The sequence below is a fragment of the Deinococcus alpinitundrae genome (assembly GCF_009982895.1).
GTDB classification, from domain to species: Bacteria; Deinococcota; Deinococci; order Deinococcales; family Deinococcaceae; genus Deinococcus; species Deinococcus alpinitundrae.
This window is the reverse complement of sequence record NZ_WXZL01000020.1, coordinates 1-55,449: the sequence shown is the minus strand read 5'-3', so window position 1 is coordinate 55,449 and position 55,449 is coordinate 1. Positions and strand designations below refer to the sequence as shown.

Annotated in this window: 56 protein-coding genes and 2 pseudogenes (1 of these 58 only partly in view); 23 read left to right on the top strand and 35 right to left on the bottom strand. The window is 66.8% G+C overall.

Going from position 1 to position 55,449, the window contains the following annotated elements:
- On the top strand, positions 1–182 hold the final stretch of the coding sequence (locus GUI70_RS16670; protein WP_161883444.1) for an FAD-dependent oxidoreductase. It extends 1,183 nt beyond the left edge of the window; 182 of the gene's 1,365 nt are visible here — the last part of the coding sequence; its start codon lies off the left edge, out of view; the stop codon is at positions 180–182.
- Between the two features lie 411 nt (positions 183–593).
- Here GUI70_RS16670 and GUI70_RS16665 read toward each other — a convergent pair.
- Positions 594–1,523, bottom strand: a pseudogene (locus GUI70_RS16665) (IS4 family transposase).
- 324 nt (positions 1,524–1,847) lie between these two features.
- On the bottom strand, positions 1,848–2,087 hold the full coding sequence (locus tag GUI70_RS16660) for a hypothetical protein (RefSeq protein ID WP_161883443.1): 240 nt from the start codon (positions 2,085–2,087) through the stop codon (positions 1,848–1,850).
- A gap of 37 nt (positions 2,088–2,124) precedes the next feature.
- Between GUI70_RS16660 and GUI70_RS24465 the strand changes: the two genes are divergently transcribed.
- On the top strand, positions 2,125–2,568 hold the full coding sequence (locus GUI70_RS24465) for a helix-turn-helix domain-containing protein (protein WP_237724991.1): 444 nt from the start codon (positions 2,125–2,127) through the stop codon (positions 2,566–2,568).
- The gene (locus GUI70_RS24460; RefSeq protein ID WP_237724990.1) at positions 2,505–2,963 is read left to right on the top strand and encodes a transposase family protein; all 459 of its coding nucleotides are present in this window, start codon (positions 2,505–2,507) and stop codon (positions 2,961–2,963) included. The genes GUI70_RS24465 and GUI70_RS24460 overlap by 64 nt, the downstream gene beginning before the upstream one ends.
- 426 nt (positions 2,964–3,389) lie before the next feature.
- On the opposite strand, the gene GUI70_RS16650 is transcribed toward GUI70_RS24460, so the two are convergent.
- The 8 genes from GUI70_RS16650 to GUI70_RS16615 form a co-directional block, all read right to left on the bottom strand.
- The gene (locus GUI70_RS16650) at positions 3,390–5,867 is read right to left on the bottom strand and encodes a BTAD domain-containing putative transcriptional regulator (RefSeq protein ID WP_161883442.1); all 2,478 of its coding nucleotides are present in this window, start codon (positions 5,865–5,867) and stop codon (positions 3,390–3,392) included.
- Positions 5,868–6,069: 202 nt separating this feature from the next.
- Positions 6,070–7,704, bottom strand: a complete 1,635-nt coding sequence (serA, locus tag GUI70_RS16645; protein WP_161883441.1) for a phosphoglycerate dehydrogenase — start codon at positions 7,702–7,704, stop codon at positions 6,070–6,072.
- A gap of 128 nt (positions 7,705–7,832) precedes the next feature.
- The gene (aat, locus tag GUI70_RS16640; RefSeq protein WP_161883440.1) at positions 7,833–8,501 is read right to left on the bottom strand and encodes a leucyl/phenylalanyl-tRNA--protein transferase; all 669 of its coding nucleotides are present in this window, start codon (positions 8,499–8,501) and stop codon (positions 7,833–7,835) included.
- 122 nt (positions 8,502–8,623) lie between these two features.
- Positions 8,624–9,058 carry a PaaI family thioesterase gene (locus tag GUI70_RS16635; RefSeq protein ID WP_161883439.1) on the bottom strand — a complete coding sequence of 145 codons (435 nt, stop codon included), beginning with the start codon at positions 9,056–9,058 and terminating at the stop codon, positions 8,624–8,626.
- Positions 9,059–9,074: 16 nt separating this feature from the next.
- Positions 9,075–10,349, bottom strand: a complete 1,275-nt coding sequence (locus tag GUI70_RS16630) for a LysM peptidoglycan-binding domain-containing M23 family metallopeptidase (RefSeq protein ID WP_306468313.1) — start codon at positions 10,347–10,349, stop codon at positions 9,075–9,077.
- Between the two features lie 69 nt (positions 10,350–10,418).
- Positions 10,419–10,859, bottom strand: coding sequence for a D-aminoacyl-tRNA deacylase (dtd, locus tag GUI70_RS16625; protein WP_161883437.1), 441 nt, complete (start codon positions 10,857–10,859; stop codon positions 10,419–10,421).
- A 15-nt stretch (positions 10,860–10,874) separates the two neighbouring features.
- Positions 10,875–11,132: a DUF1844 domain-containing protein gene (locus tag GUI70_RS16620; RefSeq protein WP_161883436.1), complete on the bottom strand. Its 258-nt coding sequence runs from the start codon at positions 11,130–11,132 to the stop codon at positions 10,875–10,877.
- Between the two features lie 83 nt (positions 11,133–11,215).
- Complete coding sequence (locus tag GUI70_RS16615; RefSeq protein ID WP_161883435.1) at positions 11,216–11,881, bottom strand: GntR family transcriptional regulator; 666 nt, start codon at positions 11,879–11,881, stop codon at positions 11,216–11,218.
- A gap of 81 nt (positions 11,882–11,962) precedes the next feature.
- Between GUI70_RS16615 and GUI70_RS16610 the strand changes: the two genes are divergently transcribed.
- Positions 11,963–13,093: a M20/M25/M40 family metallo-hydrolase gene (locus GUI70_RS16610; RefSeq protein ID WP_161883434.1), complete on the top strand. Its 1,131-nt coding sequence runs from the start codon at positions 11,963–11,965 to the stop codon at positions 13,091–13,093.
- A gap of 51 nt (positions 13,094–13,144) precedes the next feature.
- On the top strand, positions 13,145–14,275 hold the full coding sequence (locus tag GUI70_RS16605; protein WP_161883433.1) for a diaminopropionate ammonia-lyase: 1,131 nt from the start codon (positions 13,145–13,147) through the stop codon (positions 14,273–14,275).
- On the opposite strand, the gene GUI70_RS16600 is transcribed toward GUI70_RS16605, so the two are convergent.
- The 3 genes from GUI70_RS16600 to GUI70_RS16590 form a co-directional block, all read right to left on the bottom strand.
- Positions 14,272–15,411, bottom strand: a complete 1,140-nt coding sequence (locus GUI70_RS16600; RefSeq protein WP_161883432.1) for an LLM class flavin-dependent oxidoreductase — start codon at positions 15,409–15,411, stop codon at positions 14,272–14,274. The genes GUI70_RS16605 and GUI70_RS16600 overlap by 4 nt on opposite strands.
- Positions 15,412–15,487: 76 nt before the next feature.
- Positions 15,488–16,150: a uracil-DNA glycosylase gene (locus tag GUI70_RS16595; RefSeq protein ID WP_161883431.1), complete on the bottom strand. Its 663-nt coding sequence runs from the start codon at positions 16,148–16,150 to the stop codon at positions 15,488–15,490.
- Positions 16,147–16,557 carry a hypothetical protein gene (locus tag GUI70_RS16590; protein ID WP_161883430.1) on the bottom strand — a complete coding sequence of 137 codons (411 nt, stop codon included), beginning with the start codon at positions 16,555–16,557 and terminating at the stop codon, positions 16,147–16,149. Before GUI70_RS16590 ends, GUI70_RS16595 begins: the two co-directional genes overlap by 4 nt.
- Before the next feature lie 198 nt (positions 16,558–16,755).
- On the opposite strand from GUI70_RS16590, the gene GUI70_RS16585 reads away from it, so the two are divergent.
- Entirely contained in the window at positions 16,756–17,721 is a 966-nt protein-coding gene (locus tag GUI70_RS16585; RefSeq protein ID WP_438503496.1) for a class I SAM-dependent rRNA methyltransferase, read from the top strand.
- Positions 17,722–17,759: 38 nt separating this feature from the next.
- Here the strand turns inward: GUI70_RS16585 and GUI70_RS16580 are convergent, their stop codons facing one another.
- Positions 17,760–19,568 (bottom strand): serine/threonine-protein kinase, encoded by a 1,809-nt coding sequence (locus tag GUI70_RS16580; protein WP_161883429.1) that lies wholly within the window; start codon positions 19,566–19,568, stop codon positions 17,760–17,762.
- 73 nt (positions 19,569–19,641) lie between these two features.
- Positions 19,642–20,832, bottom strand: coding sequence for an N-acetyl-alpha-D-glucosaminyl L-malate synthase BshA (gene bshA / locus GUI70_RS16575; RefSeq protein WP_237724992.1), 1,191 nt, complete (start codon positions 20,830–20,832; stop codon positions 19,642–19,644).
- Between the two features lie 91 nt (positions 20,833–20,923).
- On the opposite strand from bshA, the gene GUI70_RS16570 reads away from it, so the two are divergent.
- The 6 genes from GUI70_RS16570 to GUI70_RS16545 all read left to right on the top strand — a co-directional run bounded on the left by GUI70_RS16570 (position 20,924) and on the right by GUI70_RS16545 (position 24,925).
- Positions 20,924–21,754, top strand: a complete 831-nt coding sequence (locus GUI70_RS16570; RefSeq protein WP_161883428.1) for a PIG-L deacetylase family protein — start codon at positions 20,924–20,926, stop codon at positions 21,752–21,754.
- Between the two features lie 135 nt (positions 21,755–21,889).
- Positions 21,890–22,327 (top strand): hypothetical protein, encoded by a 438-nt coding sequence (locus GUI70_RS16565; protein ID WP_161883427.1) that lies wholly within the window; start codon positions 21,890–21,892, stop codon positions 22,325–22,327.
- Positions 22,324–22,731, top strand: coding sequence for a hypothetical protein (locus GUI70_RS16560; protein WP_161883426.1), 408 nt, complete (start codon positions 22,324–22,326; stop codon positions 22,729–22,731). Before GUI70_RS16565 ends, GUI70_RS16560 begins: the two co-directional genes overlap by 4 nt.
- A gap of 25 nt (positions 22,732–22,756) precedes the next feature.
- Positions 22,757–22,957 carry a helix-turn-helix transcriptional regulator gene (locus GUI70_RS16555; RefSeq protein WP_161883462.1) on the top strand — a complete coding sequence of 67 codons (201 nt, stop codon included), beginning with the start codon at positions 22,757–22,759 and terminating at the stop codon, positions 22,955–22,957.
- On the top strand, positions 22,957–23,706 hold the full coding sequence (locus GUI70_RS16550; RefSeq protein ID WP_161883425.1) for an ABC transporter ATP-binding protein: 750 nt from the start codon (positions 22,957–22,959) through the stop codon (positions 23,704–23,706). Before GUI70_RS16555 ends, GUI70_RS16550 begins: the two co-directional genes overlap by 1 nt.
- The gene (locus GUI70_RS16545; RefSeq protein ID WP_161883424.1) at positions 23,699–24,925 is read left to right on the top strand and encodes an ABC transporter permease; all 1,227 of its coding nucleotides are present in this window, start codon (positions 23,699–23,701) and stop codon (positions 24,923–24,925) included. Before GUI70_RS16550 ends, GUI70_RS16545 begins: the two co-directional genes overlap by 8 nt.
- A gap of 42 nt (positions 24,926–24,967) precedes the next feature.
- Here GUI70_RS16545 and GUI70_RS16540 read toward each other — a convergent pair whose 3' ends face one another.
- Both GUI70_RS16540 and GUI70_RS16535 read right to left on the bottom strand, forming a co-directional pair.
- Positions 24,968–26,182, bottom strand: coding sequence for a serine hydrolase (locus tag GUI70_RS16540; RefSeq protein WP_237724989.1), 1,215 nt, complete (start codon positions 26,180–26,182; stop codon positions 24,968–24,970).
- Positions 26,183–26,189: 7 nt separating this feature from the next.
- Positions 26,190–27,032: a DegV family protein gene (locus tag GUI70_RS16535; protein WP_161883423.1), complete on the bottom strand. Its 843-nt coding sequence runs from the start codon at positions 27,030–27,032 to the stop codon at positions 26,190–26,192.
- A 101-nt stretch (positions 27,033–27,133) separates the two neighbouring features.
- Here GUI70_RS16535 and GUI70_RS16530 point away from each other — a divergent pair, with 101 nt between their 5' ends.
- Together GUI70_RS16530 and GUI70_RS16525 are read left to right on the top strand one after the other, a co-directional pair.
- Positions 27,134–28,357 carry an ATP-binding protein gene (locus tag GUI70_RS16530; RefSeq protein ID WP_161883422.1) on the top strand — a complete coding sequence of 408 codons (1,224 nt, stop codon included), beginning with the start codon at positions 27,134–27,136 and terminating at the stop codon, positions 28,355–28,357.
- 4 nt (positions 28,358–28,361) lie between these two features.
- Positions 28,362–29,504, top strand: coding sequence for a tetratricopeptide repeat protein (locus tag GUI70_RS16525; RefSeq protein WP_161883421.1), 1,143 nt, complete (start codon positions 28,362–28,364; stop codon positions 29,502–29,504).
- Between the two features lie 7 nt (positions 29,505–29,511).
- On the opposite strand, the gene GUI70_RS16520 is transcribed toward GUI70_RS16525, so the two are convergent.
- The 5 genes from GUI70_RS16520 to GUI70_RS16500 are packed head-to-tail and all read right to left on the bottom strand — an operon-like array spanning position 29,512 to position 33,077.
- Positions 29,512–30,093: a hypothetical protein gene (locus tag GUI70_RS16520; RefSeq protein ID WP_161883420.1), complete on the bottom strand. Its 582-nt coding sequence runs from the start codon at positions 30,091–30,093 to the stop codon at positions 29,512–29,514.
- A gap of 20 nt (positions 30,094–30,113) precedes the next feature.
- Positions 30,114–30,917 (bottom strand): aminoglycoside adenylyltransferase domain-containing protein, encoded by an 804-nt coding sequence (locus tag GUI70_RS16515; RefSeq protein WP_161883419.1) that lies wholly within the window; start codon positions 30,915–30,917, stop codon positions 30,114–30,116.
- Positions 30,917–31,354: a DinB family protein gene (locus GUI70_RS16510; protein WP_161883418.1), complete on the bottom strand. Its 438-nt coding sequence runs from the start codon at positions 31,352–31,354 to the stop codon at positions 30,917–30,919. The genes GUI70_RS16515 and GUI70_RS16510 overlap by 1 nt, the downstream gene beginning before the upstream one ends.
- Positions 31,351–31,965: an ATP phosphoribosyltransferase gene (gene hisG / locus GUI70_RS16505; protein WP_161883417.1), complete on the bottom strand. Its 615-nt coding sequence runs from the start codon at positions 31,963–31,965 to the stop codon at positions 31,351–31,353. The genes GUI70_RS16510 and hisG overlap by 4 nt, the downstream gene beginning before the upstream one ends.
- Positions 31,962–33,077, bottom strand: coding sequence for an ATP phosphoribosyltransferase regulatory subunit (locus tag GUI70_RS16500; RefSeq protein WP_161883416.1), 1,116 nt, complete (start codon positions 33,075–33,077; stop codon positions 31,962–31,964). The genes hisG and GUI70_RS16500 overlap by 4 nt, the downstream gene beginning before the upstream one ends.
- A gap of 208 nt (positions 33,078–33,285) precedes the next feature.
- Between GUI70_RS16500 and GUI70_RS16495 the strand changes: the two genes are divergently transcribed.
- Together GUI70_RS16495 and GUI70_RS16490 are read left to right on the top strand one after the other, a co-directional pair.
- Complete coding sequence (locus GUI70_RS16495; RefSeq protein WP_161883415.1) at positions 33,286–33,852, top strand: hypothetical protein; 567 nt, start codon at positions 33,286–33,288, stop codon at positions 33,850–33,852.
- Positions 33,853–33,926: 74 nt separating this feature from the next.
- Positions 33,927–34,664, top strand: a complete 738-nt coding sequence (locus GUI70_RS16490; RefSeq protein ID WP_161883414.1) for an endonuclease III domain-containing protein — start codon at positions 33,927–33,929, stop codon at positions 34,662–34,664.
- A 257-nt stretch (positions 34,665–34,921) separates the two neighbouring features.
- On the opposite strand, the gene GUI70_RS16485 is transcribed toward GUI70_RS16490, so the two are convergent.
- The 6 genes and pseudogenes from GUI70_RS16485 to GUI70_RS16460 form a co-directional block, all read right to left on the bottom strand.
- Complete coding sequence (locus tag GUI70_RS16485) at positions 34,922–35,407, bottom strand: hypothetical protein (RefSeq protein ID WP_161883413.1); 486 nt, start codon at positions 35,405–35,407, stop codon at positions 34,922–34,924.
- A gap of 182 nt (positions 35,408–35,589) precedes the next feature.
- Positions 35,590–36,210 (bottom strand): superoxide dismutase, encoded by a 621-nt coding sequence (locus tag GUI70_RS16480; protein WP_161883412.1) that lies wholly within the window; start codon positions 36,208–36,210, stop codon positions 35,590–35,592.
- Between the two features lie 108 nt (positions 36,211–36,318).
- The gene (locus GUI70_RS16475) at positions 36,319–37,323 is read right to left on the bottom strand and encodes an RluA family pseudouridine synthase (RefSeq protein WP_161883411.1); all 1,005 of its coding nucleotides are present in this window, start codon (positions 37,321–37,323) and stop codon (positions 36,319–36,321) included.
- A gap of 28 nt (positions 37,324–37,351) precedes the next feature.
- A pseudogene (locus tag GUI70_RS16470) lies at positions 37,352–38,187 on the bottom strand (IS5 family transposase).
- Positions 38,188–38,267: 80 nt separating this feature from the next.
- Positions 38,268–38,621 carry a hypothetical protein gene (locus tag GUI70_RS16465; RefSeq protein WP_237724988.1) on the bottom strand — a complete coding sequence of 118 codons (354 nt, stop codon included), beginning with the start codon at positions 38,619–38,621 and terminating at the stop codon, positions 38,268–38,270.
- 135 nt (positions 38,622–38,756) lie between these two features.
- Complete coding sequence (locus GUI70_RS16460; RefSeq protein WP_161883410.1) at positions 38,757–39,620, bottom strand: GNAT family N-acetyltransferase; 864 nt, start codon at positions 39,618–39,620, stop codon at positions 38,757–38,759.
- A 302-nt stretch (positions 39,621–39,922) separates the two neighbouring features.
- On the opposite strand from GUI70_RS16460, the gene GUI70_RS16455 reads away from it, so the two are divergent.
- Positions 39,923–40,534, top strand: coding sequence for a hypothetical protein (locus GUI70_RS16455; protein ID WP_161883409.1), 612 nt, complete (start codon positions 39,923–39,925; stop codon positions 40,532–40,534).
- A 95-nt stretch (positions 40,535–40,629) separates the two neighbouring features.
- On the opposite strand, the gene yedA is transcribed toward GUI70_RS16455, so the two are convergent.
- From yedA to GUI70_RS16425, 6 genes are read right to left on the bottom strand one after another with little or no spacing between them, the layout of a single operon-like run.
- Entirely contained in the window at positions 40,630–41,535 is a 906-nt protein-coding gene (yedA, locus tag GUI70_RS16450; RefSeq protein ID WP_161883408.1) for a drug/metabolite exporter YedA, read from the bottom strand.
- A 41-nt stretch (positions 41,536–41,576) separates the two neighbouring features.
- A complete protein-coding gene (locus tag GUI70_RS16445; RefSeq protein ID WP_161883407.1) occupies positions 41,577–42,770 on the bottom strand; it encodes an acyl-CoA dehydrogenase family protein in 1,194 nt (397 codons plus the stop codon).
- 51 nt (positions 42,771–42,821) lie between these two features.
- Positions 42,822–44,738 carry an acetate--CoA ligase gene (locus GUI70_RS16440; protein ID WP_161883406.1) on the bottom strand — a complete coding sequence of 639 codons (1,917 nt, stop codon included), beginning with the start codon at positions 44,736–44,738 and terminating at the stop codon, positions 42,822–42,824.
- Between the two features lie 56 nt (positions 44,739–44,794).
- Positions 44,795–46,450 carry an acyl-CoA carboxylase subunit beta gene (locus tag GUI70_RS16435; protein WP_161883405.1) on the bottom strand — a complete coding sequence of 552 codons (1,656 nt, stop codon included), beginning with the start codon at positions 46,448–46,450 and terminating at the stop codon, positions 44,795–44,797.
- Complete coding sequence (locus GUI70_RS16430; protein WP_161883404.1) at positions 46,447–46,923, bottom strand: MaoC family dehydratase; 477 nt, start codon at positions 46,921–46,923, stop codon at positions 46,447–46,449. Before GUI70_RS16430 ends, GUI70_RS16435 begins: the two co-directional genes overlap by 4 nt.
- Positions 46,920–47,810, bottom strand: coding sequence for an HpcH/HpaI aldolase/citrate lyase family protein (locus tag GUI70_RS16425; protein WP_161883403.1), 891 nt, complete (start codon positions 47,808–47,810; stop codon positions 46,920–46,922). The genes GUI70_RS16430 and GUI70_RS16425 overlap by 4 nt, the downstream gene beginning before the upstream one ends.
- 141 nt (positions 47,811–47,951) lie before the next feature.
- Here GUI70_RS16425 and GUI70_RS16420 point away from each other — a divergent pair, with 141 nt between their 5' ends.
- The 6 genes from GUI70_RS16420 (at position 47,952) to GUI70_RS16400 (ending at position 55,113) form a co-directional block, all read left to right on the top strand.
- Complete coding sequence (locus GUI70_RS16420; RefSeq protein ID WP_161883402.1) at positions 47,952–48,551, top strand: TetR/AcrR family transcriptional regulator; 600 nt, start codon at positions 47,952–47,954, stop codon at positions 48,549–48,551.
- A 78-nt stretch (positions 48,552–48,629) separates the two neighbouring features.
- Positions 48,630–49,535: a metallophosphoesterase gene (locus tag GUI70_RS16415; RefSeq protein WP_161883401.1), complete on the top strand. Its 906-nt coding sequence runs from the start codon at positions 48,630–48,632 to the stop codon at positions 49,533–49,535.
- Between the two features lie 68 nt (positions 49,536–49,603).
- Positions 49,604–50,209: a GNAT family N-acetyltransferase gene (locus tag GUI70_RS24455; protein ID WP_237724987.1), complete on the top strand. Its 606-nt coding sequence runs from the start codon at positions 49,604–49,606 to the stop codon at positions 50,207–50,209.
- Positions 50,173–50,640, top strand: coding sequence for a GNAT family N-acetyltransferase (locus tag GUI70_RS24450; protein ID WP_237724994.1), 468 nt, complete (start codon positions 50,173–50,175; stop codon positions 50,638–50,640). The genes GUI70_RS24455 and GUI70_RS24450 overlap by 37 nt, the downstream gene beginning before the upstream one ends.
- 94 nt (positions 50,641–50,734) lie before the next feature.
- Complete coding sequence (locus GUI70_RS16405; RefSeq protein WP_161883400.1) at positions 50,735–52,228, top strand: amidohydrolase; 1,494 nt, start codon at positions 50,735–50,737, stop codon at positions 52,226–52,228.
- Between the two features lie 80 nt (positions 52,229–52,308).
- Positions 52,309–55,113: an ATP-binding protein gene (locus GUI70_RS16400; RefSeq protein WP_161883399.1), complete on the top strand. Its 2,805-nt coding sequence runs from the start codon at positions 52,309–52,311 to the stop codon at positions 55,111–55,113.
- A 42-nt stretch (positions 55,114–55,155) separates the two neighbouring features.
- Here GUI70_RS16400 and GUI70_RS24445 read toward each other — a convergent pair.
- Positions 55,156–55,449, bottom strand: a 294-nt coding sequence (locus GUI70_RS24445; protein WP_237724986.1) for a hypothetical protein, incomplete at its 5' end; no start/stop codon positions are given.

Genomic DNA, 55,449 nt, shown 5'->3' with positions numbered 1-55,449 from the left:
CCAGCGTCAAGCGCATCGACGTAATCGCCACCCTGCTGCACTCACGCGGCAAGGTGCACGATCTGGCCGAGGTGGATCTGAGTTACGCTCCGCCGTTTAGCAGCGTCTGGGACGTGCTGCTGGTGGCGGCGGGGCAGGCCAGCAAGGCAGCGAGGCGGCCAAAAGAGGACACCTCGGCGTAGACGGCCCGCGCCGTTTTCCGTTTTACCTGAGCGCCTTGCAAACGTAGGTGGCCTGCCCGCCTTTGACGTCCTGCTGCTCGCAATCGTAGATGATAACTTTGGCAGATTCACCCGACGGTTGGGTAAATCTGCCAGAGCCTTTACTGGACCACTTGTAATTGAGGTTGCTGAAGTCGATTTGGCCGTCAACATCGGTCCGAACTTGCATGGTCACATGGCGGCCCGCTTCGCCCACCCGCAGGTGAAGGATGAGGCGCTCAGAGCTGGGGATGATGTTGGTGCTTATTCTGGGACCGCCCAGAGGGCTTACACACTGCCTGATCGGCACGCAGCTCAGGGCGATATTCCCAGACAACTGGGCCAGAACGGAGCTTTGAGTCGCCAGCAACCTCAGTACGGGACAACTTGGCTTCAAGCTGCTCCTAGCGCTGGAAAAGGGCTCATGAGGATGGACAGCAGTGATTCCAGCCCGTCCAAGCGCCACCTGAGCGCATTTGTCAGCGACTCGGCCTCCTACCGAACGAGACTGACCGCTTTTCTGCCGTGCTTCTTGACGTTGATCGGCCGCTGCTCCGCCAACCAGACGCCTATCCGGAAGCAGACCACCCAGGCCAGCATCACGAATCCGAACAGACGTTCCAGGCGTGCTGGCTGCGTCATTCCAGTGCGCTCGAGATCGAACCCTCTGCTTTTAAGACTTGCAAACGTACACTCGATACTCTAGCGTTTCCGGTACAACTCCAGTGTGTCCTGCACGCGGAAATCAGTTGCAATCACCACGAGGTCGCCCACAGGCGACCTCGTCGCCACGACCTGCATCCTCTCGCCGTAGACTTCAGCCTTCTCAAAGAGGCACCGAACTTCACCCTCTTGAACATCACAGAACCATTCGTCGATGCGCAGCCCGTCCACTACAGCGTCCTTGCGGATCCGAAGAGCCCATTTGATGCCCTGCTCACGCAAGAACGCAAACCATGCCCCACCAATGAACTCACAGTCGGCCACCAGGCCCTTCCAGCGAGACGCTGGAAGGGCCTTCAGCAGTCGCTTCACCAGGTCTAGACGATGATCGGTGCGGCTGTTGCCGTCGTGGGGGAGGGCCGTCCAGACCAGGGGTAGGGTGTAGCCGTTCAGGATGACACCCAGCACAAGCAAGTTAAGCGGGGCGTCTCCCCGCTCCCAGGTGGTACGGTCCAGACGAAGTAAAAGTTTTCCCGCTGGGAGTCAGGGCAGCAGGAGCGAAAGGAACACCTCCTCAGTCAGTTGCTCGTCCCGTAAAGCCCGTTCAGCACGACGCTTTTTGGCGTCGTGCGAACTTGTCCCTGGCAGGTGGGCGCACAGCGCACTGAGATTGACCGTCTATCCGGCGATTATGGCCTGCACCACGTCCACCACGCGTTTCAGCGTATCAGTTCGTAAGTGAGGCACAAGGGTTTTGAAACGACGGAGAATTTCGCTAGGCTGGAAATGGGTAGGTTCTGGAGTCGTCACACACTCAGAACACTGCCCCTCTTGCTGCCAGACCGTGAGAAAGTGACCTCTTCAGTCGTCCCCACTGGGCGCGGTTGGACAAAGGTGTCCGGTACTGAGGCCAGCAACATACCCAAGCACAGCCCAAGGCATCTTCTCGGCATAAAATCTCCTTTACTGCTTGAGCGCTCACTTCTATTGTTCGGAGAGGCCGTGATCAAAGCATGACAACTCCGGCCAAAGCGCTTCTAATGCGGGCACCAGGGAGGCCAAAAGCTGTTGCCCTAGATCTTGGGCTTGTTTGAGATGGCCTTCGTCTAACTTGGACAATGCCTCCAGCAATTCAAGCCGCTCAATCGGCGGGACTTTTCCCGCAGCCAGCAGGGCTTGGGCGGCGTCAATTTTGAGCTGGCTGCGCTCCAAACCCAGCAACAATGGACCTCCTGCGAAAGTGATTAGGTAAGCTGGACGGGTGCCCCATGAACGTCTGGAACGTGGCCTGAAGATGAACCGCACTCTATTTAAGCGCCGAACTGGGGTTTATCCCGAAACCTTCATCGGCATGGAAGCCGTGTTGCTTGAACGCGAAGGTGCCAAGAAGAGAAGCGGTCGCCCTGCAGCGCTCAATCCTGCTGAACAGCGTCTCCTGACGCTGGAATTCTGGCGGGAATATCGGACATCTGCCCACCTGGGCGATGATTGGGGCATCCATGAAACCACCGTGCAGCGCACGGTGGAACGGGTTGAAGCAGCCATGATGGCCAGTGGACAGTTCCGACTTCCTGGCAAAAAGGCGCTGAAGGAAGCCGAAAACGTCTTCCAGATGATTGCGGTCGACGCGACCGAGACCCCATGCGAACGGCCCAAAAAAAGCAACGGCGCTGGTACAGCGGCAAAAAAAAGCGTCACCCTCTGAAGACCCAGGTGGTCATCAACGTGGCGACACACATGATCATGTGTGTCGCCACTGCTTTCAGCTCCATGTACGACCTCACACGCTTTCGGCACTCAGGCGTGCGCGTGCATCGGGAGACGGCGTTGATCGGCGATGCTGGTGATCAGGGCATCTGGCGTGATCATGGCCACTCGATCACGCCGTATAAGGACTCGAAAGCAAATCCGCTGACCCCAGAAGAGCGCCAGGAGAACCGTGCCCTGGCGTCCACCCGCTTGCGGGTGGAACATGTCATCCGACAGTTGAAGATATTTCGCGTGCTCAAGGACTTCTATCGTCACCGGAAACGGCGTTTCTCCTTACGCCTCAAGCTCATCGCAGCGCTGTGTAACCACTCGAACACAACCACAACATGACTTTCGCAGGAGGTCTAATGAGGCTTTGCGTGCTTGGATAGAAGGTGTATTTCTTAGCTTTTCTTCTGATATTCTTCTTCGCGCTGTCAGAATCTGACCTGAGTCCGACATTGATTTCACGAAATGGAGGACGAGCCGATCACAGGTTCGCGATTCTTCTATTTGATCAAATGACAGGACATCTTTTAAGCAGTCCGTCGCCTCGACTAGTTGACCATCAAATTTTAGAAGGCGAGCATCTATGATCTTGCGATCAGCCAAGTCTGAAACCCTATTCGGTTCAGAATGTTCGACAACTAATCTGGCAGACTTGAACAATCGCATGTCCATAAGAAGTTCTGCGGTTTCGAGTCTGGCTTTTGAAACATCAAATTCGTCGAAGCTAGCCTGGCCACGAAGCATGACTTCATGCATCGTCGTCACAAACTAGCCCAGCTCTCCTTCGAGACGATGAATCTCGGCGCGGTTGAGTTTCCCCCATTGTACGATTCGCTGATCCACCTCACCCTCGATCATCACCTCGACCTCAGTCATCAAACTTCGGGCCGTCTCTACGTCTTCAGCCTTGATCGCCAGTGACATCAAGTTGAAGAGGGCCAGCCGTTCATGCGCCCTGTCCTCCATCTCGCGCGTCAGCTTCAGGGCCAGCAGACCCGCTTCCCCCGCTTCGTGCAGTTCACCGGAGCGGTCGGCAATCGCAAAGCTGTTGAAAAGGGACCGTAACTGACCCATCCGGCTGCCCGCCCGCTCGAAGCCCTGACGCGCCAGCTCGGCGTGTTCTCTCGCCGCCGCCAGATGACCCGTCTCCAGGGCGCTGGCAGTCAGCGAGTGGTGGAGCCGTCCGTAGAGTTCCGGCAACCCGGTCAGCGTCACGCCAGGTACCGCCAGCGCGGCGCGCAGGTGCTGCTGCGCCTCGGCATGGTGGCCCAGGTAGACATGCGCGTTGGCGTATTCCAGCAGGGCGCGGGCGTGCTGCTCCGGGGTGGCGTTGGGGTCGGCGACCACCTGCTGGCCCAGATCGAGCACCTCACGGTAGCGCCCGCCGTGAAAGAGCCATTCCAGCCGCGCCAATCTCGCTTCCAGCCACCAGCCCGCCTCGCCCTCGCGGTAGGCCAGGGCCTCCAGACGCTCGACCTCGGTTTTCCAGCCGGAACGGTCGTTCACGGTGCGCCACCACAGCAGGCGGCGGCGGTGACAGACCAAGCGTGTCTCCGGGGTCAACTGGCCCGCCAGCGCCCGCTCCGAGTGCGAGAGCGCCTGCGGGTAGGCGTAGACCCGCTCGGCGGCGCAGGCGGCCTTCCACCACCAGCCGGACGCGTCCTCGCCCGCCGCTTCGAGGTGCTGGGCCACCTGTTCGGGCGCGCCGCTGCGCTCCAGCTCAGCGGCCATGCGGCGGTGCAGCAGGGCTGCACGCACCGGACTCAGCGATGAGAGGATGGCCCGCCGGATCAAATCGTGTGAGAAGCGAAACTGCTGCTCCTCGATTTCAAGCAACCCCGCTTGCTGGGCATTTTCGAGCAGGTCCAGGCAAGTCCACTCGTCGAGCGCGGTGCAGCGGGCCAACTGGCGTACCGAGAACGCCGGACCGCACACACAGGCCGCCTCCAGCACCCGCTGTGCCTGCACCCCCAGCCGCAGGGCGCGCTGCAAGACCATTTCCCGCACCGGCGCAGCCTCGCTTTCCGGCGGCACCTTCAGCGGTCCCTCGCCCTGGGTGTCGCGCAGCAGCCGCAGGGTTTCGCGCACCGCCAGCGGATTTCCGGCGGTGGCGCTGCAGAGCCAGGCCAGAAAAGCCGGGTTCGGCGCAGCGTGGGTCCAGGCGCGGGTCAGTTCATGCAGGTCCGCCGGACCCAGCGGGCCGAGACTCATGCGCGTCAGGGGCACGCTCAGGCGCAGGGCGGCGGGGTTTTGCGCCAGTTCGTGAGGCCGGACGGTGGCCAGCACCCAGGTGCCCACCTCGGCGCAGCGCTCCAGAGCCGCCGTCGCCGGGGAAAAGGGGGTGTGCTGCCCGGCCTCGTGGCCGCTCAGGATCAGTACCTTGACCTGCCCGCAGGCGGCGCGGGCCAGCGCACTCTTGCCGATGCCCGGCTCGCCCACGATCAGCGTGTCCGCGCGTTGCCGCAGCGCCGCCTGGGCATCGGCGCGGCCCACCAGCAGCGGCGGCAGCGGCAGGGCGGGCCGGGGCCGTGGGTGGGCACTGGGGGCGGGCACGGCGCGGCGGGCCTGCTCGGCCAGCGCCAGCGTCTCGGGCAGCGGCGTCAGGCCGAGTTCGGCACTCAGCACCGTCTGACAGCGGGCAAACTGGCGCAGGGCCGCTCCACGCTCGCCCAGCCGCAGGTGCAGCCGCATCACCTCGGCGTGCCAGCGCTCGCGCAACTCGTCGGTTCTCAGGAGCTGTTGCCACAGTGCTAGGGCATCCGCCACCTGCCCCCCGTCTTCCAGCGCTCGCGCCTGGGCCGCCAGCGCCGCCGTCCAGAGGGTCTGCAGCCGCTCGCGCTGGGCTTCGAGCCAGTCGGCCAGCTCCGGCGCGTCGAGGAATTCGGTACCGTCGAGCAGCCGCCCACCGTAATGCGGCAGTGCGGCGGCAAAATCACCCTGGCGGCTGAGGCGCTCGAACAGCCCGGCGTCCGACACCGACTCGGCGCTCAAGCTCAGGCTGTCGCCGCCCGCGTGCAGGTGCGCGCCCAGCGGGGTGGTTCGCAGGCGGCGCAGTTCCTGACGCAGGTTGACGCGGGCGGAGGGTTCCTCGTGGTCGGGCCACAGCAGCGCCGCCAGCCGGGAACGCGGCGTCTCGCCTTCCAGCACCAGGTAAGCGCACAGCGCCGAGGCGCGCCGGGTCGGAAAGCGCACGACCTCCTCCCCGACCCGAAGTTCGCCGCGCCCCAGCAGTGTGATCCGGATCATGCTTGACGCTCCCCATCAGAGAAACGGTGCTGGCGGCCCCAAGGGCGAAAGGAAGAAGCCGAGCGGTCAGCAACATGTTATACGGATTGCGCTAACTCCGAAACATCCGAGAAAGGGCTTTGATGTTTCTGCATCTTGTCGTGAACGGTAGGAATGGCCCTCTAGGGGTGCCCGTTCCCGGGCTCCGGGAACGCTCGGTTAGCTACGCCTTGACCAGGTAAGCCGACTCGATCACGTCGAGCGCGCGCACCGCGTCGAGCTGCTCGGAGCTGAGGGCGTCGTCCAGGGTCAGGGTAAAGAGCGCCTGTCCGCCTTTCTGGGCGCGGCCCAGCGCCATCCCGGCGATGTTGATGCCCCAGGTGCCCAGCAGGTTGCTGAGCTTGGCGACGGCTCCGGGCTTGTCCTCGTTGCTGGCGATCAGGATATAGCCCTCGGGTTCGAGTTCTACCCGGAAGTCGCGCAGGCGGGTCAGGCGCGGCGACTTGCCGAACACCGTGCCACCCACCGTGCGGGTGCGGTCGCGGCTACCGTGCTCGGTTACCTTGACGATCACCTCGGTCTGGTAATCGGGGCTGTCGGTCTGCTCACGCACCGCCACCGACAGCCCGCGTTCCTTGGCCAGCGCGCGGGCGTTGATCATGTTGGGGCGCTCGTCGGTGCTGCCCGACAGGTAGCCCACCAGCACGCTGGTCAGCACCGGGGCAGGATCAGCGGGAAAGTCGCCCCGGAACGTCACCTCAATATCGCTGGCCCCCGGCAGCAGCTGCGCCAGGATGCGCCCCAGTTTCTCGCCCAGGGTCAGGTAGCCGCCCAGCGCCTCCATCGTCTTGGGGTCAAGCGCGGGCGCATTCACCGCCCCCTTGCTGACGTCGCCTTGCAGGGCGGCCAGCACCCGGTCCACGATCTCCGCGCCGACCCGCTCCTGGGCTTCGACCGTGTTGGCTCCCAGGTGGGCGGTGATGCCCAGGTTCTTGGCGTGCAGAAAGATGTGGTCGGGGGTGGGCGGCTCGTCGACGAACACGTCGATGCCCGCCGCGAACAGGTGACCACTGTTCAGCGCATTCACCAGCGCCTGCTCGTCGATGATGCCGCCGCGCGCCGCGTTCACGGCAATCGAGCCGGGCCTGAGTTTGGCGAGTTCGGCCTCGCCCAGCATGCCGCGCGTCTCGTCGGTGAGCGGGGTGTGCACCGTCACGGCGTCGACCTGCGCCAGCAACTCGTCGAGCGTGGCGGCCCGCTTGACGCCGAGGCGCTCGAACTTGCTCTCGGGCACGTAAGGATCGTAGGCCACCACGTTCATCCTGAGCCCCTGTGCTCGATCGGCCACCATGCTGCCGATGCGCCCCAGCCCGATGATACCCAGGGTGCGGTCCTTGAGTTCCAGGCCCAGGAACTTGCGGTCCCAGTCCCCGGCGCGGGTCTTGGCGTCGCTGCGGGTCAGCCCGCGTGCGGCGGCCATCAGGTGCATGATCGCCAGTTCCGCCGCCGAGACGTTGTTGCTCTCCGGCGCGTTGAGCACCAGCAGGCCCCGCAACGAGGCGTAGTCGAGGTCGATGTTGTCGACGCCCACCCCGCCGCGTCCGATGACTTTCAGGCGCGGCCCGGCGGCGTCGATGAGTTCCTTGTCGACCTTGGTGCGGCTGCGGGTGATCAGGGCGTCGAAGTCGGGCAGGCGGCGCAGGGTTTCCTCACGCGGCAAATTGCCCTCGTATTCGAGTTCGAAGCCGGGGAAGTCGAGGTTGCCGGGGTTCATCTCGTCGCAGATCAGCACTCGCTTCAAAGCGGGGGTGGTCGGGTCGGAGGCAGCCTGCTCGGTCTGGGGCGCGGAGGCGGTCATGTGTTCCAGGGTACTGCGGCGCGGGGCCGCGGGGCAGCGGGTTGTCTGTGTCGAAAGCGTCCGGTGTGCCTGGGCGGTGTAGCTGGACGGGCCGGGCCGAGGCCTTTGCCAGGGCCCGGCCCGGCAGCTCAGCAGGCCGACTGCTTTCGTCTGGCCGGTTGCGGGACAGGCCACTGCGGACTGGGCCATTCATCGTCCATCAGTGCCAGCTCGACATCCTGACCCAACGCCCGGCGTAGTTGCCCGGCGTACTCGGCGGGGGTGATCTCGTAGGTACCGAACTGCTGGAGGTGGGAATTCTGGAGCTGGGCGTCGAGCAGCACGAAGCCGCGCCGGGTCAGGTGTTGCGAGAGCCGAACCAGCGCCACCTTGCTGCCGTGCGTCACAGCGTGAAACATCGTTTCCCCGACGAACGCGCCACCCAGCGAGAGGCCCAGCACACCCCCGGCCAGCTGGCCGCCGCGCCAGGTCTCGAAACTGTGGACGAGGCCCGTCTTGTTGAGGTGCAGGTAGATCCCGGCCAGTTCAGGGCTGATCCAGGTTTCCGAGCGGGCCATGCATCCGGCCAGCACGCCGGGGAAGTCGGCGTTGAGGCGCACCTCGAATCGGCCCAGGTGCTTATGCAGGCTGCGCGGAATGTGCAGATCGTCGCCCAGCGGCACCAGCGCGCGGCGGCTGCTCGAATACCACTCCAGGCCGTGGCCGTTGTCCATCAAGAAGCCGCCGCCCGCGTAGCCGCGCGCCACCTCACGGGTGAGGGGGTCGGGGTGGTTGAGCATCACGGCGGCGGTGGGCACGCCCTTAAGGTAAGCCTTGAGTCGACCTTCATGGTAACTTTTGCCCCCAACCCCCCCGGAATCGAAAGGTCGAAAACTTCACATCCCTTTCCTTCGCGCTGTCTTTGCTTGTTCAGTGCGGCTCAATGCGGGTACAGCATGACCTGGGTGCAGCGAAACAGGGCCAACGTCTTGGTCCCCGCGCTCACCACCGCGTCCCAGACCTGGGTGGTGCGCCCACCGTGCAGCAGCCGGGCCTCGACCTCAATGCGCCCGTCGCGAGCGGTGGCGAGGTGGTTACTCTTGAGTTCGACGGTGGTGAAGTTCTGCGCGCCGGCTGGCAGCGCCAGGATGGTGCCGTAGCCGCAGGCGGTGTCGGCCAGCCCCACCACCGTTGCAGCGTGCAAAAAGCCGTTGGGGGCCAGCAGTTCGGGCCGGATATCGAGGTGGGCGCGCATCAGACCGCGCTCGGCGTGGGTAAATTCGATGCCCAGCAAACCTGGCAACCTCCCCTGGCTGCGGGCATTGATCTCCTGAAGGTTGGGCGAAGCGGAGAGGGGTTTTTGCTGCTCGGTCATGTTACCCAGTCTAGCTTCACGGCCACAGGCGGTTGATCCAGTCGGCGGGCTGGGTGGCCTCGCCGCGCACCCGGATCTCCAGGTGCAGGTGCGGTCCCTCGGAGAGGCCGGTGGTGCCGACCTGCCCGATCACGTCGCCGCGCTTGACGGCCTGCCCCACCTTAACCAGGATCCTGGACTGGTGGAAATACAGGCTGCTGACGCCGCCGCCGTGGTCGATCATGACCAGGCCGCCGCGCACCGGATACGTCCCGGCGATGACCACCGTGCCGTCATTGACCGCGTGAATGGGCGTGCCGAGTTTGGCCGGGTAGTCCGCGCCGTAGTGATAGGCGACCGGGCTGCCGGAGGTGTAGGTGCGGCTCTGGCCGAACGAACCGGGAATCGGCGGATTGGGCACGGCGGCGGCGAACGGCCGGGTCCAGACCGGCTGGCCCCGGTTGAGGTACGCCTTGTTGACCAGGGCGTCCTCGGCGGCCTTGCCGGGGTCGGTCAGCTTGGCTGCCACTGTGGGTGAGAGGTGCAGCTTCACCACCGGGCCACCGGGCTTCGGACGCAGCGGAATGATGCCGCGCACGACCTCGCCGCCCACTGCGATCTCGACGATCACCGGGGTGGTCTTGCCCAGCACCACCCGCCCCGGCACCACGTACACGCCCGCCGCGCCGGAGGGAGTGAGCGTTTCGCCGGGCTGGCGCACGTCCTCGCCGAGTTCGCTGGGAAAACGCACAGCGGCGCTCTGGGCACCCGGCCCGGTGAGCCGGACGCTGAAGGCGTCACCCATGCCGAGCTGCTCCGGCAGCGTGACGCCGACTCCACCGACCTCGAAACGGCTGCCTGTCCGCACCGTGATCGGAACCGTGACCGGGGGCTTGGGCGGCGATTCCGGCGCGGCACTGACCGCTTTAGGCGGCGCGGGCGTGGGTGTGCTGGTCGTAGGAGTCCTGGGAGTGGACGTCGGCGGAGTCAGCGTGAAACCGGAGGGCGCGGGCAGCGGTTTGGTTGCAGCGGACGAGGCCACAGACTTCGGGGGAACCGGGTTCGGTTTGATCGGGCTGGGGGTGGCTGTATTCGCCGCCGGGGGCCGGGCCTCGCCGGCACTCAGACGCAGCACCTGACCCACCGCCAGGGCGTCGGAGCTGAGGTTGTTGAGGCGGCGCAGGTCCTCGACCTTGAGGTTGTTGGCGCGGGCCAGACTGTAGAGCGTGTCGCCTTTCTGGACGGTATACGCGCCGCCCAGGCCCAGCAGCGAGAGCGAGAGTGCCAGGGCAAACGAGGTGGCCTTCATCATGTGAGTTTAGCGGGGCCAGATGAGGGAAAGCAGATGGGCCGCGCCCCCCGATACCATGGGCCGCACGGATCAACCGCTGTCGAGTGTGAGCGTCACCGGGCCGTCGTTGACGAGCGAGACGACCATGTGCGCGCCGAAGACGCCCTCACCCACTGGCACGCCGAGCGCGCGCAAAGCCGCGTTGAACTCGGCGTAGAGCGCTCTCCCCTGCTCAGGCGACGCGGCGCCCAGGAAACTGGGCCGGTTGCCCCTGGACGTGTCGGCAAACAGGGTGAACTGGGAAATGCTCAGCACCGCGCCGCCGACGTCGGCCAGTGAGCGGTTCATCTTCCCGGCCTCATCATTGAAGATGCGCAGCTTGACCAGTTTGGCCGCGAGGGTGCGGGCAGTGTCGGGCGTGTCAGAAGGAGCCACGCCCAGCAGCACCACCAGCCCCGCAGCGATCTGCCCGGTCACTGCGCCGTCCACTTCACAACTCGCCCGCGTGACCCGCTGAACGACGGCCCGCACGCTAGTTTTCCATCCTCAATTGCCCAGTCGTCCGCGCAGGGCGTTCACGGCGTTGCCCAGCACCTCAGCCTCGGTCATGTCGAGGTTGCCACGCGTCTTCTCAGCCAGCATGGTGAGCAGTTTGAGCGAGCGCTCGGCCGTCTGGTGGGCGCGGTCCGAGGCCAGCAGGCCGTCGCGGTTGGCCGAGGCGGTGGCCGCATTGATGTCGCCGAGTGCGGCCTCGGCGGTGGCCTGCAACGAGTGGACGAGGCCAAGAAATTCGGGGTTTGCCATGCGGGGCATGCTAGCAAGCCGGGAGCGGAGAACGTCCCTCGCCACACTCCAAGACTGCCGCTAAGCCCAGTGATGGGGACAGTTCAGCGCCGTGCCGCTTCCTGGAGCGCTTGCAAGCTGTGTTGCCAGTTCAACCTAAGCAGGCGCTCGGCCTCGTCCCAGCTTCGGCCTTCCAGCGCCCGGATCAGCTCAGCGTGTTCCTGCACCGAAACCAGCGCCCGGCTGTCGGCGCTGAAATACGCCAGTTCGGCCCGCCGCAGCTTGCGTTTGAGTTGTTCCAGCGTGCTTTGCAACTCACGGTTTCCTGACGGCTCCACCCAGACCGCGTGAAAGGTGCTGTCAGCCTGCACCGCTTCTGCGGCCTGGCGGGCCTGCCCGGCGGCCAGCAACGCCGCGTTGGCCCGCACCAGTGCCCCCAGGTGCTCGGTTGTCAGTTGCGGGGCGGCCAGGCGCAAGGCCAGCACGTCCAGCGTTTCGATGACCGGATAGAGTTCGGCGGCCTGTGCCAGACGCAGCGGAGCCACTCGCGTCCAGCGGTTGAGGGCCGTCTCGATCAAGCCCTCGTCTTCCAGCCGCCGCAGCGCTTCCCGCACCGGTGTGCGGCTGACGCCCAGTTGCCGGGCAAGGTCCAGATCGCGAAGTTGTTCCCCGGGCTTCAAGGCCCCGTCGATAATCCAGCGGCACAACTGCTGGTACACCGCCTCGCGGGCGAGTTGGCGCGGCAGCGGGGCGGCGTCGGGCGGGGGCATCGGACGCTCAGCATAGGGGCTGCCCGCGCCGAAGTGTTTGCCGTGTTTACACCCTGCGGCCCGATCACTAATATATTACCCGTGACCGACACTCCAGCCGAACTGCTCGCGGCCCTCATCCGGATCGATTCCACCAATCCCTCCCTGGTGCCGGGCGGCGCGGGTGAGACGCAGCTGGCCCACTTCGTCGCCGACTGGCTGCGGGCGCACGGCGTGGCGGCAGAGCTGGACGAGGCCGGGCCGGGCAGGCCCAGCGTCATCGCGCGGGTGAGCGGGCGGGGCGGGGGGCGCACGCTGCTGCTCAACGCCCACCTGGATACGGTGGGCACCGCCAGCATGCCCGACGCCCTGATGCCCCGTACCGAGAACGGGCGGATGTACGGGCGCGGCAGCTACGACATGAAGGGCGGGCTGGCCGCTTGCCTGCTGGCCCTGGTGGACGCGGCGCAGGCCAATTTGCGCGGCGAGGTGATTCTGATGGCCGTGGCCGACGAGGAATACGCCAGTCTGGGCACCCTGTCGGTGCTGCGCCGCATGAGCGCCGACGCTGCCATCGTCACCGAGCCGACCAGTCTGAAGCTGTGCGTAGCGCACAAGGGCTTTACCTGGCACCAGATCAAGACCTTCGGAATTGCGGCGCACGGCTCACGGCCCGATCTCGGCCAGGACGCGGTGGCCCAGATGGGCTGGGTGCTGGGCCAGCTCGAAGGCTTGCAGCGCAGCCTTGAGGCCCGGCCCGCCCATCCGCTGCTGGGGCACGCCTCGGTTCACGCTTCCCGGATCGAGGGCGGCCAGGAACTCTCCAGCTATCCGGCGGAATGCACCCTGCAACTGGAGCGCCGCACGCTCCCCGGCGAAACGCTGGAGGCCGTCTGCGCCGAATGGGACGACATATTGCGACACCTGACGGCTCCCAACTTCCGGGCCGAACACCAGTTGCTGCTCGCACGCGCCGCCTTCAGTGTGCCGGAAGACGCGCCCATCGTGCAGAGCCTTCGACTTCAAGCGGAGAGGGTTCTCGGCTACCCGCCGGAACTGACTGGCCTGGGCTTCTGGATGGATTCGGCGCTGCTGGCAGAGGCGGGCATTCCCACGGTCGTCTTCGGGCCGCACGGCGCTGGAGCGCACGGCGCCGAGGAATGGGTCGACTTGAAGTCGGTGGAACAGTGCCGGGACGTGCTCAGCGCGACGATTCGTGACTTCTGCGACTAGACCTGGCCGCGTCTTGCTCTCTCTTCCCACCCCCAGCGGAGACCACCTGTCATGACCCGAACCACCGACACCGCGCGCGTCTTCATCCAGCCCCGGCCCCAGACTTTTGAGACGGTGACCGACCCGCAGCGGGCCGAATTTCATCGCCGCTTGCCGCTTTACGCGCCGACGCCGCTGATCAGCGCCCCACACCTCGCCCGGCGACTGGGGGTGCGGCGGGTCTGGATCAAGGACGAATCGAGTCGCCTGGGCCTTCCCGCCTACAAGATCCTGGGCGCGTCCTGGGCCACCTACAGGGAGCTGGGAGCCCGCTTCGGCCCCTTTACACCGTGGACGACGCTGGACGAACTGCGCGGGCAACTGCCGCCCGTCACGCTCGTCGCGGCCACCGACGGCAATCACGGCCGGGCGGTGGCCCGCACAGCCCAGTGGCTGAACCTCAAGGCGCAGATTCTGGTGCCGCAGGATATGGCCCCGGCCCGCCAGGAGGCCATCCGCAGCGAGGGCGCGGACCTGCACTCCATCGACGGCTCCTACGACGACGCCGTGCGGGCCGCCGCCCGACTGGCCGATGACCGCCACCTCGTCATCAGCGACACCGCCTGGGAAGGGTATCAGCGCGTGCCGGGCTGGGTGATCGCCGGGTACGGGACCATCTTTGACGAGATCGATCAGCAGCTCGCCGCGCTCGGCGAAGCGCAGCCCAGCGTCGTCGCCGTGCAGATGGGCGTCGGCTCGCTGGCGGCGGCGGTCATCCAGCATTACCGCGCTCCCCACACCCGCACCCAGGTGCTGGGCGTCGAGCCGACGCGGGCCGACTGCGTGCTGCGCTCACTCGAGTCAGGGCGTCTCACCGAGGTGCCCGGTCCCCACACGTCCATCATGGCGGGGCTGAACTGCGGCACCCCCTCGCCGCTGGCCTGGCCGCTGCTGCAAGGGGGGCTGAGCGCGGCGGTGGCGGTGCCGGACGCGCGGGCCGAGGACGCCATGCGCCTGCTCGCCCAGAACGGCGTCGTGTCGGGCGAGAGCGGCGCGGCGGGCCTGGCGGGCTTCCTGGAACTCCTGGACGGACCCCACCCCGAGGCCCGTTCCGCCCTGGGTCTCGGCGCGGGCAGCAACTTACTGGTGATCTCCACCGAGGGCGCGACGGACCCGGCGGCGTATAGGCGGATCGTGGGTTAAACCGGAATGGCTTCCTGCTTTCGCCCCTGACTTCCCTGCCGCCGCGCCACTTCCGAGCGCACCAGCGGCGCGACCCGCGTGCCGTACAACTCGATGGATTTCATGATCTGCGCGTGCGGCAGCGTGCCGACACTCATCTGCATCAGGAAGCGGTTGTGATCAAAAATCTGGTGCTGATACAGAATCTTCTCGGCCACCTGTTCCGGGTCGCCCACGAAGTACGCGCCGCGCAGGGTGCTCGACGCGTCGAACTGGGCGCGGGTCATCTTGCTCCAGCCGCGCTCCTTGCCGATGGCGTACATGGCCTGGGCGTGGGCTGGAAACGACTCGTCACGGGCCGCCTGCGAGGTGGCGGCAATATAGCCGTGCGAATTGATGCCCAGCCGTAGCGCCGCCGGGTCGCGCCCCGCTTCAGCCGCCGAAGCGCGGTAGAGGTCGGTGAAGCCCTTGAACTGCTCGGGCAGGCCACCGATGATCGCCAACGCCAGCGGCAACCCCAGTTGCCCGGCCCGCACCGCCGAGGCCGGAGTGCCGCCCACCGCCAGCCAGATCGGCATCTCGGCCTGCGCCGGGCGCGGATAGATGCCCACATTCTGCAAACCGGGGCGGTACTTGCCCGACCACGACACCCGTTCCGAGTCGCGCAGATTCAGCAGCAAGTCGAGCTTCTCGGCAAACAGCTCGTCGTAGTCGCGGGGCATGCCACCAATGAAGATCGGAAACGACTCGGAAAAGCTGCCGCGCCCGGCCATGATCTCGGCACGGCCTCCGGAAATCAGATCGAGGGTGGAGAAGGCCTGCCAGACCCGCACCGGGTCCTCGGTGCCCAGCACGGTCACGGCGCTGGTCAGGCGGATGGTGCTGGTGCGTGCCGCCGCCGCCGCCAGCACCATCGCGGGCGCGGACACCGTGTAGTCAGGCCGGTGGTGCTCGCCGATCCCGTACACGTCCAGGCCCAGTTGATCGGCCAGCTCGATTTCTTCGAGCAGATCGGCAATCCGTTGCTGCGGGCTGACGGTCAGGCCGGTCTGGACATCGGGCGTGCGCTCGCCGAAGCTGTAAAGGCCCAGCTCGAAGGGAATGGACGGGGCGGGGATAGTCGGGTCGGGTTGGTTCGGGGATTTGGTACCGGACATGTGAGGCCTCCAGGTTGCTTACTATATAAACCAGTTTAACAAATAAACCGAAGAAAAGCAACCTGTGGTCACGCTGTCAGAACAGGGTTTCCTGCTCCGGATCAAGCCGTTCACCGCCCAGACCCTCGGGCGTTTTGCCGTCCAGCACGGCACGAACCTCCCGGATGTCCTTCCAGGTGAGGCTCTTGGGGCCGCCGGGAGCACGGGTGTCGTTGCGCAGCAGGTAGGCCGGGTGAAACATCGGCATCAGGAAGGCCGAGTAGAGCTGGTCGCGCTGCTCGTAGCGGTGCCACACGCCGCGCAGCCGGGTAATGCCCAGTCTGGTCTGGAGCAGGTACTGGGTGGGCGTGTTGCCGAGCGCCAGGATGACGCGCGGGCGCAGCAGGGCCAGCTGGGATTCGAGCCACAGCTCGGTGCAGGTTTCTATCTCCAGCGGCAGTGGCGTGCGGTTGCCGGGCGGGCGGCACTTGACGATGTTGGTGATGTACACGTCCTGGCGGCCCAGCTGCACCGCGCCCAGAATCCTGTCGAGCAGCTGCCCGCCCCGCCCCACGAACGGCCGCCCGGTGCGGTCCTCGTCGCCGCCGGGTCCCTCACCGATGATGACCAGACGGGCCTCGGGGTTGCCGTCGCTGACCACAACCTGGCTGCAGCCGGGGCGCAGATCGCAGGCGTGGCAGGCTTTGTTCTGAAGCGCCAGAGCGGCGAGCGGGGCCGCGGGGGTGGTTTCAGCGCTCACGCTTCAGGCGACACGCCCTGCCCGGCAGCGGTGCCCGCGATCAGCGCGCTGAGTTTGGGCCGCTGGCTGCGGGCCTCGCGGCGGGTGCGTGGATCGAGTGCCACCATCAGAAAGAAGTTCTCCAAGCCGTTCTCGCGGCCCTTGATCTCGGCGTACTCGTTTTCCGGCGTGCCGCTGGAGAACGGCAGGCTGCGGTAAAGCGACAGGGCGTGCTCGATCACGTCCTCGGAAGCATGCTGGGCCGCAAACGCTTCGAGTTCGCCGTAGACCGTGCGCCGCGCCTCAGCGTGGGTGCGAAAGGCGTCGGGATAGGGGGTTTCGGGCGCGCGCAACAGGTCTTGCCGGGCAATCCGGCGGTAGTGTTTGAGACCTTGCAGCAGTTGTTCGGTGGTCATCAGGCTTTTCACTGGGCAGTGTCCTCCAAAGCAAGGCGGCAATCGGGCGTCGTCTGGGCGCAGGCAGGCCCGCTCTTGGAGCCCGGCACCCGTTCCTCTCCCAGAGTTTAAGCCCTGCCGCTGCAAGAAAGGAAAGCGCCGGGCGACGGCAGGGCGTTGACCGTTGCTCCATCTCTCTCACCCACCCAGCGGCCCCGCTAGACTGCCCGCGTGCCCGACCTGCCCGCCGACCTGATTCGCACCCTGACGCGCCTGAGCGCCCGGCGCGCTCCGCTGCCCGATGCTGGAACGACCTTTTACCGCGCTGCCCACACCACCGAAACCGCCGGGCTGTTTGCGCTCGACCGGGCCGGGCCGGTGGGCGTGCTGAGCCTGTACGCCGAGCTGAGCGCCGGGCAGGAACAGCAGCTCGCGGCGGCCTGCGGCGAAACGGGCCTGGAAAGCGTGTACCTCAAGCGCCGCCCCACCGAGGCGCGGCACGCGGCCAACGTGGAGCGCGGCCGCCTCTCGCCGCCGGAGCCGGTCTGGGGAGAAGCCAGGCCGGAAGTAGTGGCCCTGGAGGGTGGTGTGCCGTACCTGATTCGCCCCGGCGCCGACCTCAGCACCGGGCTGTTCGGAGATGCCCGCCCGGCCCGCGCCTGGGTGCGGCAACACGCGCCGCCGGGGGGCCGCGTGCTCAACACCTTCGCCTACACCTGCGGCTTCGGCCTGAACGCCACGCTCGGCGGAGCCGGGACAGTCAAGAATCTCGATCTGTCGCGCAAGGTGCTGGCCTGGGGCCAGGAAAACTACGCCCTGAGCGGCCTGAATGCGCCCGATTCCGACTTTCTCTACGGCGACGTGTTCGAGTGGTTGCGGCGGCTCGCCAAGCGTGGTGAAACGTTCGACCTGGTAATTCTCGATCCACCGAGTTTCGCGCGCTCGAAAGCGGGCGTGTGGCGGAGCGAGCGCCACTACGCCCGGTTGCTGGCGCAGGCTGCCGCCGTCACCGCAGCGGGCGGGCAGGTGCTGGCGCTGATCAACCACGCCGGGGTCAGCGCCGCCGCCTTCGAGCGCTTTTTGGGCGCGGGCGCGGTGCAGGCGGGCCGGACCATGACCATCACGGCCCGCTTCGGCGCGGGCGAGGACTATCCGGGGGCCGAGCACCTCAAGGTGCGGGCACTGCGGCTGGACTGACCGTGAGCTTGAACAGCTCCTGGGTCAACCACCGGCTCTCACCTCAGCTTGATCACCAGCGGTTGCGTGGTCGGCACCGTCACGTTCACCGTCTGGGCAGCGTAGCCGTCGCCGACCACCTTGAGGGCGTAGCTGCCGGGCGTGTCGAGCGGGAGTGGGCCGGGAGCCTGACCGATCAGCGCCCCGGCTTTGAAGCGGCTCTCGGCGGGCGCGCTGAGCACACTTACCCTGACCGGCGCGCTGAGGCCTTGGCCCGAGCTGCCCACCAACTGGGCCGTGATGGTGCAGCAGGCAGCGCTACTCAGCGCCGGGCCGCTCGAGCGAAAGGCCCGCTGGACCAGCAACGCCACCAGCACGGCGATCACCACCAGCGCCAGCAGCCATACCGGATTGAAACGGTTGGTCCTGGTCTGGTTTGGCGAACGCACAACCGGGGGTGGACCGGGCAAGGGCGTGCTCACAACGTCGGCCACGCCCTCGCCGCCTTTCTTGACCTGCCAGGCACCGTCTTGGCTCCAGCCGATCTTGACCGGCTTGAGCTGCCGGGAAGACAGCTGTGAGGCCGCCTCGGGCGCGGGCCTGCCGGGCGACGCGGGCGCGGCACTCAGCCCCGTGGTCACCGGTTGGGACGCAAAACCTGAGCGCACCAGCGACCCCGCCTCGGCCTCGGCAGTCAGGGCGGCTGGGTCCGGCGCGGGCGCGGCTTGGGTCTGCGGTTCGGCAGCAGGTTGCGCTTCCGGCGGGGGCACGTCGGCAATACCGGCGGCCACTGGAGCGATCTGGGGCGGCGCGTCAGGCGTGGGAAAAGCCGCCAGAAAGTCCAGCAACTCTGATGCGGTGGCGTCCGGCGGGGCCGAAACGAGCGGAGCGGCGTCGAGTTGAGCGGCAGTGGATAAAGGTGCAGGGGGCTCGGCACCGATAACAATGACCGTCCCGACGGTGTCGGTCTCGCTTGACTGACCTTCCGCTGCCTGGTCTTCGGTTGGCTCGGTTTCGGCTGGCGGCCCGCTGGGTTCCAGCGCTTTGCCGGCTTCCACCTCTTCCCAGTCGAACACCGGCAGCCCGGCAGCGGCAGCATCCACCGGACCGTCCGGCAATGCTTGCGCGTCCGGTGCAGGCGTGGGTGGAGCAGCTGCCAGCGGGGCGACGCGCTGCTCGGGGTCGGCGATCAGCGGCAGGGGGACGTCCGGCGAGAGCGACTGGCCCACCTCGCGCGGATACAGCGGCGCTTGCACCATCAGCGGTCCGATCGGCGTGGGTAGCGGCGGCCCAGCGTTGAAACGCGCCAGGGCGTCGCGGGCGCTAGGGCGCTGGGCCGGATAGGGGCTGAGCAAATCACTCAGGCCCGCTGGCAGCGGCCCCATTCGCAGCAACGTCACGCCCAGGGCGTAGAGGTCGGCGGCAGGACCACTTCCTCCTTCCGGCGCAGCCAGCGCACCGTGCGCCTCGCCCCAGGGCAGGGCAGCCCCGGCCAGCCGCACCTCGCCGTCCCATTCCCACAGCTGGTGCGGCCCCACCCCGCCGTGAACCAGACCCGCCTCATGCAGGGCATTCAGCGCCCGCAGACCACCCAGCGCGGTTTGCAGCGGATCGCTGGCCAGCCCAGCATGCGGCGGCAGTTCGCTGGCGACATACGCCTGTTCGCCCTGAATTCCCGCCTCGATGTAGGTCAGCAGCGAGGGCGTGTCGGGCAGTTCGGGCAGCGTCACCGCCTGCGGCAGCAAATACACCAGCGCGGGCATGCCGGTCAGCCGGTCAAGGGCGTGCAACACCTTGACGGGCTGCGCCGCGCCGGAAAAGCCGTTGTCCAGCGAGCGGGCGGCCACAAATGGCCCGACAGTCTTCATGCGCGAAAGTATACTGAATTCCAAAATTGGGCGGAAGGTTTGCCCACTGCCCCAAAACCAGTGGCCTGTCGGCTCAGCGCTCGGCCACCACCTGCCCCAGCACCCGCCGGTAGGCCTCCAAATACTGCGGCACGATCAAGCTGGGGTGGAATTTTTCCAGCGCGGCGCGGCGTCCGGCCTGCCCCATGCTGAGGTACACGTCCTTGTTCTTGAGGATTTCCAGCGCGGCGTGCGCCATCGCGTCCACGTCGCCGACTTCGGCCAGGCGGCCCGTCACGCCGTCCTCGACCACCTCGGGAATGCCCCCGGCGCGGGCGGCCACCACCGGTACCTCGCAGCTCATGGCCTCCAGCGCCGCCAGCCCGAAGCTCTCCTTGTTGCTGGGCAGCAAAAACAGATCGGCAATACCCATCACGGTCTGCACGTCAGGAAACGAGCCGAGAAAATGCACCCGGCCAATCACGCCGAGTTGCTGGGCAAGCTCGAAGGCGCGGGTGCGCTCGGGGCCGTCGCCGACCATCAGGAGCCGCGCCGGAATCTCCGAGGCGACTCGGGCGAACACCTCCACTACGTCCTCGACGCGCTTGACGGGCCGGAAGTTGGAGACGTGCAGCAACAGCGCCTCGTCGGGATGGGCGAAGCGGGCGCGGATGGCCGGGTCAGTGACGCGCACGAAGCGTCCGGTGTCCACGAAGTTGGGAATCACCTCAATCGGGACGTCCACCTGCAGGGTTTCGCGGGTCAGGTCGGCCAGAAACTGCGAGACCGCGGTGACCGCGTCGGACTGCTGAATGGCGTGGCGGGTGGTGTGGCGAAAGGCCGGTTCCGCGCCGACCAGCGTGACATCGGTGCCGTGCAGGGTGGTGATGACCCTGGTTTTGCCGGTGATGGAGCGGGCATGCAGCGCCGCCGTGGCGTGCGGAATGGCGTAGTGGGCGTGGGTGAGCTGCACCCCGTACTCCTGAATGACCTCGGTGAGCGCGTTGGCGGCGGTCAATTCGGGAAACGGCTGATCGAACAGGGCGTAAGCGAACGAGCTGGCCTGGTGAAAGTATGGTCCGTTCGCGCCACCCATGCCCTGCAAGCGGAACGGCACGGCGTTGCCGACAAAATGCACCTCGTTTCCGGCCCGCGCCACTTCCAGTCCGAGTTCGGTGGCGACCACCCCGGAGCCGCCCGCGCCGGAGTGGCACAGCACGGCAATCTTGAGTTCATCCGGGTCAGGCCGCAGGCCGCCGGGCGGGGAGAGTCTGGGCATCAGCATCGACATCGGAGCGGATTATACGCGGGGTCTGTCAGGGCAATAGAAGCCCGTGGCCGTCAGCCCGGCGAACGTGCGCGTTAGAATCCCCGGCATGACGCCTTCACAGCCGACCATTCTCGCCGTCTTCGCCCACCCCGACGACGAAGCCTTCAGCGTGGGCGGCACGCTGGCCCACTACGCCCAGAAAGGCGTGAAGGTGGTGCTGGCCTGCGCCACACGCGGCGAGGCCGGGAAGATCACCGACCCCAGCATGACCATCACCGACCTCGGCCAGCACCGCGAGGCCGAACTCAAGCGGGCCACCGCCGAGTTGGGCCTTCCCGACCCGGTGTTTCTGGATTATCACGACTCGGGCCGCTACGAGCGCACCCGCTACGACGACGAGCTGGCGCTGATGAACGTCAACCCGTTTGCCGCTGAACTCAAGATCCGCACGCTGATCAATGAGGTCAAACCCGACATCATGATCACCTTCGACCCGCACGGCGGCTACGGACACATCGACCACCTGATTATTCACCGGGCCGCTGCCGCCGCTTTTTTCAGCAGCGGCAACCTCGGCGGCGGGACCCTGATGCGGCTGTACTTTACGGCGCTGGGCGTGGAAGCGGCCAAGGGGCTGGCACGCATGGGCCAGGACCTCGACCCCAACATCTACGGCGTCTCGGAAAGCACCGTCGCCGTGACGATGGACGTGTCCGCGCAGGCAGACCGCAAGAAGGCCGCGCTGGTGGCCCACGGCTCACAGACCGGCCCCAACAGCCGCATCGGGCAGATGTCGGAAGAGGAACGCGGCGAGCTGGAGCGGCGGATGCTCGGCACCGAGGGCTTTTCGGTGGGCGGCACCCGCACCGGCCTGCCCGCCTTCCCGCTGCGCGGCTTGTTCGACGGGCTGGGGGGGTTCGAGGCGCTCGACGACTGAGCCGCCCTCTTCCACTGGCCCCGGCTCCGCGCTGGGGCTTTCTTTTGCCTTTTTATGTCAACCTTGCTTGACTTTTGGTCTACTCTAGAATACCTTTAGTCAAGCAAACTAGACATCAGGACAAGGAGAGATGACATGATGGCCCAACAACCCAAGCCCAAAACCACCAACCGCGAGCGCCGCGTCTGGCAGAGCATGTGGAGTATGCTGGCCGCCGCCGTTTTGATCGCCGCCGTCGCCGTCGTTGTGGCGCTGCTCAAAACGCGCGCCGAGGGCGATGCCTACAGCTTTCTCAACGGCATGTCGCTGGGCCTGCTGGCCACCCTGCCGGTGGGCATGGGCTATTTGCTGTGGCGGGCCTACCGGCAGATGGACGAGTTTGGGCAGCGCCAGCAGGAGCGGGCCTGCGCCTTTGCCTTCCTCCTGACGATGGTCGTGGTGATGGTGGCCTTCGCGGTGGCCAGCTTTACCGGCACCGTGGTTCCGCTGTGGGCGGTGTACCTGTTCGGGATGCTGGTCTATACGGCGGCTGTGGTGCGCGGCGCGGTGCTGGCCAGGGGGGGGCGGGCATGACCCAGGTTCACGAAACCCGTGAAACCCGCGTCCGGCGGTACCAGTGGCTGGAAGTGATTTTGCCCACCGTACTGTCGTTTCCGTTTATCGCCGTTTACTTCGCCACGCCCCTGAGCTTTGGAAAGGTGGTGGGCAGCTACGCGCTGCTGCTGCTGGCACTGCAACTCTTCTTGTCGATCTACCAGTACCGCGTTCACGACGAATTTGGCCGCCTCAAGCTGCTCAAGGCGCACATGGTGGCGGGCATGACCCTCACGTCCGGCGTGCTGCTGTTGTTCGGGCTGAATCTGCTGCTGGGCACGCCGATCAATCTGCTGGCCCTGATGGGCCTGGCTTTCGCCTGGTTGCTGGCCTTCTCGCTGACTTCAGAAGTCCTCAGCGCAGGCAAGGAGGCGTATGAATGATTCGCCCAGGCTGGTGTGGTCCCACATGAAAAACCGCATCAAGGTGCTGCGGGCCGAGCACAACCTGACCCAGGCCGACTTGGCCGACAAGCTCGACGTGTCCAGGCAGACCGTGAACGCCCTGGAAACCGGCAAATACGATCCGAGCTTGCCCCTGGCCTTCAAACTGGCGCGGCTGTTCGGCATGAAGATCGAGGATATTTTCAGCGACGAGGCGGTTATTTGATGCTCAAGATCAATCAGCTCGGCAAAGCCTACGGCGACTTTCGGGCGCTCAGAAGTGTGACGCTGGAGGCCCGCAGCGGCGAGGTGTTCGGGCTGCTGGGAGCCAACGGCGCGGGCAAGACCACTCTGCTCAGAACCCTGGCGACGCTGCTCTCCCCCACGTCCGGCTCGGCCAGCGTCAACGGCTTCGACATCGTGCGCCAGAGCCGTCAGGTGCGCGCCAACATCGGGCTGGTCAGCGGCGGCATGGGCCTGCATGACCGCCTGACCGGCCGCGAGACGCTGCGCTACTTCGCCTCGCTATACGGTCTGAGCGGCGCCAGAACCGAGGAGCGCATCGAGACGCTCACCCGGCAACTCGATCTGAGCGATCTGCTCGACATCCGGGCGGGCGGCTTTTCCACCGGCATGAAGCAGAAAATCGTGGTGGCCCGCGCGCTGATACACGACCCGCCGGTGCTGCTGCTCGACGAGGCCGCCAGCGGGCTGGACGTGCTGGCCCGCCGCACCCTGCTCGATCTGGTGGCGGCGCTGCGCAGCCAGGAACGACTCATCGTCTACTCCACCCATGTCATGAGCGAGGTCGAGGAGTTGTGTGACCGCCTTGCCGTCATTTCCGGCGGCGAGGTACTGAAGGTGGGAACCGTGAACGAACTGGTGCAGGATTCGGGCGAGCGCAATCTGGAGCGGGCCTTCTTTCAGCTGCTCTCCGAGCAGAAAGCGGCGGGGCAGGCGGTGACTCGTGGCTAGCGTCTGGACGGTGGCCAAACAGGAACTGCTGACCACCCTGCGTGACCGGCGCACCCTGACCAGCACGATTCTGGTGCCGCTGATCATGATTCCGCTGTTCACGGTGGGGCTGCCGCTCCTCTTCGGCACGCTGTTTGGCGGCCAGGCCCAGACCCGGCAGACAGTGGGCGTGGTCGGCACCCTGCCTCCCGCACTCAGGAGCCAGCTCACCCACGACAGCGAGGAAGAAAAAGGCGTGCGCCTGATTGCTGTCACCGATCCCACCGCCGCCGTCAGAAACGAGGCGGTGGACGCGGCCCTCAAGGTGCAGTCGGCGCTGCCCAGTCAGGCCGGAACGAGCGGCGAGCTGCAACTGTTTTACAAGGTCGGCAACCTCAAGGCCGAGAGCGGTGCGGCCAGCAAAGTCAGGTCGGCGGTGGCCGCTTACAACAAGGCGCTGGTGGGCAAAAAACTGGCCGAGCTGAACCTGAGTCCGGCGCTGCTGACCCCGATTGCACTCAGCACGGTGGACGCCAGTAACGCCGCCGAGGCCAGCAGCGGTCAACTCGCCTTCATCATTCCGCTTTTTCTGTTGCAGTTCATCCTGGCCGGGGCCACCGCCACCGCCACCGACTCCACCGCCGGGGAGCGCGAGCGCGGCACCCTGGAAGCGCTGCTGGCCACCCCCGCGCCGCGCTCAACGCTGCTGATGGGTAAGCTGCTGGCCACCACCCTCACCGCCCTGATCGCGGCAGGCTTCAGCGTGCTGGGGTTATCGCTCAGCGCCCCGATTGCCCTGCTGATCACGCCCGCCGGACAGAGTACCGCGCAGAGCGCCACCCAGCAGGCCTTCGGCGGCTCGCTGGCACTGGGCCTCGGCGGGCTGGGCGCAGTGCTGATCACGGCGGCGTCGGCGGCCCTCCTGATCAGCGCCGTGCTGCTGACCCTGTCCCTGTTTGCCCGCTCGGTGAAGGAGGCGCAGACCTACATCGCGCCGCTGACCCTGCTGATCATCCTGCCCGCCACCCTGTTGCAATTCGCCGATTTCCTCAAGACCACCGCCGTCCTCTACGCCGCACCGCTGATCGGCAGCATGCTGGTCATTCTGGATACGGTCAAGGGTGCCCTGAGCGGGCCGCACCTGCTGCTGAGTCTGGGCGGCAACGTACTGCTGGCCGCCGTCCTGACTCTGATCGCCAGCCGGTTGTTCGGGCGCGAGGGGGTCGCGTTCAAGAAGTAGCCGAGAAATAAATCTCAGCCCTGAATCTGGCGGCGGCCAAATTCAGGGCTGAGGCGTTGTTGCCTGCACCGGTTTGCCGCCGTCGCCTGGAAGAAGAATCTCGCCCAGCGCCGAGCGAATCCAGGCGAACGCAGGCCGGGTCAGCCGCATGGTGTAGGTCTGGCCCGAGCCGTGCAGCATGAAGGCGTAGACCACCTGCTCGCCGCCCAGCGTTTTGAAATACCCGCTGAAGGTCAGAATCTTCCAGCCGTTGCCGCCCTTGCCGCCCCAGGTCTCCAGCGGAATCGGCGTCAGCCCCGACTTGCAGCAACCCAGCGCCATCAATTTGCGTTGAATCTCCTGCGAGCGCGGTGTCAGACCGGAGCGCAAAAACTCGTGCGACACCAGCGTGGCCAGCTCGTAGGGCGTGCTGAAGTTATGAACCCTGAGATCGTCCGCTACTTCGTAGCGCTGTTCAAAATACTCGTCGAGTTTACGCTGCAAATAATCGGGGCGGTACTGCTGGGCGTCGGCGTCGATACGCTGGGCCAGTTCGGCGCGCGGCTTGCCGGTGGCGCTGGCCCACAACTTGGTGCCGTCAAACGTCTGGGACAGTCCCGCCTGCGCTGTCCACCAATCCTTGGTCGGCAAGATCAGGCGGGTGCGGCACAGCTGCAACTCGTCGGCCACGTTCTGTACATTTTGCAGGCCCACTGTGCGGTGCAGCAGATCGGTGGCGGTGTTGTCGGAAAACTGAATCATCCGCTCAGCGAGTTGATGGGCGGTGCTGCCGTCGAACGGGTACGCGCCGAGGCTCTGGGTTTGCCGGGTCACGCTGAACTTCTGGTTCAGGTCGATGGTTCCGGCATCCACCTGCCGCAGCAGTGCCCACAACACCGCCTGCTTGTAGGTGCTCGCCAGCGGAAACAGGCTGTCGGGCGAAGACGAGACGGCCCGGAGCGGCTGCAAGGTCTGCGGATCGATGACGGCCACATACAGGCCGAGTTGCCCGTTGAGCGCGGCAGGCGGCGGCGGCGCGGGCAGGGCGGGCGGCGCGGCACGGCACCCGGCGGGAAGAGGAACTTCGGGCAGTTGGGCGTCAGACACGGCGGGTTGACCCAGCGGCCTCGCGGGAATCCGGGCGCTGGCGAGCGCGGGCGCGGCTGAGTTGAGCGCGGCTGGATTGCCCGCCGATCGGGCCTCGGTCCAGCGCAGCGCCGCCCAGCCGCACCCCAGCGCGCCCGCCAGCAACACGTAGCGGCCTACTTTGTACGCCACGACGACCTCAGGGCGTGAGCGGTTCCATGCAGATGCCGTAGGTCCCGGGGCCGGTGTGGGTACCGACCACCGCGCCGAAATTGAAGACCCCGGCGTCCTCGTAATCGGCCCCGATTAGCGCCGCACGGACTTCCTGAATGTTGGCCTCGCCGCCGGGAGTATGGACGAAGGCCAGCCGCGAGGAGCCGTTCTTGGCGATGTAGTCGCGGGCCTGGGCCACCAGATTGGCCGTCGCCTTCTTCTGGCCGCGCTCACGCCCCGAGGACTCGACCTTGCCACCTTTCACCGACAAGATCGGCTTGATGTTGAGCAGGCCGCCGAGCAGCGCGGCCGCCCCACCGATGCGCCCGTTGCGCCGCAGGAACTCCAGCGTTTCGACCGTGAAGACGATGTAGCCCCTGGCCTTGAGTTTCTCCATCTCCGCGACGATCTCGGCCATGCCGTGCCCGGCCTGCGCCATTCTGGACGCCCTCAGCGCCATCATGCCGAGGCCGAGGCTGGCGCTCTGGGTATCGAACACCGTGACCTTGCCGCCGAAGTCCTGGGCAGCCAGCCGGGCGCTGCCCACCGTGCCGGAAAGCTGGCCGCTGATGTGCAGGCTCAGCACCTCGTCGGCCGATTGGAGCGCCTCGGTGTACACGGCGGCAAACTCGGCGGGGCTGGGCTGGCTGGTCGACGGCATCTTCTGACCTTCCTTGATGCCCTTGAAGAGCTGCGCCGTGGTGATGTCGATGTCGTCTTTGTGCATCTCGCCGCCGAACAGCACGTAGAGCGGCACGCTGACGATGTGGTGGCGCTCTTTCAACTCCGCCGAGAGGTCACTCGTCGAGTCGGTCACAATGGCAATCATCCTCCCACTTTAGCGGATTGCCGGGCCAGCGTCCGGACGGGCCGGGGGCCAGCGCCAGCGAAGCCGGTGCCCCCGAGACTGGGGACCTTCTAGAATGGGGCATGGTGCATGACAGCGTGATCGCGGCCCTCAGACTCGCCGCTGAGCAGGACCCTGGCAACACCGAGGTGCGCCTACACCTGGCCGACCTGCTGCTGCAATCGAATCAGGCTGACGCCGCGCTGGCCGAGGCCAGGGCCGTGCTGCACGCCGAGCCGGATCATCTGCGGGCGCTGCGCCTGGCCGCCTGGGCCGCCGACGAGGCGGGCGAGGCCGACGCCGCTAGGCGTTACCACCGCCTCCACGACGCCCTGACCGGCGTGGTGGAGGCCCCTTTGCCCGCCCCGACACCGCTGCGGGCCGAGGTCTTCGCCGATCCGGCCACCGAAACCGGCAGTGAAGCCGATCAGCGCTGGGACTTGCAGACGCCCCGCGTCACTCTGGCCGACGTGGCGGGCATGCAGTCGGTCAAGCAGCGGCTGGAACTGGCCCTGCTCGCCCCGCTGCGCAACCCCGAACTGCTGCGGCTCTACGGGGGCGCGCTGCGCGGCGGGTTGCTGCTCTACGGCCCGCCCGGCTGCGGCAAGACCTTTATCGCGCGGGCGGTGGCCGGTGAGCTGAGCGCCCGCTTCATCAACGTGGGATTGTCTGACGTGCTGGACATGTATCTGGGCCAGAGCGAGCGCAACCTGAGCGAAGTCTTTGCGCTGGCGCGTCGACGCGCGCCGTGCGTGCTGTTTCTGGACGAGGTGGATGCGCTGGGCCGACGCCGCTCTCAGATGCGCCACAGCGCCGCCAACGTGGTGGGCCAGCTGCTGGCCGAACTCGACGGAGCCAAGGCCAGCAACGAGGGCGTGTTCGTGCTGGCCGCCACCAACAGCCCCTGGGATGTCGATCCGGCACTGCGGCGTCCGGGAAGATTTGACCGCACCCTGCTGGTGCTACCGCCCGATCTGGCAGCGCGGCAGCACCTGCTGGAACTCGAACTCAGACTGCGGCCCACCGAGGCGCTCGATCTGCCCGCGCTGGCCGCCCGAACCGAGCAGTTTTCCGGCGCGGATCTGAGCCATCTGGTGTCGTCGGCCACCGAGCTGGCGATGCAGGACGCCATCAAGCAGGGCAAGGTGCGGCCCATTCGCCAGGCCGACTTCGTGCGCGCCCTCAGGGACGTGCGGCCCAGCACCCGGACCTGGTTCGAGACGGCCAGAAACGCCGCCCAGTTCGCCAACGAGGACGGCGAGTACGACGATCTGCTGGCGCACCTGAAACGCCAGCCGCTGCGCTGAGCCGGTGACCTCGTTCGGACCGTCATCTCAGGGCGACGCGCCGGACCCGGCGTGGCTGAGCTGGCAACGCGCCGTGGCCCTCCTCGAGCTGGGCCGCCCGAAAGAAGCCGCCGCCGAGGTGGGCCGCGCGCTGGCCCGCTTTCCCGAGGACGCCTCGCTGTGGCGGCTGCTCAGCCAGCTCTGCACCGACTTGGACGACTTTCCGCAGGCGCTGGAGGCGGCGCGGCAGGCGGTGGCCCTGGAGCCGGAGTCGAGCGGCGGCCACGTCATCCTGGGCTTCGCGCTGTGGAACACCGAAGTGCGCGGCAAAGCGTCTGGCCGCCTGCGGCGCTGGCCGGGAGCCTGGCGGGTGGCCCAGCCCGCCCTCGACGCCATGCAGCAGGCGTTGCGCCTGGAACCGGAGAGCGAGCAGGCCCAGTTGGCGCTGGCGCAGCTTTACCTGCTGATGAACCGGCCCCGCCAGGCCACCCCACTGATCGAGGCGGTGTTGCGCGCCAGTCCGCAGCAGCAAACAGCCCAGCTCTACGCTGCCGACGCCCAGTTGCAATTCGGCCAGCTCGGGGCCGCCGAGGCGCAGGTGCGGGCGGTGCTGGCCAGCGATCCGCAGTGCAAAGCAGCCCTGCAGCTGCTCTCGCGCGTCAGCTTGCGCCGGGGTCAGGCTGAGGACGCCTTCGCGGCGGCGCTCTCGGCCATCCGGCTCGACCCCGCCGATACCGGAGCGCAGGCCCATTTCAAATCGCTGGTCCACGAGTACCTGCCGCTGCCGCTGTCGTGGCAGTCCCCGGCCTGGCGCTTCGTGATCGTGCCGCACGCCGTCGTGCTGGTGCCGTTCATAGCGCTGGGCGTGTGGGTCCGTACGCTTTACCGGGTGCGCCGCCTCAGCCCATCCACGCGGGCGCAGATTCGGCGGGTGCGCGACACCAGCATCCAGTGGCGCAGTCCGTTCGCCATCTACCTGACGCTGTGCCTCGTTGTCTTCGCACTCGTTTTTGCCGTGCCGCACCTGCCGGTCAGCCTGCGGTCCAGCGCGAACGAGGCGCTGGGCGGACTGATACTGGCGGTGTTCGTGGTCGGCCTGCTGTGGCTGTGCTTCAGCGGCGCGCGGAGTATCTACCGCTGGCTGCGCACCTACCGGAGCCAGCGCTAGGCACCGCTCAGGGGTGCGGCGGCGTGACCGGCGTGGGAATCACGTAGACCGGCACCGAGGTGGTCGTCTCGGTTTGGGTGGTTTCGAGGGTGACACTGCTGCTCGGCGTCGGCACGGGTCGCGCGCCGGTGGTGCCGGGAGCAGGCTGGGACTGCGTGGGTGGGGTCTGATCAGGTTGCGCCGGGCGGCTGCGCGTCAGCTTGACGGTGAAGGTCAGTGCTCCTGTCTTGAGAAAGCCGTCGAGCTTGTCGCCCTGCACGCGGGCGCTGAGGGTTCCGGCCTGGCGGCTGGCACTGAAGAGTTTGAGTTCGATCATGCCGCCGTTGGCGTCGAAGGGGCGGAAGGTGCCACTGGCCGAGTAGACGTTGCCGTTGCTGGTGCGGGTCAGCACGCCGTCGGCACGCCCGGTGCGTCCGTTGACGTTGAGCAGCAGCTGATACGGCGCGGGAATCGGCCCCAGGCTGGCGGTGCCCACATAGTTGCCCGACAGCGCCGAGAAGTCCGGGCCTCGGCTCTGGGTAGGGGCGCAGGCGGCCAGCGTCAGGGCGGGCAGCAGGAGGGCGGGCAGCAGGGCAAACGAGCGGCGCATGGCGGCAGATTAACTGGCGCTCATGAAGACCGGCTGATCGGCGCAGCGCGGGCCGCCCGCTGCGCCGCCCAGAAGATGAAGTCCTGCACCTCGGCGTTGAGCGCGGCGTCCACTGCGGGATCGTTTTTCCAGTTCGGCGTGCGCTCGACGAGGGTGCGCCAGGGTTGCGGCAGATTGAGCCGCGCCCAGCGCACGGCGGCGGGTTTGCTGCCCAATTGTCCGGTGCCGAGGGTGTGCAGCATGCGGCAGGTCGTTTCTATGGCGTAAGCGGCGTGGCTGCGCTGCGACCAGCTCGGATCGTCAGGCGTCAGCGCGAAGGCGTGCCAGTCGCGCAAGCGGCCCAGGACGGCACGGCGGAGTTGCCCGTCGCTGACCGGCTCGAACAACATTCGAGGCGACGGGCCGAACAGCACCGATGACTGCCCGCCGCGCAGAATGGCCCAGCGCTCCAGCACCCAGTTCTCGCCATGCAGTTGCTCGGTCAAGGCCCCACTTCCCCGGTAGAGTGTCGGCCAGCGCTGACCAGACTGCCAGCGCCGGGCCGCAGCGCGCGGCAGGTACGCCACCTCGAGTTCGGTGGCGTAGCGGTTGGACGACTCGGCCAGGCGCAGGTGCATCGCCGCCAGGCCTTCGAACTCGGCGGCGCTCAGGGGTGTCTCGGTGACGCACAGGGCGTCCACGTCGCTGGTGTGCGGGTCGAAGTCGCCGGTCACCAGCGAGCCGCGCCGGTACAGACCCAGCAGATTCGCGCCGAGGACGGCTGTTTGCCCCACCAACAGTTGATCGAGCAGGGTTTGAACCTCGGCTGGAATCACCTGCACCATCAGGGTTCCCAGGCGTTCATCTGCTGCCGGAGCGCCACGATCTTGCCGAAATGGTAGGCATTGTGGACAGCCAGCCCTTGCAGCACGTCGGCCATCGTGACGCCGGGATCGACCTCTAGGCTGAGTTTCTCCGGCGAAGCGGCCCAGTCCAGCGCCCGCGCCACGCCCGCGAAGTAGTCTTCGACCAGAGCAGTCCACTCCGCCAGGCTTCGCGGCGCTTCTCGCGGATACCGTTCGCCCTTTTGCCAGGTTTCCTCGTACAGCGCCTCGTCGCGCGTTACCAGAATCCTTTGCCAGAGCACCAGATGCCACAGTTCTTCGAAGATGGTGTGCGACGGCGGCGAGGGCCGCAACGACACCTGCTCCAGCGTCAGACCGGCAAGAATCCTGTCTCTCCCGGCAAATTCGCCCGAAAACAGGTGCGGCCAGCGGGTCATTCGGTCAGCGCCCTGAGCCGGGCGATCAGGGGGCGCAGCGTCTCTCGCTTGAGCTTGAGAGCCGTGCGGTTGACGACGAAGCGGGCAGTGGAGTGCATCACGATTTCACGCTCCTCCAGATTGTTGGCCACCAGCGTGCTGCCGGTCTGCACCAGATCGACCACCGCGTCGGCCAGCCCGGTGAGGCAGGCCAGCTCGATGTTGCCGCTGAGCTTGATGACCTCGGCGCTCAGGCCCCGGCGCGCGAGGTACTCGCGGGTCAGGCGCGGGTACTTGCTGGCGACCCGGTTGAGCGGTCCCGCCGCGCCCACCTCGCGGATCAGACTCAGGCGGCAGCCGCTGAACTTCAGATCCACCGGCTCGTAAACCCCTCTCCCGCTCTCGGCCAGCACGTCCTTGCCGACCACGCCCGCGTCGGCCACGCCTAGGTCCACGTAGACCGGCACGTCCTGGTTGCGCAGTTCGAGCACCTGCACGCCGTTCATGTCGAATCTCAAGGCGCGGCTCTTTTCGGGCAGATACAGCGGCAGCCCGGCACGGGAGAGCAGCTCGACAGCCTCCTCGAAGATGCGCCCCTTGGGCAGCGCCAGCGTCAGTCCCCCGGCGCTCACGCTTCTTCCTCGACAGGCATAAACGACTCGCCGCGCACCATCCGCCTGAGACCCCGCGCCTCGGCGTAGCGGCGCAACTCGGCTGCGTCAGCGGTCCAGGCGCGCTCGGCCACCAGGCCCAGCGCCTGGGCATGGCGCACTCCGGCTTCGTCGAGCGCCAGCACCACCTCGCGCTCCGGCGGCAGGTGCCGGGCCGCCACCTCGGTCAGCCGCTCCAGGCCCACCGCGAAGCCCGCGCCCGGCCACTCGCCCGCCCGTCCACCGTAGCGCCCGCCGCCCAGCACCGGCTGGGCATGGCCCGCCACATAGGCCCGGAAGGTGTAGCCGCTGTAGTAGCCGTAGCGGCGGCTCATGCCCAGATCGAACAGCAGCCGCTCCGGGCCGAACGCCTGTGCAATCGCCGCCAGATCGCCGAGCGCCGCCGCCGCCCGCTCGCCCAGCGGCAGGGCGCGGGCGGCGGGCAGCACCTCGGGGCCGCCGTAGAGGTCCATCACGGCGTGCAGGGTTCGGCCGAGGTCGGCGCTCAGGTCATGTGCCCTGAGGCCCGCCGCCAGATCAGGGCCGCTCTTGCGGTCCACCGCTTCGTGCAGGGCGTCGCGGGCCGCCCCGGTGACGCCCGCGTCTTCCAGCAGGCCGTCCACGAAGCCTGGGTGGCCGACTTCGAGCTGGGCCGCCACACCGACCCCCCGCAGCGCCGACCCGGCCACCTCCAGCAGCTCGGCGTCGGCCTGCGGACTGCGCACCCCCATCAGCTCGGCCCCCACCTGGGTAAATTCGCGCAGGTGGCCGAGTTCGCTGGCCTGGCCGCGCAGCCACAAGCGGCCCGCATACTGAAGCCGCAGCGGAAACGGCCCCTCGGGAAAGCGCCTGCGGGCCAGCTGGGCAATGGCGGTCGTGAATTCGCTGCGCAGGGCCAGCACCGAGCCGTCGCGGTCGATCAGCTTGAAAGCGGTGGCGTCCTGCGGGTGCGCGGCGTCCTGGAACTCCAGCGTCGGCACATCCACGCCCCGGTAGCCGTGCCGGGCGAACTGGCCCGAGAGCTGGGCGCGCAGGGATTCGCGCCAGGCCCATTCGGGCGGCAAGACGTCGCGGGTGCCTTCGGGCAGCCTCATCGAAACGACCTGCGGCCTGCGTGAGGTGGAATGTGGGACGTGGGCTGTGGGAAAAACAGAACATGGAAAGCGGGCAGCGCGACCCCCTCAGGTCTCGTCACGCAGCCTCCATCACTTCATGCGGCGGCAGGCAAAACATCGCCCGGCATCATAGCGCTGCCCCGGCGGGCCTGAGCGTCCTCACCCGCCTGCTCTATACTGCCTTTCCATGCTGCGCCCTTTTCTGCTTCTCGCCGTTCTCCCGCTGCTGCTGATCGGCTGCTCGCGCGAGGTCGATCAGTTCAAGCCGCACATCATCATCACCAGTCCCGAGGGCGGCGCCGTCAGCGCCAACAAGAGCTTTACCCTCAAAGGCTACGTCCTCGACGACCGGGCGGTGGCCGTGCTGCGGGTGCAGGGCGAGAAGGTGCCGATCAAGGCAGGCAGTAAGATCGCGCCGTTTACCTACCAGACCAGTGTCAAGGGCAGCGCCATCACGCTCAGCTTGGTGGCGCTCGACAATTCGGGCAACAAGACCACCCTGGACCTCCCCCTGAAAATCGACACCGCTGCGCCGCTCATCCGGGTGACCAACTTCGAGCGCGACGGCAAGGCCATCCGGGTGAGCGGCGTCGTGACCGACAACACCAGCGTGGCCCAGGTGTCGGTAGACGGCAGCGTCATCAACACGGCCCCCGGCACCAGCACCGAGTTCTACGCCGAAACCAGCGGCGCGTACGCCGACATTCAGGCCAAAGACGGCGCGGGCAACGTAACGAACCTGCGGGCCAGATAAGAGCAGGAACTGACCCGAGCGGCAATGGTATTCGGCACCGCCCATCGCGGCCCGCCCGCTTGTTAGCGTGAGGGGTGCCCGCCACCTCTTCCCCGCGCCCGCCGCGCCCCACGCTGGCTGAGCAATTTCCCGCGCCGGACAGCCTGAGCGAAATCGCCCGCCGCCTGGCCGAGCGCTACCTACCCACCCCACCCACGCCCCGGCGCGCCGCCGAGCCGACCGACGGACTCATCGGCACCATTCTCTCGCAGCAGAACACGGCGGCCATCACCCGGCGGCAGTTCGATGCGCTCAAGGCGGCCTACCCACGCTGGGAAGCGGCGCTGGCCGACGGCCCGGACGGCATCGAGGCGGTGCTGAAGGCGGCGGGCGGCGGACTGTCACGCGTCAAGTCGGCGTACATCTTTCAGGTGCTGGACCGCCTGGAAGAAACGCGGGGCACCCTGAGTCTCAAGGACACCCGCGAAATGGACGACACCCAGGTGCGTACTCTGCTCGAAAGCCTGCCGGGCGTGGGCATGAAAACCGCTTCCTGCGTCCTGCTGTTCGATCTGGCGCGGCCCGCCATGCCGGTCGATACCCACATCTGGCGCATCAGTCGGCGGCTGGAACTTACCCCCGGCCACTGGAACGCCGTGAAGGTGGAAAAGTGGTTCGACGAGGTGCTGGCGCGCGACTGGCAGGTACGCTACACCTTTCACGTCTCGGCCATCCGGCACGGGCGCGAGACCTGCAAGGCCCAACGCCCCCGCTGCGAGGCGTGCGTGCTGCAAGAGCTGTGTCCCTCGGCGGGGGTGTTTCTAAACGCCTGACCGCAGGAGGCGTTGGCGTTGCAAGAGCGGGTCCGGGTTCTGGAAGCGGACCCACCCTAAAATCTGAGCGATCGGCACTTTTATCGTCCGGCAGGACCCTCCCTGACTTCGAGCATGTTGTCAAACGCTGTGCTGATACGGAATCCAGGGCTGTTCCAGTTTCAGATCGAAACCAAGCGCATAGACGTCCGTGAGGACACCTGCCCGCTTGGTCAGATGACAGCGTCTCTGGGAAACGACTTCATCCAGGTCCGTCTTCAGTTGACGCTCTGGTAGGCCTTCAAAAACTCGTCGATGATGCTCTTGCCCTGGGTCAGCAGAAAGTCAGCCAGGCCGTCGTTACTTGCCAGCACACCGTAATAGGCGCTCGACCAGACGCTGACCGGTTGCTTGTAGGTGTCACTGGCCTTGGGGGAGAAGTAAGACGTGCTGTCATAGAGGTTGACCGAGCCGTACCAGGCACGGGGGGTGCCGGTGGTCGCACCGAAGTTGAGCGACACCGAGTAGTCGCCGCAGGTCTTGGCCCCGAGTTCGTCAATGGCGATCTTCTTGACCGCCGCCTGATCCACGAAATAGTCGTACAGGCTCTGGGCCAGCTTGTCGGACGTGTTTTCCAGGCCGCCGATCCCGGCCGTGAACGAGCCGTCGTCGATACACAGCTTGACGCCTTCCAGGTTGTCATTCTCGCCCGCCGCCAGTGCCGAAGTGCCCAGCACACCGCAGAGCGCCATAACCAGCATCATTCTTTTCTTCATATTCACCTCACGTTTATTTCACTCTTCAGAGGCCTCGCCAAGTGTGAAGAATTTCATATTCGCTGATGCCCCCCACTGGCGGGACCCGGGACGCATCAGTTGCGGGAAGCAGGCACGAAAAAACGCGCCCGAAGGCGCGCTTTGACGAATCAAAAAAGAAATGGCTTGGGTTACTTGGCGGCGGCGTAACGGCGGGCCACTTCGTCCCAGTTGACGACGTTCCAGAACGCCTTGAGGTAATCGGGGCGCTTGTTCTGGTAGTTGAGGTAGTAGGCGTGCTCCCACACGTCCACGCCCAGAATCGGGGTGCCCGAGACACCGGCAATCGCCTCGCCCATCAGCGGGCTGTCCTGGTTGGCGGTGCTGACGACAGCCAGTTTGCCGTTTTGCACGACCAGCCAGGCCCAGCCGGAGCCGAAACGGGTCTTGCCGGCGTCCTCGAGCTTCTCCTTGAACGCGTCGAACGAGCCGAACGCCTCATCGATCGCCGAGGCGAGTTCGCCGCCGGGCTGACCACCATTCGCGCCCAGCACCGTCCAGAACAGGCTGTGGTTGGCGTGGCCGCCCGCGTTGTTGCGCAGGGCATTCTTCTTGTCGGCCGGTACCTGGTCGAGCTTGGCGAGCAGTTCCTCGACCGGCAGATCAGCCATGTCGCTGCCTTCGAGCGCCTTGTTGGCGTTGTCCACGTACGCCTGGTGGTGCTTGTCGTGGTGAATTTCCATGGTGCGGGTGTCGATGTGCGGCTCCAGGGCGTCGTAGGCGTAGGGCAGGGGGGGCACGGTGTAGGTCATGAGAAAGCTCCTTTGATGCTCGCGCCGCCGAGGTGAACGGGGGTCGGGGCGCGAAACGTAATTTTGATTTTAACGCCGCCGCCGGGATGGGCAGTCTTCAGCGCTTCTTTAGACGCCGCTTTCGGTCACATCGTCTGCCCGAAGATGATCGGCAGCGCCGCCCAGCACTTCCGGCGGCAACTCGCCCCCCAGCGCCACCCAGGCACTCAGCAGATCGTCCGGCGGCGGGGCGATCAGATGCAGCGCCTCGCCGGTAACGGGGTGCGGCAGGGTCAGTTGCCAGGCGTGCAGGGCCTGACGCCCGATCACCTCACTCTCGCGGCCGTAGACCTTATCGCCCAGAATCGGGCTGCCGAGGTGCTGAAGATGCACCCGCAACTGGTGGGTGCGCCCGGTGCGCGGCTCGCAACGCAGCAGGGCCAGCACCCGCCCGTGCCCATCCGGGTGGTGCGCGAGCGGCACGAAGACCGTCTGCGCGTCGCGGGAATGGCTGCCGCCCACCGTCATGCGCTGGCGCTGCACCGGATGCCGCCCGATCGGGGCGTCTACACTGACACGCTGCTCAGCCTTCCACTGTCCGGCCACCAGCGCCAGGTACACCTTGCGGGTCTCGCGGTCCTTGAAGCTCTCCGAGAGCCGGGCGTGCGCCGCGACCGTCTTGGCAACCACGATCACGCCGCTGGTGTCCTTATCGAGTCGGTGGACGATGCCGGGGCGGTAGCCGCCCTCCGCGTCGAACTCGGCCTGCTCCGGCAGTTTCATACGGCCCAGCAGGGCATTGACCAGCGTGCCGGACGTGACACCGGGCGCCGGGTGGGTGACCATGCCGGGCGGCTTGTTGAGGGCGATCAGGTGCTCGTCCTCGTAGAGCACGTCGAGCGCCACGTTTTCGGGGGCGACGTGCGAACTCGGCGGCGGGGGCATCCGCAGGGCCAGCTGTTCGCCGCCGCGCAGCTTGAAGCTGGTTTTGAGCACCGCCCGCCCGTCGACGGTAACCTGCCCGGCCTCGATGAGTTGCGCCACCTGCGAGCGCGAAACGCCCGAGAGGTCGCTCAGCGCCGCGTCGAGGCGTCCAGCGACAGCGGTGAAGAGCAGTGGATCTTGAACAGTCATCCCGTCAGTCTAGAAGCTGGAGGACTGCCTATCCAAAGAGGGGCCTGAGTTTGATCAGCAACAGAACGCAGGCAGCGACGAAATGGAAACCGACCAAGGTCGAGGAGAGCCGTTCCAGATCCCGTCCCAATCGACGAAAACGCGAGCGCCAAGCCAACGAAGGCTCGACGACCCAGCGTTTCGGGAGCAAGACGAATCCGCGTGAAGCGTCCAGACGCTTCACGACAACCAACTCGATGTTGCTCTTGCGCGCCGCTTCAAGCGCGTGTTCGCTGGTGTCGCCCTGATCCGCAAACACCACCTCCAGCATGCCACCGGTGAGTTCCTGGGCGTTGTGGCACAACGCTTCTACCTGCGTCGGGTCCTGTTCATTGGCCGGCGACGTGGTCAGGGTCGACAGGTGACCGAGCGTATCGACCGCCAGATGGACCTTGGTGCCCTTGCGCTTCTTCGCGCCATCAAACCCCGCGCGGTGACCGCTCTCCGGGGTGCGTCTTGGGCAGAACGGCACCCGTATGGGGCCTGCCCGCTCTGCAGCGTGCGGCTGTCGATGATGATCGCTGTAGGCTCACCACCACGCTGTTGCTGAACGCGGCTGAGCAGACGCAAGTCGTGCACGGCGTTCTCAAAACACCCCGCGTCGAACCAGCGCTTTGCCTGGCTGCGCACGACCTCTGCCGGTGGAAGATCATGGGGCACAAACGCCCACTGTGCTCCTGTTCGACTCATCCATAACAACGCATTGAGCACCTCCCGCAGCGGAAATTTCCGCTGCGGGGCATCCTCTGGGGTGAATGCCAGATACGGCAATAAAAAGTGGTCCGTCTCGTCATCCACATCGCTCGGGTACGCACGGCGATCCATCGCTCCAGTTTGCCAGTGGCAAAATCATCCCGCCAAACGACGATTGCGTCTCAACCAGTCTCTAGAGCTCCAGCCCCGGCTCACTCTTCCCAGTCGTCCCAGGTGCTGCCGTCGCCTGCCTTGCGCGCCCGCCTGTTCTCGGCGCGGCGCTCCTTCTTGCGCTTGGGCCGGGGCGGCAACCCGATGACGTAACGGCCCTGGCCGCAGCGGGCCTCGACCTCGCCGAGTTTTTCCATCGGGTCCGTCTTGCCCGCACCTGCCGGGTGAAAATGCTGCGCGCCGCAAAACGGGCAGACCGGCAGCACCCAGAAGCCCACCGAGGTGCCGGGCAATTCACGAAACGAGACGGCGACTTCAGGGACGGTGGGCAATCTGGGCTTGGCCATGCTGAAAAAACGGTAGCGCAGCCGCTGGAACCAGACTGTGAGACGCACAGCGGCCCCTCGACCCATTCAGTCGTACCGACTTCGATCAAAGCAGGAGCGAGAGCCGGGTCTCGCAGGAGGGAGAACCATCCAGCGCTTTCTCAGTTGCCGCAGAATCGAGTGCAATCCGCCTCACGCCTCTCTTCAGGCTTCCTCGCCTTCCGGCTCCAGCATATAGGTCACGACGCTGCGGCAGTGCAAAAACCCGGCGTGGGCGTACAGCACCCTGGCCGGTCCCTCGTGGTCGTGGGCACGCACCTGCAAAGCACTGATCTCGGGGCGCTCGAAGGTGGCCTGCGCCGCGTGCAGCAGCAGCAGCTTGCCGTAGCCCTGGCCGCGCTCCGCCGGGTGGACGGCCAGGTAGGTCATGCGGGCCAGATCATTGTCGAGTTCGGTTTCGGCAAAGCCCACGGCCTTGCCGCCGCGCATCAAGACGCTCAGCAGCACCTCGGGCGAGTGCAGGTGCGCCGAGAGCTGCGCCTCGCTCCAGTGCAGCCGCTCGCTCCAGGTGTCCTGCGCGGCGCGGTAGAGACTGCGGTAGGTCTGGGCGTCGGTGCGGCCACTGAGGCTCAGGCCCTCCGGCAGGGCAGGCACCCGGCGCAACTTTCCGCGCGCCAGGCGGTAGAAGTCGGTGGTGTGCATCGGCATGAATCCGGCGGTTTCCAGTGCGGCGCGCACCGGCAGGTTGTCGCGGGCGGCGAAGGCGTACACGCTCTGGCTGTCGTTGTGCGCCAGGGCCGCGCCCAGCAAGCGGGGCAGGGCTTCGGGCGACTCCGAAAGCGGGCCTTCCAGGAGGAGGCCATCTTGAAACGGCGAGAGCGCGGCGAAGGCCGTCACGCTGCCGAGGTCGTCGGCGGCCACCAGGCAGGTTTTCCCGGCGTTCTCGAAGGCCAGTTCGTCGGGCGTGCGGGCGTCGGGAGCGAACACCTCGCGCTCGGGCGCGCCGTCCATCCAGGACAGCAAACTGATGATCTCGGGGGCGTCACTCGACTGCGAGGTGCGAATCATGAAGGCTTCCTCCCTTGAGCGAGAATGCGGCGACAGAATGCGACTGAAGAACCTGACTGAACGAAGCGGGTCGTCTTCAGTCTAGGCATGCGGGCGGCTTGCCGAAACGGCCCCGCGTTACCGACTTGCCTGGCACCGACGTGTTACACTCGCTACATGCCCTGAACAGGGTACGGACTGCACTTTCCCACGAACGCCATGATGCGCGTTTGGGGGATTTTTTCGTTTGGGAGGGCTGGCCGGGAAGCTGGCCGCGCCGCAGAGCTGTTCAGCGCTTGCCGTCTGCACCATGCCGGGGAGGAATGATGACCTTGAGAGAGCCGACCGATCTGCTGGCCCTGCGCGCCCAACTGGCCCGCGCCGAGAAGGCGGCGCGGCGCACGCCCGCACCCGCGCCCAAGCCGAGCAACCTGGCGCTGCGGCCCCTGAGTCCCCAGCGTGAAGCCGAGCTGCAGGGGGTCAGCACCGACGCCTTCCTGCTCTCGCGCGCCCACGCCCGGCTGCGCGAGGCGGTCTACGAGGGCCACTACCAGCTCTGCCCGCACGCAGTGGGCCACGCCCGCGCCGAGGGGTTTCTGGAACACGACATCATTCAGGTGCTGCTCGCCGGACGGGTGCGGGCCGTTTACCCCGAGGAGAAGCGCTGGCTGGTGGCCGGGTTTTTCGAGGCCTGCAACGTGGTGCTGCCGCTGCACGTGGTGGTGGAACTCTCGGTGATCCGCACCTCCGCCGGGCCGGTGGACTTTCTGGACGTGGTGACCGCCTTCGTGCCCAAGCACCCGCACCACATCATCAGCCGCGCCCGGCTGGCGGTGCTGCTGCGCTACGACGACGAAACCATCAAGCACCGGCTCTCGGAGGTGGCCAACCGCACCGGCCACAAGAGCAAGGGCAAGTGGAAGCGCGGCGCGTAGCACCTGGGCCTGACGTGCCGACCCAGAGAATGAAGGGAGACCTCTCACTGAAGCGCCGGGACGCACCACCCGGATGAGCCGTTCGGCAAGTCAGCTCAGACCGGGGCTTCCAGCACCTTGACTTTACGCGGCCAGGCCATCAAGCCCACCCCGCCCACGATGATAGCCAGCGCCACCCAGCCGAGGGGTCCCAGCGACTCGCCGCCCAGCCCGATGCCCAGCAGCACCGCCACCAGCGGATTGACGTAGGCGTAACTGGTCGCCAGCGCCGGACGGGTGCGGGCCACCAGGTAGGTATAGGCGCTGTACGCCAGTAAGCTGCCGAAAACGACCAGATAAACGAACGACCACAGGCTGGCCGAGGTCGGCACGCGCCAGTGTTCGCCCGTGACGACGCTCAAGATCAGCAGCACCACGCCGCCGATGAGCATCTGCGCGGCGCTGTTCATCAATCCTGGCGGCAGCGGCAGGTGGCGTGACCACTGGCTGCCGAAGGTCCAGCACATCGGCGCAAGCAGCAGCAACGCGGCGGCCAGCGGCGTGGCGTGCAGCTCGGAGAGATTGAGCAGGGCAATGCCCAGCAGCCCCACGCCGATTCCGGCCCACTCGCGCCCGCCGGTCTTCTCACCCCAGATGCGCCCGAAGACAGCGGCAAACAACGGGCTGACTGCCAGCATCATGGCCGCCACCGAACTGCTGGCATCGCGCTCGGCCAGGGTCACCAGGCCGGTGCCGCCGAAGAGCAGCAGCGTCCCGATGACCCCGCTCCACCACCAGCCCTGCCGGGTGGGCGCGGGCAGGCCGCGCAGCCGCAGCCCCGGGTACATCACCGCGCCCGCCACCAGGAAGCGCAGGCCCAGCATCCCCAGCGGCGGCAGCGAGCCGATCGCCACCTTGATGAAGAAATAGGTGCTGCCCCACACCAGATACACGGTAATTAGCGAGAGCCACAGCAGGAGTGGCGTAGGAGCAGGAACGGCAGATGAGGGCTGGGCAGTCATGCAGAGATGCTAGTGCGGCAGCCCTCAGCTATCCAACCGGTTCAGACCAGCGCCGTTTCCTTGGCGAAGCGGGCCGTCAGCGCCCGGCTGATGATCATGCGCTGCACCTCACTGGTGCCCTCGCCGATGGTCGTCAGGCGGTTGTCGCGCCAGAAACGCTCGGCAGGATACTCCTTGATGTAGCCGTAGCCGCCGAGCATCTGGATGGCGCTGTCGCAGGCCGCCAGGCCCTTCTCGGTAGCAAACAGCTTGGCCCGCGCCGCCGCCACCGTGAAGTCGCGCCCAGCGTCCTTGAGGTCGGCGGCCTTACGAATCAGCAGACGGGCGGCTTCCAGCTCGGTGTCGATGTCGGCCAGCCGGAAGCTGAGCGCTTGGTTCATGGCGACCGGCTTGCCGAATTGCTCGCGCTCCATGCCGTACTTGGTGGCGAACTCGAAGGCGGCGCGGCCCAGCCCCAACCCCATCGAGCCGATGCCGATGCGCCCACCGTCGAGCACCTTCATCACGTCCTTGAAGGCCTGACCGCGTGTGCCCAGCAGGGCGTCCGCGCCGAGGCGAATATTCTCGAAGATCAGCTGAGCGGTGTCGCTGCTGCGCAGGCCCAACTTGTCTTCCTTGCGGCCCACGCTGAAGCCTTCGACCTCGTCACGGTTGAAGACGAAGGCGCTGATGCCGTCGTTCTTGCCCTTGCCGGGGCGAGGGGCGTCGGTGCGGGCCAGGATGACATAGGTTCCGGCCACGCTGCCCTGGGTGATGAAGTTCTTGGAACCGTTCAGGATCCAGCTGCCGTCCGGTTGCTCGGCGGCGCGGGTGGCGAGTCCGGCGCTGTCCGAGCCGCTGCCGGGTTCGGTCAGGCCCCAGGCTCCCAGCTTCTTGGCGACAGCGAGGTCCGGCAGGAACTTCTGCTTTTGCGCCTCGGTGCCGCCGATCAAGATGTGGCCCTGGCACAGCGAGTTGTGTGAGGCGACGGTCAGGCACAGCGAGCCGTCGTAGGCGGCGATTTCCTCGATAATCAGGGCGAAGGTGGCGGTGTCGAGTTCCGAGCCGCCGTATTCGCTGGGCGTCTGCGCGCCCATGATGCCCATCTCGCCCAGGCTCTTGACGATCTGCATGGGGAATTCGCTGGTCTGGTCGCGCTCGGCCGCGCCGGGAGCGACTTCCTTTTTCAGAAAGGCGGTGAGGCTGCTCAAGATGGTGCGCTGGTCGTCGGTCAGGTCGTAAGGCAGGGTGGTCATATGGTTCTCCTTGGGTGAATTGGGAAGGGAGGTCGTGGGGAGGAGCAAGAGTCACTGCTTGATGAACCCAAGCACCACCTCCAGCGCGTCGGGATTCTCCAGGCTGCTCATGTCGCCGCGCACCTCACCATGTTCCAGCAAATCGCGCAGCAACCTTCGCATGATCTTGCCGCTGCGGGTGCGCGGCAGGGTCGGCACCACGTAGACGGCGGCGGGTCGAGCGTACTTGCCCACGCCCGTCACGATGGCCTCGGCCAGCTCGTCGCTGAGGTCCGCTCCCTCTCCTACCCCGGCCCTCGGCACCACGAAGGCCACCGGCACCGCGCCGCGCAGATCGTCGGACTGGGCCACCACCGCCGCCTCGCTGACAGCCGGATGGGTGATCAACGCCGCTTCCAGCTCCATGGTGCCGATGCGGTGGCCGGAGACGTTCATCACGTCGTCCACCCGCCCGGTGACCCAGAGCTGGCCGTCCTCATCGAACATGGCGGCGTCGGCGCTGGCATAGCGGCCCGGAAACTCGCTGAAATAGGTCTCCAGGTAGCGCTGCGGACTGCCCCAGACGGTGCGGGCCAGGCAGGGAAACGGCTCGGTGAGCGTCAGGAAGCCGAGTTGCCCGGCCTTCACCGGCTGGCCGTCCTCGTTCACCACCTCGGCACGGTAGCCGGGCAGCGCCTCACCGCACGACCCGGCTTTGGTGGCGGTCGCGCCGACGATGGCCGAGGCCCAGGCGGTGCCGGTTTCGGTCTGGCCGTAGGTGTTGTTGACGAAGGCCCCGAAAGTATCGGCCGTCCAGTGCCAGGTTTCAGGGTCGAGCGGCTCGCCCACCAGCGAGATGAGTTCCACCTTGCTGAGATTGTGGCCCTCAAGGGCAGTCTGCCCGGCGCGGCGCAGCATTCGCAGGGCGGTGGGCGCGGTGAAGATCTTGTTAACCCCGTACTTCTCGACCAGCTGATATGGGCGGCTGGGCGTGGGCGTGTCGATGCTGCCCTCGTAGAGCACCTGGGTCACGCCGTGCGCCATGCCGCCCACCAGCGAGAAGATCGGCACCACCAACCAGCCCACATCCGCCGTGCACCAGTAACTGTCCTCGGGGCGCAGGTTGAGCGACCACTTGACGTTGGCGTAGGTGCCGACCAGAAAGCCCAGGCCCGAATGCACCAGCCCCTTGGGCTTGCTGGTGGTGCCGGAGGTGTAGATGATGAAGCCGGGGTCGTTGGCTTCCAGCATCACCGGGGCAGCCAGGCGGCGGGTGCGGGTCATCAGGGTGGCCCAGTCATGTTCATCGGATTGCCTGTCTGTGTCTAGATTCAGGCGGTTGATGATGACCACATGCTTGATGCTGTCTATCCCGCGCCTGGCCTCGTCCAGCACCGACTTGAGGGCCACCACCTTGCCGCGCCGCAACGTACCGTCCGCGACGATGACGACCTTGGGCCGGGCGTCCTCCAGCCGGTCGCGCACCGCCGCCGCCGAGAAGCCCGCGAAGATCACCGAGTAGATCGCGCCGATGCGGTAGCAGGCGTGAATGGCAATAAACGCCTCGGGGATGTTGGAGAGCAGCAGCGACACCCGGTCACCCTTCTGCACGCCCATATCCTCCAGCACGGCGGCAAAGCGGGCTGTCTCGGTGGTGAGGCGCTGATAGGTCCAGGTCTCGGTCAGGCCGTCCTCGCGCTCGTAGTGCAGGGCCACCTTGCCCGGCGTCTTTTCGGCGTGGCGGTCCAGGCAATTGACGCTGACATTCCCTTTTGCATCCACGAAGTAGCGGAAGTCGCCCAGCTCGCCGTCCAGGATGTTGGTCCAGCGCTCGTCCCAGTCGAGTTCGCCCGCGATTTCAGCCCAGTACGCGGTGGGCGGCAGGGCCTTGAGTCGCTCGGCTTCCTGCGGCGTCACGGGAGCCTGGCGCTTGAGGGCGTCGCTGGGGGGAATGAGCGGCTGGGTGAGCAGAGAGGGATCGGTGGTCATGGGGCAGGCTCCTTGTGCGGGAACGAAGGGTCGTCGTTGGCGCTCGCTTCCCTGCCTCACACCTGGAATACCCCCACCTTGAACTCCTCCGTTCTGGACTGCCCCGCGCAGACCTCCAACGCCCGGATTAAGCGCTCACGGGTGTCGTTCGGCTTGATGATCTCGTCGACCCACAACCGGGCGGCGGCGTAGCGGGGGTTGAGTTCGGTATCGTATTTGGATTTCACCTCGTCGTAGAGGCGCTGGAGTTCCTCGTCGTCGGGTTCATGCCCAGCCCGGTTGAGGGCCGCCAGCTGAATGTCCAGCAGGGTCTTGGCCGCCGCGTTGCCGCTCATCACCGCGTACTTGGCACTGGGCCAGGCGAAGAGAAAGCGCGGGCCGAAGGCCTTGCCGTTCATGGCATAGTTTCCGGCTCCGAAACTGCCGCCGGTGATCAGCGTCAGCTTGGGCACCACCGAGTTGGATACGGCGTTCACCAGCTTGGCCCCGCGCCGGATGATGCCTTCCTGCTCGGAGTCGCGCCCCACCATGAAGCCGGTCACGTCGGAGAGGAAGATCAGCGGCGTTCCGGCCTGGTTGGCGTCCAGGATGAAGCGGGCGGCCTTGTCGGCGCTGTCGCCGTAGATGACACCGCCGACCTCAATGCGGGTTCTCAGGCCCGGTTCGCCGCCCGCCTTAAGCTTCTTCTTGATGACGGTGCGCTGGTTGGCGACATACGCCACCGGGTAACCGCCCATCCGCGCGAAGCCGCACACGATGGTCTCGCCGTACTCGGCCTTGAACTCCTGAAAGCTGCCCTCGCCTTCCTCGGTCACGTCGCTGATGGCCGCGATGAGGTCACGCACGTCGTAGGGCTTACCGGAATCGAAGGCCACCAGATCGGTCAAGTTCTGATTTGACGGGGGCAAGGCTTCCCTGCGCCGCCTGGCCCAGCCCGCCACGTCGCCCTCGGCGTAGAGGTCGGCCAGTGAACGCAGGCGCTTGATAGCCGCGTCGTCGTCGGCTTCGCGGTAATCCACCGTTCCGGCAATCTGGGCGTGCATGGCCGCACCGCCGAGGTCTTCTGAGTCCACCGTCTGACCGATGGCCGCCTTCACCAGTGCCGGGCCAGCCAGATACAGCCCGCTGCCCTCGGTCATGATCAGCGTGTCGCACATCACCGGCAGGTAGGCTCCGCCCGCCACGCAGTTGCCCATGATGGCGGCGAGCTGCGGAATCCCGGCGGCGCTCATACGGGCATTCAGGTAAAAGACCCGCCCGAAGTCATCCTGGTCGGGGAAAATCTCATCCTGCATCGGCAGGTAGACGCCCGCCGAGTCGACCAGGTACATGACTGGCAGGTGGTTCTCGAAGGCGATGGTCTGCGCCCGGATGACTTTCTTGGCAGTAATCGGAAAGAACGCGCCCGCCTTGACGGTGGCGTCGTTGGCGATGATCATCCAGGGCCGCCCGTGAACCGTACCTATTCCAGTAATCGTACCGCCGCTGGGACAGCCGCCCACGTCCAGGTACATCTCCCACCCGGCAAAGGTCATCAGCTCGTCGAACGGCGTGCCCGCATCCACTAGGCGGCTGATGCGTTCACGGGCGGTTAAGCGGTTCTTATCGTGCTGGCGCTGCTGGGCTTTTGCGCCGCCGCCGAGCCGGACTTGGGCGGCGTCAGCATCCAGGCGGGTCAGGGCGTCAGCCCATAAGCTGGTGGTCTGGGTCATTTCCCTTCCTCTTGAACAGGTTGTTTTTGCATCAAAGCGCTGCGCTTGCACGTCGCCACCAATTCGCCGCGCTGGTTGAAGGCGTGGTGCTCAAAGGTGACGATTCCGGCGTCCGGACGTGACTTCGATTCACGCCGGGCCACCACCTCACTCTCGGCGCGAATGGTGTCACCGTGCCGCACCGGTTTGGGAAAGCCGATCTCCGAGAAACCCAGATTGGCGACCAGGGTGCCGAGCGTCAGGTCGTAGACGCTCAGGCCGACCAGCAAACTCAGCGTCAGCATCGAATTGACCAGCCGCTCCCCAAACTCGGTCTGGGCGGCGTACTCGGCGTCCAGATGCAGCGGCTGAGGATTCATGGTCAGGGTCGTGAACAGTACGTTGTCGGCCTCGGTGAGGGTGCGGGTGACATAGTGCTGGAGCACCGCGCCGACAGGGAGCTCTTCGAAGTATTTGCCGGGTGGGTGCGTCACGCCTCCACCTCCGCGCTCGCCAGCACCGCTCTGGCCCGCACCAGCATCGGCGCGTCGACCATCTGACCCTCGAAGGCAATCACGCCGCGCCCCTCCTGCTGGCCCTCCTCGTAAGCGGCCAGCAGCGCCCAGGCCCGCTTGATCTCTTCCGGCGACGGGCTGAACACCTCGTGCGCCAGCGCCACCTGAGCCGGATGGATGCACAATTTGCCGCCGTAGCCGAGCGAGCGCCCCGTCCGCGCGTCCTGCAAGAAGGCGTCGTCGTCGCGCAGCTTGGTGACCACGATATCGAAGGCCGCCACGCCGGAGAGTCGGGCCAGCATCGCCACCCGTGAGCGCGGATACAGCACTTCCAGGCCCGCTCCAGTTCGCACGCCGCCCAGATCGGCCACGTAGTCCTCGGCACCGAAGTAAACCGAGGTGACCGGGCCTTTGCCTGGGCCTTCACTTGGGCCTTGCAGCAGCTCAGCGGCGTGCTCCACCCCGGCCACCGTCTCCAGCCCGGCCATGATCTGGAGGTGGTGCAGGCCACGCGCTCTCAACAGCCGGACGGCTTCCTCCAGCTCGGCGGCGTGCTCCAGTTTGGGCAGCACCACCCCGGCCAGGCTGGGCCTCAGGGCGGCCAGGTCGGCGGCGAAGTGCGGCGAATGCACGGCGTTCAGGCGCAGATAAACGGCTTGCTTCGGGTAGTGGGCGGCGAGCCAGGCCTGGGCTTCCACCGCCACATCCCTGGCCTGCTGCTTGGCGTCCGGGCGGTCCGGCACGGCGTCTTCTAGGTCCAGAATGGCCAGATCGGGACGGCTGCGCGGCAACTTTTGCAGCACCCCGAGCTGGTTGGCAGGCGCAAACAGGGCACTTCTGAACCGTGGGTGGGTGGGCGAACTCATGGTGACTCCTCAACGATGAACGGACCGTAAATACTCAACCGCTCGGTCGGATTTTTGATACCCTGAGCCTAACACGCCGTGTCGAGTGGGCGCTAGGGGCAGGTAATGAGTGTGCGAGAAAGGCGATCCGGGAGTCTGAAGGTGCAGCAGAAGGTGGAGGCCCGCCGCCGGGACATCTACGCTGCCGCTGCCGAACTGTTCAGCGCGCAGGGCTACCGCGCCGCCTCGATGCGCGAGCTGGCCGCCGCCCTGGGCATGAGCAAGGCCACCCTCTACCACTATGTACAGAGCAAGGAAGAACTGCTGACCCTGCTGTATGCCGAGGTGATCGCCGAGAACATTGCCGTCATGCAGGCGGTGATCGATCTCGGCCTCAGTCCTGCCGAGACGCTGCGCGAGGTGGTGGTGCGGCGGGTCCTGTACACCACCACCCACCAGCGCCTGCTACGGGTCTTCTACGAGGAGGAACTGGAATTGCCGCCCGCAGTCAGCCGCCCGATGCAGCGCGAGCGCGGGCACTACGAGCAGATTTTGCTCGGCGTGGTGCAGCGCGGCCTGGACGAGGGCGCCTTGCGTTCGCCCGTCTCGGCCCAGATGACCGCCAACACCCTGCTGGGGGCCGTCAACTGGACCTACCGCTGGTACAAGCCGGGCGGGCCGCTCTCGCCACGCGCCTTTGCCGAGGGGGTGGCCGACACGGTTCTGGGCGGCGTGCTGGCCAGCACCATCAAGCAGCCCTGAGAAACGCGCCTGAAGGCGCAAGCAATCCTCAAGGGAGGCTGGAGCCAGCCCCGCCGCCAGACGCTACCCTGGGCCTCTATGCTCGCTGTACGTTCGCTCCTTTCCCTGGTGGGGGGCACCCTGGGGTTTTCTTACGTCAACGCCTACCGCTACCGGGTGCTTGAACAGAAGTTCGCGCTGGGCGGGCTGACCCGGCCCCTGCGGGTGGTGCAGCTCTCGGATCTGCACTACGGCAACTGGATCGGGCGCGGCTCGGTGCGGCGCTGGGTCAAGTCGGCGATGGAGCAGCAGGCCGATCTGATCGTCATCACCGGCGACTTTCTCGACAGCAGCGTGTCGTACCGGCCCATCAAGACGCTGATCCGCGAACTGTCGAAGCTGCACGCCCCGCTGGGCGTCTACGGCGTTTTCGGCAACCACGACTGGACCAGTCTCAACACCCAGCCGGTGCGTGCCCGCTTTGCTCGGCAACTCTGCGAGGCGGGCATCCGGATCATCAACAACGCAGGCGTGCAGGTGCGCGACGACCTCTACCTGTGCGGCATCGACGACTGGTGGTTCGGCAACCAGGACCTGAAATGCACCCTCCAGGACAAGACCGGCGGAGCCACTTTGATGCTCTCGCACAACCCCGACTTTCTGCCGAACGTGCCGGAAGGCGTGGGCCTGACCTTATGCGGCCACACCCACGGCGGGCAGGTGCGGTTGCCGTTCCTGGGACCGGTCAAACAGGCCAGCCTCTACGGCACCCGTTTTCTGGAAGGCTGGGTCGAAACGCAGCCCGAACCGCCCAGCGCTGCCGAGCCGACCATCGAGCCTGCCAAGTCGCGCCTGATCCGGGGCTTCGTGACGCACGGCCTGGGCGTCACCGGCCTGCCGATCCGCTTCAACTGCCCGGCGGAACTGGTGGTGTTCGATCTGGAGCCGGAAAGTGCCGGGGATAAGGCTGTCCGGGCGCAGCAGACCGCTCCACCCGCCCCGTGAGCGCCTGTCCCTGAGCGCTAGGCCACAGAGCGGATGCACCGCTGACCGTCGCACTTCAGACTGGGGAAATGACCCCTGAAGGGAAACACGCCGCCGCGCCTGCACCTGCGCCGTTCGATCCGGACGCTGCCTCGACCGGTCAACGCCTGGCGCTGGGCCAGCTGGCGGCGGCGTGCTTTGCCTTCGCCTACCCTGAAGACCCGCCGCAGTTGCCCGAAAAGACTGCGCTGAGTCTCGGCTTCGTCACGCCGGGCGAGCGCACCGAGCACTCCGTGATCTGGGAAGATCACCCCGCTGGGCAGGCAGTACAGGCGCTGGCCTGGGGCCGACTGGAATACAGCCTGGAGCAAAACCAGCACCTGGCCCACATTCGCCTGCTGGTTGACCCGGCTGTGCGCCGCCGGGGCCTGGGACGGACCGTGCTCGCGGCGCTGACGAAGCGGGCGCAGCTGGCCGGGCACACCACCCTCACCTTCGACACCACCGACCGCGCACCCGCCGGGGAGCGGTTCGCCCGGCACTTCGGCGCGGTCCCTGCCCTCATCAACTGCCGCAGCCAGCTCGACCTCGCACAGGTTCCGGATGGGCTGCTGGACGCCTGGCTGACCCGGCCTACGGGCTGCACCTGTGGTCAACGTTGCCGGAACCCTACCTGGAACGACTGGCCGATCTGACAATGGTGATGAACAGCGCGCCGCGCGGCGACTTGGAGTTCGACGACTGGACAATCACCCCGCAGATGCTGCGCGTCTGGGAAGCGCAGCTCAGCGCCGGGGGCGAGGTCCGCTGGACGGCGGCAGTGGAAGACACCCGCAGCGGCCAGCTCGTCGGCTACAGCGAGGTCTACTGGACACCGCAGCGGGCCGCCGTGCTCAATCAGGGCGCGACTGCCGTGCGGCCCCGAGCGCGCGGCCTGGGCCTGGGCAAATGGCTCAAGGCCGCCTTGCTGCATCAGGTCACCTCAGCCTGTCCCGGCGCGCGGTGGATTCGTACCAGCAACGCCCACGAAAACGCCGCCATGCTCGGCATCAACGCGGCGCTGGGCTTCCTGCCCTGGGCCGAGACGACCGAGTGGCAGCTCAAGCTGGAGTCCAGTCAGGGGTGAGTGGGAAGTGGGGAGTGGCGAAAGCACATCCGGACCCCCCTGCTGCGAACACGTTCATCAGCGCCCCGCCCGAGCCGCTGCGCTAGCCTTAAGCATGATGGCTCCCCAAACGCTGATCCTGGCCCGCATCCTGACCCAAGACGACGCCCAGCCCGAAGCCGAAGCGGTGCTCACCGAAGCCGGACGGGTCAAGGCCACCGGCAGCCGCGAGGCCCTGCAAGCGCTGGCTCCCCGCGCCGAGGTCCTCGACCACCGCGACCTGCTGCTGACGCCGGGGCTGTGTGACGCCCACATCCACCTGGTTGCGTACGGCTTCTCACTCTCGCAGCTCAACTTGCACGGTGCTCGCAGCGTGGCCGAGGTCGCCGCCCGCGTCGCCCAGCGCGCCGCCAACACGCCCCCCGGCACCTGGATTCGCGGCGGAGGCTTTCTGATGTCGGAACTGGGGCTCAGCGACTACCCCACCGCCGAGATGCTCGATGCCGTGAGCCGCCATCATCCAGTGCTGCTGTACTCGCGCGACCTGCACCTGGCCTGGGCCAACAGCTTGGCCCTGCAGCTGGCCGGGGTCACTGAAACGACGCCCGACCCGTCCGGCGGCCAGATCGTGCGCCCGCTCGGCAGCTTGCTGGAAAACGCCACCCAACTCGTGGCCCGCGCCGTACCCGAGCCGAGCGAGGTCCAGACGCTGGCGGCGGCCAAAGCCGGAGCAGACGATCTCGCCGGGCGCGGCTACGTCAGCGTGCACACCATGGGCTACGAGGGACCCCAGGCCCCCAGGGCGCTGCAACGCTTGGCCGCTCAGGGCGAGCTGCCGCTGCGGATCTGGGCCTGCCTGCCGCACGAGCGCTTGCCGGAAGCGCCCGAACTCTTAAAGGAAAACAGCGATCTGTTTGAGTTCGGCGGCGTCAAGTTCTTCGCCGACGGCGCGCTGGGCAGCCGCACTGCCTGGCTGCACGCGCCGGGCTTTGCCGACGGGTCGGGCACTGGCATCGCCCTCGATCCGCCCGACCTGATCCGCGAACGGGGCCGTCAGGCGCTCAGCCTCGGCCTGGTGCCGGTCACGCACGCCATCGGCGACCGGGCCAACACCGAGGTGCTGGATGCCTACGACGATCTGCGCGACCTGGCCAAAAGCAAGGGGCTGCACCTGAGAATCGAGCACGCCCAGCACCTGCGCCCCGAAGACATCGCGCGCTTCGGCGGCCTCACCGCCAGCGTCCAGCCGATTCACTTGCAGGCCGACGCGGCCATGATTTCCAGCTTGCTGCCGCAGCACGCCCGGACCAGTTACGCTTTCAAATCGCTCAAGGCGGCGGGCGCGCTGCTGGCCTTCGGCTCCGACGCCCCGGTGGCCCCGCCAGACGTACGGGCCAGCTTCGCCGCGGCCACGACCCGGGTGGGCGACGACGGCACCCACCTCGCCCCGGACGAGACGCTGAGCCTGAACGAAACGCTGTGGGCCTTCACACGCGGCCCGGCCCTCGCCGCCGGGTGGAATGACGAGGGCCTCATCCTGCCCGGCGCGCGGGCGGCCTTTACCCTGTGGGACAGCCTTGGCGGCAACGCGCGGGCCCTGGTGTTGTGAACTGTTCTCGGCCAGTCTCAAGATAAAGAGAGTGTGAATTACCCGACGCCACCCGGTCTTCGGAATTCATAAACTGCAGCATGACCACCCGGCCAGTTGATCTCAGCGCTGACCAGCCCCCACCTGCCACCGTTCCCGGCTCGCCGCTGACGCTCCAGACCCTGGGCGTACCGCGCGTCTGGGTGGCGGGCGCGGCCTGCCCGCTGAGCGGCAAGAGCCTGGCCCTGCTGGTGTATCTGGCCCTGGAAGGCCCGGCCCACCGCGATCTGCTCACTGAACTGCTGTGGACCGAGAAGGCTGGACAGGGCGCACGCGGCAATCTGCGTCAGGAACTCTACCGGCTGCGCGGCAAGCTGCCTGACGGCTGGCTGAAGCTGGAAGGCGACTGGGCCGAGGTCCGCAGCCCACAGGTGGACGTCTTGCAGCTTCGCGCTCACCTGGCCGCAGGCCGCTGGGAGGCCGCCGCCGAAAGGGTGGGCGGTGAATTTCTGGTGGGGCTGACACCGCCCGCCGCCGAGGGTTTTGGCGAGTGGCGCGAGCAGCAGGCGGCGCAGTGGCGCGCTGAGAGCTTACGGGCGCTGAGCGGCTGGGCCGCCGAACTCGAGCGCCGGGGCGAGTACCGGGCAGCGCTGGCAGTGCATGAGCGCGGCTGTGCCCTCGACGACTTCAGCGAAACGCACCAGCAGGGCATCATCCGGCTGCGGCTGGTGCTGGGTGAGCGCGAGGCCGCCTTACAGCAGGCCCGTGAGTTCACTGCCCTGCTGCACCGCGAACTCGGCACAGCTCCCAGCCAGGCAGTGCAGGCACTCACCGAACTGGCCCAGACCCCACCCCCCGACGCGCCGCTGCCACTCTCAGGCCGCGAGGACGCCCTCTACGCCCTCTCGCACGCCCACCTGGCCCTGATTCTGGGTGAAGCGGGCACCGGCAAGACCCGGCTGTGCGCCGCCGCCGTGCCGCGACCGGGCCTGACGCTGCGGGGCCTGGCCGATCTCAGCAGCATGCCCTACGCGCCGCTGGCCGAAGCGCTCAGCGCCCACCCCACACGCTGGCCACCGCCAGGCAGTTTGGCCCGCAGTGCTCTGCTACGGCTGCTGCCCGGTGAGGACGCAGGCAGCGCGCCGCCGCTGCCGGAAGACCGCGTCCTGTTCGTCCGGTTGCTGGGCGAAGCGCTGGGCAGCGTGCTCGGCGGCGATACACTGGTCATTGAGGATCTGCACTGGCTCGATTCCGGCACGCTGGACGTGGTGGCGCACCACATCCGTCACCACACCGGCAAGCCGGCAGCCGGGCGCATTGTCATGACGGCCCGGTCCGAGGCGTTGCGGGCCAGGACCGATCTGCAAGCCCTGCTCGACGCTCTGGCCCGCGAACATACATTGACCCGCGTTCACATTTCCGAACTCAGCGAGCCGCAGGTGCGCCGACTTGTCGAGCAGATGATCGGCCACGACGCGCCGCTGTTCTCGCAGCGCCTTTACCGGGCCACCGCCGGGCATCCACTATTTATTTTGGAAACGCTGCGTGATCTGCGCGAGCGCGGTGAGCTGCGCCAGATCGCCGGACTGTGGCAGACCCCCTACGACGACAGCACGGTGGATTACGCCGAGATCGTCACGCCGCCAAGCGTCCAGGCCGCCATCCACGAGCGCCTGGCGCGGCTGGGCGAGGGCAGCCGCCGCGCCCTGCAAGCGGCAGCCCTCAGCCGCGAGGCGCTCAATGCCGCCCAGATCGCCGAGGTCAGTGGCCTCAGCGAATGGGACACGGTCGAGGCGCTGGAGCAGGCGCAGGCTGCCCGGCTGATCACGTTGCTCAGCGGCACCTACTCATTCGGACACGAACTCTACCGCCGCGCCACCGCCGAGAGCGTACAGGGCGCTCGGCGGCAGACGTTGCACCGATTTCTGGCCCGCATGCTCGATCACAGCGGTGCCCAGCCAGCCCGCGTCGCCGAGCATCTCGAAGAAGCCCTGGAGCACCGGGCCGCCTGGCCCAAGTGGCGCGAGGCGAGCCAGCGGGCCGCGCAACTGTTCGCTTACCAGGAAGCCAGCGGCTATCTGCACCGCGCCCTGGCCTGCCAGCCGCCCGACACCGATGCCTTCGAGCTGCTGATCGAACAGGCCGAGCTGCTGCGCCACGCCGACGATCAGGTGGGACGTCTGGACGTGCTCGAACGTCTGCGCGCCCTGGCCGACGTTCTGGGCGACCCGGAGCGTCAGGCCGATGCAGCTGTCCGCTTCGCCTCGTACTGCACCGAGCAAGACGATTACGCCGGAGCGGTGCAAACGGCCCTGATGACGCTGAACGCAGTACAGGGTGTGCTCAGCCCGGCCGGGCAAGCGGCCCTGCTGCTCGAGGCGGGCGCAGCACTGGCCTGTCAGGACCGGCACGCTGAGGCCTTGACCCGGCTCGCCCAGGCGCTGGTCCTGACGCCTTCCGCGCCTCCGCACCAGTTCAATGCGCGTCACGGCAACATCCTGTACTGGATGGGCCACTGCGCCGCGCAGCAGGGCGACATTCGGGCCGCCGTCCAGCATTACCGCTCGGCCCTGCTGAGCTTGCCGCCCAGCCGCTTGACACGCGGCCGGGTGCTGACACTCTGGAAACTGGGCCAGCTCGAAACCCAGTTGGAGGAGTGGTCTGCTGCGCTCGAACACCTGTCACTGGCCGAACATGAATCCCGAACGCTCGACTCCCCGCCGTTGCGCCTGCTCTGCCTGACCGCGCTGGCCGAATGGTCGCTGGCACAGAACCACACCCAGGAAGCTCTGCGCCTAGCGAGCACCGCCCAGCACCTCATCGTCCGCCACCATGACAGTGAGGGTCGGGAAGCCCTGGACGCTCTATTCATCCGGTTGCAGGCCCGTGGCTTGACGCCCACTTGACGCCTTCTGTCCTAAGGTCGCCTGGGAGGTCAGAAGAGCATGTCACAGCCCGAACAGGTATTTTACGAAGCCAGGCGCTATACCCTGGACATTCAGCGCCCGGTCGCCCAGGGATTGCTGGTCCAGATCAGTCAGGAAGGCCAACTCAGGCCCATTACCTTCAGCGACGAGCAGACGCTTTTGCAATTTGTAGCACGCTTGGTGCGTGGGGCAGGCGGTCTGCGGTAACGACCAATACAAGCTGGCCCCGAACATCGGTTCGGGGCCATTTTCTACTTTGGAGCGGGAGACGCGATTCGAACGCGCGACATCTACCTTGGCAAGGTAGTGCTCTAC

Excerpts from the sequence above, each read along its gene's own strand:
- GUI70_RS24460 (WP_237724990.1), top strand. The coding sequence starts at position 2,505 with ATGCGAACGGCCCAAAAAAAGCAACGGCGCTGGTACAGCGGCAAAAAA.
- GUI70_RS16615 (WP_161883435.1), bottom strand. The coding sequence starts at position 11,881 with ATGCCCCCGCCCGACGCCGCCCCGCTGCCGCGCCAACTCGCCCGCGAG.
- GUI70_RS16635 (WP_161883439.1), bottom strand. The coding sequence starts at position 9,058 with ATGACCGAGCAGCAAAAACCCCTCTCCGCTTCGCCCAACCTTCAGGAG.
- GUI70_RS16620 (WP_161883436.1), bottom strand. The coding sequence starts at position 11,132 with ATGGCAAACCCCGAATTTCTTGGCCTCGTCCACTCGTTGCAGGCCACC.
- GUI70_RS16435 (WP_161883405.1), bottom strand. The coding sequence starts at position 46,450 with ATGACCCAGACCACCAGCTTATGGGCTGACGCCCTGACCCGCCTGGAT.
- GUI70_RS16500 (WP_161883416.1), bottom strand. The coding sequence starts at position 33,077 with ATGAGGCTGCCCGAAGGCACCCGCGACGTCTTGCCGCCCGAATGGGCC.
- bshA (WP_237724992.1), bottom strand. The coding sequence starts at position 20,832 with ATGCTGATGCCCAGACTCTCCCCGCCCGGCGGCCTGCGGCCTGACCCG.
- GUI70_RS16510 (WP_161883418.1), bottom strand. The coding sequence starts at position 31,354 with ATGACCCGCTGGCCGCACCTGTTTTCGGGCGAATTTGCCGGGAGAGAC.
- GUI70_RS16495 (WP_161883415.1), top strand. The coding sequence starts at position 33,286 with ATGCTGCGCCCTTTTCTGCTTCTCGCCGTTCTCCCGCTGCTGCTGATC.
- GUI70_RS16520 (WP_161883420.1), bottom strand. The coding sequence starts at position 30,093 with ATGCGCCGCTCGTTTGCCCTGCTGCCCGCCCTCCTGCTGCCCGCCCTG.
- GUI70_RS16570 (WP_161883428.1), top strand. The coding sequence starts at position 20,924 with ATGACGCCTTCACAGCCGACCATTCTCGCCGTCTTCGCCCACCCCGAC.
- GUI70_RS16485 (WP_161883413.1), bottom strand. The coding sequence starts at position 35,407 with ATGATGCTGGTTATGGCGCTCTGCGGTGTGCTGGGCACTTCGGCACTG.
- GUI70_RS16400 (WP_161883399.1), top strand. The coding sequence starts at position 52,309 with ATGACCACCCGGCCAGTTGATCTCAGCGCTGACCAGCCCCCACCTGCC.
- GUI70_RS16535 (WP_161883423.1), bottom strand. The coding sequence starts at position 27,032 with ATGATTGCCATTGTGACCGACTCGACGAGTGACCTCTCGGCGGAGTTG.
- GUI70_RS16530 (WP_161883422.1), top strand. The coding sequence starts at position 27,134 with ATGGTGCATGACAGCGTGATCGCGGCCCTCAGACTCGCCGCTGAGCAG.
- GUI70_RS16455 (WP_161883409.1), top strand. The coding sequence starts at position 39,923 with ATGATGACCTTGAGAGAGCCGACCGATCTGCTGGCCCTGCGCGCCCAA.
- GUI70_RS16445 (WP_161883407.1), bottom strand. The coding sequence starts at position 42,770 with ATGACCACCCTGCCTTACGACCTGACCGACGACCAGCGCACCATCTTG.
- GUI70_RS16560 (WP_161883426.1), top strand. The coding sequence starts at position 22,324 with ATGACCCAGGTTCACGAAACCCGTGAAACCCGCGTCCGGCGGTACCAG.
- GUI70_RS16580 (WP_161883429.1), bottom strand. The coding sequence starts at position 19,568 with ATGAAGACTGTCGGGCCATTTGTGGCCGCCCGCTCGCTGGACAACGGC.
- GUI70_RS16630 (WP_306468313.1), bottom strand. The coding sequence starts at position 10,349 with ATGATGAAGGCCACCTCGTTTGCCCTGGCACTCTCGCTCTCGCTGCTG.
- GUI70_RS16475 (WP_161883411.1), bottom strand. The coding sequence starts at position 37,323 with ATGACTGTTCAAGATCCACTGCTCTTCACCGCTGTCGCTGGACGCCTC.
- GUI70_RS16605 (WP_161883433.1), top strand. The coding sequence starts at position 13,145 with ATGACCCGAACCACCGACACCGCGCGCGTCTTCATCCAGCCCCGGCCC.
- GUI70_RS16460 (WP_161883410.1), bottom strand. The coding sequence starts at position 39,620 with ATGATTCGCACCTCGCAGTCGAGTGACGCCCCCGAGATCATCAGTTTG.
- GUI70_RS16480 (WP_161883412.1), bottom strand. The coding sequence starts at position 36,210 with ATGACCTACACCGTGCCCCCCCTGCCCTACGCCTACGACGCCCTGGAG.
- serA (WP_161883441.1), bottom strand. The coding sequence starts at position 7,704 with ATGACCGCCTCCGCGCCCCAGACCGAGCAGGCTGCCTCCGACCCGACC.
- GUI70_RS24455 (WP_237724987.1), top strand. The coding sequence starts at position 49,604 with ATGACCCCTGAAGGGAAACACGCCGCCGCGCCTGCACCTGCGCCGTTC.
- GUI70_RS16425 (WP_161883403.1), bottom strand. The coding sequence starts at position 47,810 with ATGAGTTCGCCCACCCACCCACGGTTCAGAAGTGCCCTGTTTGCGCCT.
- GUI70_RS16600 (WP_161883432.1), bottom strand. The coding sequence starts at position 15,411 with ATGTCCGGTACCAAATCCCCGAACCAACCCGACCCGACTATCCCCGCC.
- GUI70_RS16415 (WP_161883401.1), top strand. The coding sequence starts at position 48,630 with ATGCTCGCTGTACGTTCGCTCCTTTCCCTGGTGGGGGGCACCCTGGGG.
- GUI70_RS16515 (WP_161883419.1), bottom strand. The coding sequence starts at position 30,917 with ATGGTGCAGGTGATTCCAGCCGAGGTTCAAACCCTGCTCGATCAACTG.
- yedA (WP_161883408.1), bottom strand. The coding sequence starts at position 41,535 with ATGACTGCCCAGCCCTCATCTGCCGTTCCTGCTCCTACGCCACTCCTG.
- GUI70_RS16555 (WP_161883462.1), top strand. The coding sequence starts at position 22,757 with ATGAAAAACCGCATCAAGGTGCTGCGGGCCGAGCACAACCTGACCCAG.
- GUI70_RS16550 (WP_161883425.1), top strand. The coding sequence starts at position 22,957 with ATGCTCAAGATCAATCAGCTCGGCAAAGCCTACGGCGACTTTCGGGCG.
- GUI70_RS16405 (WP_161883400.1), top strand. The coding sequence starts at position 50,735 with ATGATGGCTCCCCAAACGCTGATCCTGGCCCGCATCCTGACCCAAGAC.
- GUI70_RS16440 (WP_161883406.1), bottom strand. The coding sequence starts at position 44,738 with ATGACCACCGATCCCTCTCTGCTCACCCAGCCGCTCATTCCCCCCAGC.
- GUI70_RS16565 (WP_161883427.1), top strand. The coding sequence starts at position 21,890 with ATGATGGCCCAACAACCCAAGCCCAAAACCACCAACCGCGAGCGCCGC.
- GUI70_RS16650 (WP_161883442.1), bottom strand. The coding sequence starts at position 5,867 with ATGATCCGGATCACACTGCTGGGGCGCGGCGAACTTCGGGTCGGGGAG.